At 73.7% G+C, this 57671-nt stretch carries 49 protein-coding genes, 1 pseudogene and 3 riboswitches (1 of these 53 running past the window's edge); of the genes and pseudogenes, 29 read left to right on the plus strand and 21 right to left on the minus strand.

The window, feature by feature from the left end:
* The first annotated feature begins 405 nt into the window (after positions 1-405).
* Positions 406-613: riboswitch (cobalamin riboswitch) on the plus strand.
* A gap of 27 nt (positions 614-640) precedes the next feature.
* The 8 genes from G6553_RS10490 to G6553_RS10525 all read left to right on the plus strand — a co-directional run bounded on the left by G6553_RS10490 (position 641) and on the right by G6553_RS10525 (position 8107).
* A complete protein-coding gene (locus tag G6553_RS10490) occupies positions 641-1657 on the plus strand; it encodes an ABC transporter substrate-binding protein (protein WP_166191982.1) in 1017 nt (338 codons plus the stop codon).
* Entirely contained in the window at positions 1654-2703 is a 1050-nt protein-coding gene (locus tag G6553_RS10495; protein ID WP_166191985.1) for an iron chelate uptake ABC transporter family permease subunit, read from the plus strand. The genes G6553_RS10490 and G6553_RS10495 overlap by 4 nt, the downstream gene beginning before the upstream one ends.
* Positions 2700-3533 carry an ABC transporter ATP-binding protein gene (locus G6553_RS10500; protein ID WP_166191988.1) on the plus strand — a complete coding sequence of 278 codons (834 nt, stop codon included), beginning with the start codon at positions 2700-2702 and terminating at the stop codon, positions 3531-3533. Before G6553_RS10495 ends, G6553_RS10500 begins: the two co-directional genes overlap by 4 nt.
* The gene (locus G6553_RS10505; protein ID WP_166191991.1) at positions 3530-4234 is read left to right on the plus strand and encodes a (2Fe-2S) ferredoxin domain-containing protein; all 705 of its coding nucleotides are present in this window, start codon (positions 3530-3532) and stop codon (positions 4232-4234) included. The genes G6553_RS10500 and G6553_RS10505 overlap by 4 nt, the downstream gene beginning before the upstream one ends.
* A 67-nt stretch (positions 4235-4301) precedes the next feature.
* Entirely contained in the window at positions 4302-4940 is a 639-nt protein-coding gene (locus G6553_RS10510) for a Crp/Fnr family transcriptional regulator (protein ID WP_166192110.1), read from the plus strand.
* Between the two features lie 130 nt (positions 4941-5070).
* Positions 5071-6270: a glycosyltransferase gene (locus tag G6553_RS10515; RefSeq protein WP_207619614.1), complete on the plus strand. Its 1200-nt coding sequence runs from the start codon at positions 5071-5073 to the stop codon at positions 6268-6270.
* Between the two features lie 15 nt (positions 6271-6285).
* Complete coding sequence (locus G6553_RS10520) at positions 6286-7494, plus strand: glycosyltransferase 87 family protein (protein WP_166191994.1); 1209 nt, start codon at positions 6286-6288, stop codon at positions 7492-7494.
* A gap of 100 nt (positions 7495-7594) precedes the next feature.
* Positions 7595-8107, plus strand: a complete 513-nt coding sequence (locus tag G6553_RS10525; RefSeq protein WP_166191997.1) for a hypothetical protein — start codon at positions 7595-7597, stop codon at positions 8105-8107.
* On the opposite strand, the gene G6553_RS10530 is transcribed toward G6553_RS10525, so the two are convergent.
* Together G6553_RS10530 and G6553_RS10535 are read right to left on the minus strand one after the other, a co-directional pair.
* A complete protein-coding gene (locus G6553_RS10530) occupies positions 8010-9371 on the minus strand; it encodes a M1 family metallopeptidase (protein WP_347565629.1) in 1362 nt (453 codons plus the stop codon). The two genes, G6553_RS10525 and G6553_RS10530, sit on opposite strands and share 98 nt — an antisense overlap.
* The gene (locus G6553_RS10535) at positions 9368-13234 is read right to left on the minus strand and encodes a Pls/PosA family non-ribosomal peptide synthetase (RefSeq protein WP_347565630.1); all 3867 of its coding nucleotides are present in this window, start codon (positions 13232-13234) and stop codon (positions 9368-9370) included. Before G6553_RS10535 ends, G6553_RS10530 begins: the two co-directional genes overlap by 4 nt.
* Before the next feature lie 193 nt (positions 13235-13427).
* Between G6553_RS10535 and G6553_RS10540 the strand changes: the two genes are divergently transcribed.
* A complete protein-coding gene (locus tag G6553_RS10540; RefSeq protein ID WP_166192003.1) occupies positions 13428-15176 on the plus strand; it encodes a PHP domain-containing protein in 1749 nt (582 codons plus the stop codon).
* Positions 15173-15793: a hypothetical protein gene (locus G6553_RS10545; protein WP_166192006.1), complete on the plus strand. Its 621-nt coding sequence runs from the start codon at positions 15173-15175 to the stop codon at positions 15791-15793. The genes G6553_RS10540 and G6553_RS10545 overlap by 4 nt, the downstream gene beginning before the upstream one ends.
* Before the next feature lie 22 nt (positions 15794-15815).
* Here G6553_RS10545 and G6553_RS10550 read toward each other — a convergent pair whose 3' ends face one another.
* Genes G6553_RS10550 through G6553_RS10565 form a run of 5 tightly spaced genes read right to left on the minus strand, consistent with a single transcriptional unit; the run spans position 15816 to position 22711 of the window.
* Positions 15816-16766 carry a cobalamin biosynthesis protein gene (locus G6553_RS10550; protein WP_166192009.1) on the minus strand — a complete coding sequence of 317 codons (951 nt, stop codon included), beginning with the start codon at positions 16764-16766 and terminating at the stop codon, positions 15816-15818.
* Complete coding sequence (locus tag G6553_RS10555) at positions 16763-19213, minus strand: cobyrinate a,c-diamide synthase (protein WP_347565631.1); 2451 nt, start codon at positions 19211-19213, stop codon at positions 16763-16765. The genes G6553_RS10550 and G6553_RS10555 overlap by 4 nt, the downstream gene beginning before the upstream one ends.
* Positions 19210-19824: a cob(I)yrinic acid a,c-diamide adenosyltransferase gene (gene cobO / locus G6553_RS20695; protein ID WP_207619615.1), complete on the minus strand. Its 615-nt coding sequence runs from the start codon at positions 19822-19824 to the stop codon at positions 19210-19212. The genes G6553_RS10555 and cobO overlap by 4 nt, the downstream gene beginning before the upstream one ends.
* Complete coding sequence (gene cobA, locus G6553_RS10560; RefSeq protein WP_166192012.1) at positions 19824-20591, minus strand: uroporphyrinogen-III C-methyltransferase; 768 nt, start codon at positions 20589-20591, stop codon at positions 19824-19826. The genes cobO and cobA overlap by 1 nt, the downstream gene beginning before the upstream one ends.
* Entirely contained in the window at positions 20591-22711 is a 2121-nt protein-coding gene (locus G6553_RS10565) for a VWA domain-containing protein (RefSeq protein WP_347565632.1), read from the minus strand. The genes cobA and G6553_RS10565 overlap by 1 nt, the downstream gene beginning before the upstream one ends.
* Before the next feature lie 21 nt (positions 22712-22732).
* Positions 22733-22881, minus strand: a riboswitch (cobalamin riboswitch).
* A 45-nt stretch (positions 22882-22926) separates the two neighbouring features.
* Between G6553_RS10565 and cbiE the strand changes: the two genes are divergently transcribed.
* The gene (gene cbiE, locus G6553_RS10570) at positions 22927-24174 is read left to right on the plus strand and encodes a precorrin-6y C5,15-methyltransferase (decarboxylating) subunit CbiE (protein ID WP_347565633.1); all 1248 of its coding nucleotides are present in this window, start codon (positions 22927-22929) and stop codon (positions 24172-24174) included.
* 63 nt (positions 24175-24237) lie between these two features.
* Here cbiE and G6553_RS10575 read toward each other — a convergent pair whose 3' ends face one another.
* Positions 24238-24591, minus strand: a complete 354-nt coding sequence (locus G6553_RS10575) for a nuclear transport factor 2 family protein (RefSeq protein ID WP_166192015.1) — start codon at positions 24589-24591, stop codon at positions 24238-24240.
* A 63-nt stretch (positions 24592-24654) separates the two neighbouring features.
* Here G6553_RS10575 and G6553_RS10580 point away from each other — a divergent pair, with 63 nt between their 5' ends.
* The 4 genes from G6553_RS10580 (at position 24655) to G6553_RS10595 (ending at position 29208) form a co-directional block, all read left to right on the plus strand.
* Positions 24655-25467, plus strand: coding sequence for a MerR family transcriptional regulator (locus tag G6553_RS10580; protein WP_347565634.1), 813 nt, complete (start codon positions 24655-24657; stop codon positions 25465-25467).
* Positions 25468-25772: 305 nt separating this feature from the next.
* Complete coding sequence (locus G6553_RS10585) at positions 25773-26867, plus strand: ABC-three component system protein (protein ID WP_166192018.1); 1095 nt, start codon at positions 25773-25775, stop codon at positions 26865-26867.
* Positions 26864-27334 (plus strand): ABC-three component system middle component 2, encoded by a 471-nt coding sequence (locus G6553_RS10590; RefSeq protein ID WP_166192021.1) that lies wholly within the window; start codon positions 26864-26866, stop codon positions 27332-27334. The genes G6553_RS10585 and G6553_RS10590 overlap by 4 nt, the downstream gene beginning before the upstream one ends.
* A 2-nt stretch (positions 27335-27336) precedes the next feature.
* Positions 27337-29208, plus strand: a complete 1872-nt coding sequence (locus tag G6553_RS10595; RefSeq protein WP_166192024.1) for a hypothetical protein — start codon at positions 27337-27339, stop codon at positions 29206-29208.
* A gap of 107 nt (positions 29209-29315) precedes the next feature.
* Here G6553_RS10595 and G6553_RS10600 read toward each other — a convergent pair whose 3' ends face one another.
* The 3 genes from G6553_RS10600 to G6553_RS10610 form a co-directional block, all read right to left on the minus strand.
* Complete coding sequence (locus G6553_RS10600) at positions 29316-29717, minus strand: hypothetical protein (protein WP_166192027.1); 402 nt, start codon at positions 29715-29717, stop codon at positions 29316-29318.
* Positions 29714-30295 (minus strand): hypothetical protein, encoded by a 582-nt coding sequence (locus tag G6553_RS10605; RefSeq protein ID WP_166192030.1) that lies wholly within the window; start codon positions 30293-30295, stop codon positions 29714-29716. The genes G6553_RS10600 and G6553_RS10605 overlap by 4 nt, the downstream gene beginning before the upstream one ends.
* Before the next feature lie 323 nt (positions 30296-30618).
* Positions 30619-31203 carry an alpha/beta hydrolase gene (locus G6553_RS10610; protein WP_347565635.1) on the minus strand — a complete coding sequence of 195 codons (585 nt, stop codon included), beginning with the start codon at positions 31201-31203 and terminating at the stop codon, positions 30619-30621.
* 425 nt (positions 31204-31628) lie between these two features.
* Between G6553_RS10610 and G6553_RS10615 the strand changes: the two genes are divergently transcribed.
* The 4 genes and pseudogenes from G6553_RS10615 (at position 31629) to G6553_RS10630 (ending at position 35991) form a co-directional block, all read left to right on the plus strand.
* The gene (locus G6553_RS10615) at positions 31629-34376 is read left to right on the plus strand and encodes a glycoside hydrolase family 3 C-terminal domain-containing protein (protein ID WP_166192033.1); all 2748 of its coding nucleotides are present in this window, start codon (positions 31629-31631) and stop codon (positions 34374-34376) included.
* A gap of 19 nt (positions 34377-34395) precedes the next feature.
* Positions 34396-34581: pseudogene (gvpJ, locus tag G6553_RS22155) on the plus strand (gas vesicle protein GvpJ); the annotation flags it as partial.
* 384 nt (positions 34582-34965) lie between these two features.
* Complete coding sequence (locus G6553_RS10625; RefSeq protein ID WP_166192039.1) at positions 34966-35211, plus strand: hypothetical protein; 246 nt, start codon at positions 34966-34968, stop codon at positions 35209-35211.
* 174 nt (positions 35212-35385) lie between these two features.
* Complete coding sequence (locus G6553_RS10630; protein ID WP_166192042.1) at positions 35386-35991, plus strand: DUF6518 family protein; 606 nt, start codon at positions 35386-35388, stop codon at positions 35989-35991.
* A gap of 148 nt (positions 35992-36139) precedes the next feature.
* Here G6553_RS10630 and bluB read toward each other — a convergent pair whose 3' ends face one another.
* The 5 genes from bluB to G6553_RS10655 are packed head-to-tail and all read right to left on the minus strand — an operon-like array spanning position 36140 to position 40574.
* A complete protein-coding gene (bluB, locus tag G6553_RS10635) occupies positions 36140-36793 on the minus strand; it encodes a 5,6-dimethylbenzimidazole synthase (RefSeq protein WP_166192045.1) in 654 nt (217 codons plus the stop codon).
* A gap of 1 nt (position 36794) precedes the next feature.
* Positions 36795-37556: a cobalt-precorrin-4/precorrin-4 C(11)-methyltransferase gene (locus tag G6553_RS10640; RefSeq protein ID WP_347565636.1), complete on the minus strand. Its 762-nt coding sequence runs from the start codon at positions 37554-37556 to the stop codon at positions 36795-36797.
* Complete coding sequence (locus tag G6553_RS10645; RefSeq protein WP_166192048.1) at positions 37553-39067, minus strand: precorrin-2 C(20)-methyltransferase; 1515 nt, start codon at positions 39065-39067, stop codon at positions 37553-37555. The genes G6553_RS10640 and G6553_RS10645 overlap by 4 nt, the downstream gene beginning before the upstream one ends.
* Positions 39064-39735 (minus strand): precorrin-8X methylmutase, encoded by a 672-nt coding sequence (locus tag G6553_RS10650; protein ID WP_166192051.1) that lies wholly within the window; start codon positions 39733-39735, stop codon positions 39064-39066. The genes G6553_RS10645 and G6553_RS10650 overlap by 4 nt, the downstream gene beginning before the upstream one ends.
* The gene (locus G6553_RS10655) at positions 39732-40574 is read right to left on the minus strand and encodes a nitrite reductase (protein ID WP_166192054.1); all 843 of its coding nucleotides are present in this window, start codon (positions 40572-40574) and stop codon (positions 39732-39734) included. The genes G6553_RS10650 and G6553_RS10655 overlap by 4 nt, the downstream gene beginning before the upstream one ends.
* Before the next feature lie 59 nt (positions 40575-40633).
* Positions 40634-40827: riboswitch (cobalamin riboswitch) on the minus strand.
* A gap of 220 nt (positions 40828-41047) precedes the next feature.
* On the opposite strand from G6553_RS10655, the gene G6553_RS10660 reads away from it, so the two are divergent.
* Genes G6553_RS10660 through mnhG form a run of 6 tightly spaced genes read left to right on the plus strand, consistent with a single transcriptional unit; the run spans position 41048 to position 47432 of the window.
* Positions 41048-43936, plus strand: coding sequence for a Na+/H+ antiporter subunit A (locus G6553_RS10660; RefSeq protein ID WP_166192057.1), 2889 nt, complete (start codon positions 41048-41050; stop codon positions 43934-43936).
* Positions 43933-44508 carry a Na(+)/H(+) antiporter subunit C gene (locus G6553_RS10665; RefSeq protein ID WP_166192060.1) on the plus strand — a complete coding sequence of 192 codons (576 nt, stop codon included), beginning with the start codon at positions 43933-43935 and terminating at the stop codon, positions 44506-44508. Before G6553_RS10660 ends, G6553_RS10665 begins: the two co-directional genes overlap by 4 nt.
* Positions 44505-46208: a Na+/H+ antiporter subunit D gene (locus G6553_RS10670; protein WP_166192063.1), complete on the plus strand. Its 1704-nt coding sequence runs from the start codon at positions 44505-44507 to the stop codon at positions 46206-46208. Before G6553_RS10665 ends, G6553_RS10670 begins: the two co-directional genes overlap by 4 nt.
* Positions 46205-46765: a Na+/H+ antiporter subunit E gene (locus tag G6553_RS10675; RefSeq protein ID WP_166192066.1), complete on the plus strand. Its 561-nt coding sequence runs from the start codon at positions 46205-46207 to the stop codon at positions 46763-46765. Before G6553_RS10670 ends, G6553_RS10675 begins: the two co-directional genes overlap by 4 nt.
* Positions 46762-47067, plus strand: a complete 306-nt coding sequence (locus tag G6553_RS10680; RefSeq protein WP_166192069.1) for a monovalent cation/H+ antiporter complex subunit F — start codon at positions 46762-46764, stop codon at positions 47065-47067. The genes G6553_RS10675 and G6553_RS10680 overlap by 4 nt, the downstream gene beginning before the upstream one ends.
* Positions 47067-47432, plus strand: coding sequence for a monovalent cation/H(+) antiporter subunit G (gene mnhG / locus G6553_RS10685; protein WP_166192072.1), 366 nt, complete (start codon positions 47067-47069; stop codon positions 47430-47432). Before G6553_RS10680 ends, mnhG begins: the two co-directional genes overlap by 1 nt.
* 31 nt (positions 47433-47463) lie before the next feature.
* Here mnhG and ppsA read toward each other — a convergent pair whose 3' ends face one another.
* The 4 genes from ppsA to G6553_RS10705 form a co-directional block, all read right to left on the minus strand.
* Positions 47464-49881, minus strand: coding sequence for a phosphoenolpyruvate synthase (ppsA, locus tag G6553_RS10690; RefSeq protein WP_166192075.1), 2418 nt, complete (start codon positions 49879-49881; stop codon positions 47464-47466).
* Entirely contained in the window at positions 49878-50756 is an 879-nt protein-coding gene (locus G6553_RS10695) for a pyruvate, water dikinase regulatory protein (RefSeq protein ID WP_166192078.1), read from the minus strand. Before G6553_RS10695 ends, ppsA begins: the two co-directional genes overlap by 4 nt.
* Positions 50757-51022: 266 nt before the next feature.
* On the minus strand, positions 51023-51430 hold the full coding sequence (locus G6553_RS10700) for an ATP-binding protein (RefSeq protein ID WP_166192081.1): 408 nt from the start codon (positions 51428-51430) through the stop codon (positions 51023-51025).
* A gap of 288 nt (positions 51431-51718) precedes the next feature.
* Positions 51719-52204 carry a hypothetical protein gene (locus G6553_RS10705; RefSeq protein WP_166192083.1) on the minus strand — a complete coding sequence of 162 codons (486 nt, stop codon included), beginning with the start codon at positions 52202-52204 and terminating at the stop codon, positions 51719-51721.
* A gap of 313 nt (positions 52205-52517) precedes the next feature.
* Here G6553_RS10705 and G6553_RS10710 point away from each other — a divergent pair, with 313 nt between their 5' ends.
* The 3 genes from G6553_RS10710 to G6553_RS10720 all read left to right on the plus strand — a co-directional run bounded on the left by G6553_RS10710 (position 52518) and on the right by G6553_RS10720 (position 55668).
* Positions 52518-53069, plus strand: coding sequence for a type 1 glutamine amidotransferase domain-containing protein (locus G6553_RS10710; protein ID WP_166192086.1), 552 nt, complete (start codon positions 52518-52520; stop codon positions 53067-53069).
* A gap of 62 nt (positions 53070-53131) precedes the next feature.
* Complete coding sequence (locus tag G6553_RS10715; protein WP_347565637.1) at positions 53132-53719, plus strand: LysR substrate-binding domain-containing protein; 588 nt, start codon at positions 53132-53134, stop codon at positions 53717-53719.
* 197 nt (positions 53720-53916) lie between these two features.
* Positions 53917-55668, plus strand: coding sequence for a BCCT family transporter (locus G6553_RS10720; RefSeq protein WP_347565638.1), 1752 nt, complete (start codon positions 53917-53919; stop codon positions 55666-55668).
* Positions 55669-55675: 7 nt separating this feature from the next.
* Here G6553_RS10720 and G6553_RS10725 read toward each other — a convergent pair whose 3' ends face one another.
* The gene (locus G6553_RS10725; protein WP_166192095.1) at positions 55676-57112 is read right to left on the minus strand and encodes a GuaB1 family IMP dehydrogenase-related protein; all 1437 of its coding nucleotides are present in this window, start codon (positions 57110-57112) and stop codon (positions 55676-55678) included.
* A 68-nt stretch (positions 57113-57180) separates the two neighbouring features.
* Here G6553_RS10725 and galK point away from each other — a divergent pair, with 68 nt between their 5' ends.
* A protein-coding gene (gene galK / locus G6553_RS10730) for a galactokinase (protein ID WP_166192098.1) crosses the window boundary here: on the plus strand, positions 57181-57671 show its 5' portion. 676 nt of this gene lie beyond the right edge of the window; the window shows 491 of its 1167 coding nt (coding positions 1-491); it begins with the start codon at positions 57181-57183; its stop codon lies off the right edge, out of view.

The following is a 57671-nucleotide window of genomic DNA, read 5'->3' on the forward strand; positions in this document are numbered from 1 at the left end:
ACCCCGCCCTGGCGTGGGTGCTCCGGCGCCCACCCCGGACCGGCCCGGTGGCCGGGTGACGGCGACCCCCCGCACCGCCGAGGTGGCACCCCCGCAGGTCCGACGTGGCAACCCCGCAGGGTCGAGGTGGCAACCCCGCAGGGTCGAGGTGGCAACCCCGCAGGGGCGAGGTGGCAACCCCGCAGGGTCGAGGTGGCAACCCCGCAGGGGCGAGGTGGCAACCCCGCAGGGTCGAGGTGGCAACCCCACAGGGTCGAGGTGGCAACCCCGCAGGGTCGAGGTGGCAGCGCCACCTCGACCCTGCGCGCGCCACCTCGACCCTCCGCACGCGCCACCTCGACCCTGCGCACGCGCCACCTCGACCCTGCGCACGCGCCACCTCGACCCAGTCGCGGACGGTGCAGCTGGTGGGGCCGGTGCGGTGGTACGTTCCGCGTGCCGTGGTGAACGGGAAGCCGGTGCGAGACCGGCGCGGCCCTCGCCACTGTGAGCGCGGAGTCCCGCGACCTCACTGACACGCAGGTGTCAGGACCACTGGGCGCAAGCCTGGGAAGGTCGGTCGTCGGACGTCGATGCGCGAGCCAGGAGACCGGCCACGGCGCTTCACCTCCACGAGGGTTCCTGGAAGAGAGCACCACCGATGATCCGTCGTACCGTCCTGCGTCCGACCCTGCCCACTGTCCTGGTCGGGGGGCTCGTCCTCACCACCGGGCTGCTGTCCGGCTGCACCGGGGCACCGGCGGCCGAGTCCGCCGCACCCCGCCCCACTGACCGCTTCCCCGTCACCGTCACCAGCTGTGGTCACGAGGTCACCGTCGAGGAGCCGCCGACCGAGGTGGTGACCCTCAACCAGGGCGCCACCGAGGTCGTCCTCGCACTCGGGCTGGCCGACCAGCTCGCCGGCACTGCCTACCTCGACGACGCCGTCCCCGACGAGTGGCAGGCGGCGTACGACGCCGTCCCGGTCCTCTCGGCGGAGTACCCCACCAACGAGCAGCTGCTGGCCGCACGCCCCGACTTCGTCTACGCCTCCTACGCGAGCGCCTTCGAACCGGCCGTGGCCGGCACGCAGGACGACCTCGCCGCCGCCGGCGTCGGCTCCTACCTCTCCCCGTTCGGCTGCCCGGAGGCCGGAGACCGTCCTGGCGCGTCGTTCGAGGCCGTCTGGGACGAGGTCGCGGACGTCGCGGCCGCTCTGGGCCACCCCGAGGCCGCCGAGCGGCTCCGGGACGAGCAGGAGGACGAGCTCGCCGCCCTGCGGACCGAGGCGACCGGTGACGGCCTCAAGGTCCTGTGGTGGGACGGCGGCACCAAAACGCCCAACGTCGGCGCCGGCGACGGGGGTCCGCAGCTGGTCCTCGACGCCGTGGGCGCGACCAACGTCTTCGGTGACCTCCCCGGCTCCTGGGCCGAGGGCAGCTGGGAGGACGTGCTGGCCGCCGACCCGGACGCGATCGTGCTGGTCGACGCCGCCTGGGACCCGGCCGAGGACAAGCGGGCCCACCTGGAGTCCGACCCGGTGCTCAGCGGGCTCACCGCGGTCCGCGAGCAGCGCTACGCGGTGGTGCCGTTCTCCGCCTCGACCGCGGGGGTGCGGCTGGTCGACGGGGCCGCCTCGCTCGCCGAGCAGCTCGACGAGCTCGGGCTGGATGGGTGAGCCCGCAGGGCGCTCGCAGCCGGACCGGTCGCGGGCTCCTGGTCCTCGGTGCGCTCGCGGTCCTGCTCGGCAGCTGTGCGGTCGCCCTGGGGGTGGGATCGGTCGACGTGCCGGTGACCCGCGTCCTGGCGGTCCTGGCGCGCCGCGCCGGTGCGGGTGACTTCGACGTGACCCTGCTGGAGGACCAGCTGGTCTGGCAGCTGCGACTGCCCCGGATCCTCGGCGCCGTAGCGGTGGGTGCCGTGCTCGCGTCGTGCGGCGCGGTGCTGCAGTCGCTGACCCGCAACGACCTGGCCGACCCGTTCCTGCTCGGCGTCTCCAGCGGCGCCGGGGTCGGCGCGGTCAGCGTGATCGTGCTCGGGATGGGCGTCGGCGGTCTCGCCGCAGGCGCCGTGCTCCCGGCCGCCGCCTTCGCCGGCGCCCTCGCCGCGCTCGCCGCCGTGCTGCTGGTCGCGTCGGCCGGGGGCGGCGCGCTCCGCCCGCACCGCACGGTCCTGGCCGGCGTGGCGGTCGCGCACCTGTGCGGCGCGTACACGTCGGTGGTCGTGATCATGCACGGGCAGGGGGACGCTGCGCGCCGGGTGCTCGCCTGGACGCTCGGCTCGCTCGCCGGCCTCCGCTGGGGCAGCGCGCTCGTGCTCGTCGGTGCCGCCGTGGTCGCGCTGGTGTGGTTCCTGGCGTACGCCGAGCGGCTCGACGCGTTCGCGTTCGGGGAGACCTCTGCCCGCTCGCTCGGCGTCCCCGTGTCTGCCACCCGGTGGGTGTTGATGGTGGGCACGGCGCTGGTCACCGCGACGACCGTGGCGTACGCCGGGGCGATCGGCTTCGTGGGGCTCGTCGTGCCGCACCTGGTCCGACCACTGGTCGGGTCGCGGCACCGCGCCCTGCTGCCCGCCTCGGCGGTCGCCGGCGCGGTGCTCCTCGTCTGGGCCGACACCGCCGCGCGGTCGCTGGTCGACGGGCAGGAGGTGCCGATCGGTGCCCTGACCGCGCTCATCGGCGTCCCCGTACTCGTCTGGCTGATGGCCAGGAGGACCGTCGCATGAGCCACCGCGGAAACTGCGTCCACCGGGGCGCCCACGGCGACCTGCCCGAGCTCAGTGCCGAGGGGGTGACCGTCCGGCTCGGTGACCGGACCGTGCTCGACTCCGTCGGGCTGCGGGCCGCCGGAGGGCGGATGACCGGGCTGCTCGGTCCCAACGGCTCGGGCAAGACCACGCTGCTGCACGTGCTGGCCGGCCTGCGTCGTCCCGACGCCGGCGAGGTCCGGGTCGGCGGCACCGACCTGCGCTCGTTGCCGGACCGCCGCCGGGCCCGCACCGTCGCGCTCGTCGAGCAGCACGCCGCGACGACGGTGGACCTGACCGTCCGCGAGGTCGTCACGCTCGGCCGGCTCCCCCACCGCGGCCGGCTCGGGGGTGCGGCCCGCGACCCGCGTGGGACGGCGGTCGTCGAGGAGGTGCTCGGGATGGTCGGGCTCGCCACGCTCGCGGAGCGGCCCTGGGGCACGCTCTCGGGCGGCGAGCGGCAGCGGGCCCACCTCGGGAGGACACTGGCGCAGGAGCCGGAGGTGCTGCTGCTCGACGAGCCGACCAACCACCTCGACCTGGGCCAGCAGCTGCGCTTCCTCTCGCTGGTCCGCGAACTCGGCCTGACCGCGGTCGCGGCGCTGCACGACCTGGAGCTGGCCGCGGCGTTCTGCGACGACGTGGTGGTGCTCGACGGGGGCCGGGTCCGGGGCCACGGCCCGGTCGGCGCCGCGCTGACCACCTCGCTGCTGGGCGAGGTGTACGGCGTCGAGGCGTCGCTCGCGCCGCACCCCCGCCTGCCGCGGCAGCACCTGGTCTGGGACGGCCCGTCCGAGGGATCCCGGTGACGGCGTACGTCCTCGTCGGCACGACGGCGGCCGACCCCGCCCGTCGGGCGGAGCTGCTGGCGGTCGCGCGTCGCGTCGGCGCCGAGCTCGCCTTCCTGCAGCTCGGCTCCCCCGGGCTGGGCACGGTGCTCACGCGGCTCACCGGCGACGGGGCTGCCCGCGTCGTGCTCGTCGGGGTCGGCGGGGCGACCGGGCCCGGGGTGTCGTGGCTGCGCCGGATCACCGCGCACTGGTGGGCGGCGTACGGCGCCGGCGCTCCCGAGCTGCTCACCGCCCCGGCGTACCTCACCGACGAGACCGCGTGGGACGACCTCGTCGCGCGCGCCCAGCCGGTCACCGGGGCCGGACCCGGCCTGCGGTCCGGGGCCTGGGAGGACGTGCCGCGCCACCGCCACCAGGTCCTCGTCTGCCGCGGGCCCCGGTGCACAGCCGCGGGCGCGGAGGAGACCGCCGCCGCGCTCGTCGTCGAGCTCGCCCGGCACGACCTCGGCGACGACGTGCTCCTCACCCAGACCGGCTGCCAGTTCCCCTGCAACCGGGCCCCCGTCGTCACCGTCCACCCCGACGACGTCTGGTACGGCGGCGTCGACCGGGCCGCGGCCGGCGCGGTCGTCGCCGAGCACCTCGTGGCCGGGAACCCGGTCGAACGGCTCCGACTTCGGCGAGTGGCACCCGGGACGACCACGGGCAAGGCACGATGATCCCGTGATTGAAAGGTTTCATGACGTCCATCCCGCCGTCTCCGCTGCCCTCAGCCCGGTGCTCGGCATGGACGAGGAGGCCCTGGCCGACGTGCTCGCCGCCTTCGAGGTGCGCCACCTGCACCGGCGGGAGCGGCTCTTCGACCAGGGCGAGCCCGGCCGCAGCCTCTGCCTGGTGCGGGAGGGGAGCCTGAAGCTGACCCGCACGACGGCGAGCGGCCGCCCGAGCATCCTGGCGGTGCTGGGTCCCGGCGACACGGTCGGCGAGATGTCCCTGCTCGACGGCAGCGACCGGACCGCCACCGCCACCGCCCTCACGCCGTCGGTGGTGTTGGAGCTGTCCCAGGCCCGCTTCGACCGCTGGCTCGCCGACCAGCCGGCCGCGGCGCCCCTGCTGCTGCGCCACCTCGGGCGGCGGCTGCGCGCCTCGAACGACGTCATCTCCGACCTGGTCTTCGCCGACGTCCCCACACGCGTCGCGCGGCTCGTCCTCAAGCTCGCCGAGCAGTTCGGGCTCGAGGACGGTCGCGGCGTCGTGGTCGTCGAGCACCAGCTCACCCAGGAGGAGCTGGCGCAGCTCGTCGGCTCCGCCCGGGAGACGGTCAACAAGGCCCTCTCGAGCTTCGCCGGGCGCGGCTGGATCGAGCTGGGACGCCGGTCGATCGCGATCCTCGACGGCGAGCGGCTCCGACGCTTCGCCCGCTGACGGCCGCTGACAGCCGGTCACGGGCGGCGTCACCTGCCCGACGGCGGCCCTTCATCCCCCGCTCACCGCAGGACGCCCTGTCCACCCCCGGGGACGCCTACGTTCGCGCCACCGACGAGAGGGGTGGTGCATGGCGAGGATGGTCGGTCCCCGGAGCGGGACCCGGGTGCTGTCGGTCTACGAGGGCTTCTTCGCCGGGGGTGCGCGGATCCAGCACACCTCGGTGGTGACCGGGCTGCACGCCGCGACGGACCAACGGCACAGCGTGCTGGGCCTGGCGAGCAGCACGGCCCGCGAGGGCACCGTCCAGCGGGCCGACCGCGACGGCAGCTGGCGGCGGCTGGTCGACGCCGGCGTCGCCGTCGACGCGCTCGACCGGTCCTCGGCCGGCGCCGTCGGCCCCGGGCACCTCGCGCGGCTCGAGCGGGCGGTCCGGGGCGCCGACGTGGTGCTGTCGCTGAAGGAGCAGCCGCTCGCCGCGCTGCGCCGGGTCGACACCGGCGGCACCCCGGTGCTCGTCTCCCTGCACCGGTCCGACCCCGAGCACCACGGGTCCGCCGTGGCCGACCTCGTCGAGCTCGTCGACCGCGGGGTCGTCACCTCGGCGGTCTGCTGCGCGCGGTCGACCCAGCGGTCCTACCACGCGGCGACCGGCATCCCGCTGAGCCGGCTGCCGATCGTCCACAACGGCGTCGACCTCCGGCGGTACCGGCCCTCGGCCTCCGAGCGCCGCGACGCACGCCGGGAGCTCGGCATCCCGAGCGGTGCACCCGTCGTCCTCCTCGCCGCCCGCTTCGACCCGATGAAGGACGTCCCGCTGTTCCTGCGGGCGGTCGCCACCCTCGCGCGCCGGCGACCCGACGTGCACGTCGTCCTCTGCGGCGCCGGGATGGCGCCGACCAACGACAGGCTCGTCGACCTGGCCGCGACGACGCTGCGCGGCTGGTCGGACGCGCAGGACCGGGTGCACCTGCTCGGGATCCGCGCGGACATGCCGCGCCTCTACAACGCCGCCGACCTCGTGGCGCTCACCAGCGCCTATGGCGAGGCGGCGCCCCTGTCGCTGCTGGAGGCGATGGCCAGCGGCACCGTGCCGGTCACCACCGACGTCGGCGACGCCGCGGAGATGGTCGGCGACCCCCGCCTGGTCACCAGCCGCGAGCCGGACGCCGTCGCGCTGGCGTGGGAGACCGCGCTCGAGGCCCGCGAGGGGCACCGGGCACGGATCCTGGGCCACCGGCACCGGCTCTCCGAGCGACACTGCGTCGACGCGTACGCCGCCCTCGTCGAGCAGCACGCGACGTACGACGCCCTCCGCCCCGCGGTCTGACCGGGGTCCGCGGACGTGGTGCGACCTGACGGCCGGCGGGCCGTGTTGCTGGCGCTCGCCGCGGCCGCAGCGGTGTGTGCAGCGGTCGTGGAGGCGGCCTGGACGCCGGCGTTCATCGACCTCTCGGTCTACCGGTTCGGCGCCGGGCAGGTGGCGCGCGGCGAGGACGTGTACGCCGGCACCGACCCGGCGAGCGGGCTGCCGTTCACCTACCCGCCGTTCGCGGCGCTGCTGTTCCTCCCGCTCGCGGCGCTCCCCTCGCCCCTCGCGGCCGGCCTGCTCGCCGGCGCCTCGGTCGCGGCGCTGGGCTGGACCGTCCGGCTGCTCGCGCCGCGGCTGGGACCCGCCGCCCTCGGGCTGCTCGTCGTGGGGCTGGGCGTGCTGGAGCCGCTCGAGCAGACGCTGTCCTTCGGGCAGGTCAACCTGTTGCTGATGGCGCTGGTCACCGCGGCCGTGCTGGAGCCGGACCGGCCGCGCAGCCCGTGGCTGCTGGGGATCGCCGCCGGCGTGAAGCTGACGCCGCTGGTCTTCGTCGTCCTGCTCGCCCTCGTCCGCCGGCCGGGCCGGGCCGTGCGGGCGCTGGCGGTGTTCGGCGGCACGGTGCTGCTCGGGGCGGCCCTGCTCCCCCGGGACGCCGAGGCCTACTGGACCGCTGCGGTCCGGGACCCCGACCGGGTCGGGGGCGTCGCCTTCGTCAGCAACCAGTCGGTCAACGGGCTCCTGGCCCGCCTCGGCGACGGGCACCCGTCGACCGTCGTGTGGCTCGCCGTAGCGGGCGCGGCGTCCCTCGCGACCCTGGCGTGCGGCGTGGCGTGGTACCGGCGCGGGCACCGGGCGCTCGGCCTGGCGCTCGCCGGCGGGGCGATGCTCCTGGCGTCACCGGTCTCGTGGAGCCACCACTGGGTGTGGGTGGTCGTGGCCGTGGTGGCCCTGCCCCGGACCGCGCCGGTCGTCGTGGCCGTCTTCGCCACCCGGCTGCTCTGGTGGCCCCCGCACGGCGAGGACCGCGAGCTCGACTGGGGTCCCGTCGAGCACCTGGCCGGCGGTTCCTACGTGCTGCTGGCGCTGCTCCTCGTGCTGGGCTCGGCCGTGGCGCTGCTGCGGACCCGCCCGACCCCGGCGTCAGCGCCACAGCCGGAGCAGGGCCCAGACCCAGAACACGACGACGGCCGTGCCCAGGACCGTCACCGTGACGAGGCTGCCGCTCACGGCACCACACCCTGACCACGGTCGGCCACCGCCGCTCCACCGGCGGGAGGACCGCAGGCGCACAGCCGGCGAACACCCGCCGGTCGGGTGGGCCGACCGGCCTATCGTCGGGGCCGTGCGGAGAGAGGGGTCGGAACGGGAGGCGCTGCGCGCGCTGGCCACACGGCTCCTGCTCGAGCACACCGGCGCGGCCGGAGTCGTCCGGCTCTGCCCGCGCTGCGGCGGCGACGACCACGGCCAGCCCCTGCTGACCGGGGCCGGACCGCTCCCCCGGGTGTCCCTGGCGTACGCCGACGGGCTGGTCGCCCTGGCCTGGGGCCACGGCGGGCCGGTCGGCGTCGACGTGGAGCGCGAGGGCTCGCCGGTCGAGGCGTACGGCGACCGGCGGGCGTGGACCCGGGCCGAGGCGCTCCTCAAGCACGCGGGGACGGGCCTGGCCCACGACCCGCGCGACGACCTGCCGGACGACGTGCCGACGCACGACCTCGGGGCGCCGGACGGCTACGTCGGCACCGTCGCGGGCCGCGACGTCAGCTGGTGCCTGGCCGGTCCGGCGGTGCCGGGAGGTCGGGCAGGGCGGGTTCGTCGAGCCACGCCCGGAACAGTCCGCCCAGGTCCTGCCCGGTGACCTCGCCGGCCAGCGCGACGAGCTCGGTGGTGGTGACCGACCCGCCGCGGTGCCGCTCGCACCACGTGCGCAGCAGCTCGAAGAACGCCTCGTCACCCACGGTCAGCCGCAGCGCGTGCAGGGTGAGCGCGCCGCGCTTGTAGACCCGGTCGTCGAACATCGTCTCCGGACCGGGGTCGGAGAGCACGAGGTCCTGGTCGGAGTCGCCGAGGCGCTCGTGGTGGGAGCGGGCGTGCACGTCGGCGGGGTCGCCGCCGGATCGCTCGGACCAGAGCCACTCGGCGTAGCAGGCGAAGCCCTCGTGCAGCCAGATGTCGCGCCAGCGGGCGAGCGTCACCGCGTTGCCGAACCACTGGTGCGCGAGCTCGTGCGCGACCAGCCGCACCGAGCGCCAGTCGGGATCGAGGAAGTTGGCGCCGAAGGTGGAGAGCCCCTGCGCCTCGAGCGGGATCTCCAGGTCGTCGGCGGTGACGACGGAGGTGTACGCCGCGAACGGGTAGGGCCCGAAGAGCTCCTCGAAGAAGGCGACCATCTCGGCCTGCCGGCCGAACCCGGCGGTGAACGCCTCGTCGCCGGTGTCGGTGCCCTCCGGCACCGCGGCGCGGACAGGGACCCGGGCGCCGACCAGGTCGTGGACGTCGTACCGCCCCACCTGGACCGTGGCGAGGTACGTCGCCATCGGCTCGCGCTGCTCGTGCACCCACCGCAGGCCGGAGCCCTGACGCACGCGCTCGGTGCGCTCGCCGTTGGCGACCACGACGTACCCCGGCTCGGTCGTCACCGTGATGCGGTACGTCGCCTTGTCGTCCGGCCGGTCGTTGCAGGGGAACCACGTGGGGGCGCCGTGCGGCTGGCCCGCGACGATCACGCCGTCCTCCAGCTCCTCCCAGCCGGCGTCGCCGTGGACGTCGTCGACCAGCGGCCGCGGGGTGCCGGCGTACTTCACGACGATCCGGAGCTCGGTGCCGGCTGCGAGCGGCTCGGCGAGCGAGACCACCAACCGGTCGCCGCGAGCGGTCCACCGCTTCGGGCTCCGGCCGCCCACGGTGACCTTGTCGGCCTCCAGCCCGGCGAGGTCGAGGACCACCCGGTCGAGGCCGTCGGCCACCGCGACGGCGTCGATGGTGGCCCGGCCGCGGAGCCGGTTGGGGGCGAGGTCGTAGTCGAGCTCGAGGTCGTAGTGGCGGGCGCTCCAGGCGTGGTCGCCGTGGCCGGGGAGGTAGTCGTCCGCGGTGGGGAGGCCGTGCTGACCGGGCAGCTTCACCGCTCCGCCGTCCAGGGGCCGATGGGGTTGCCGATCCAGGTCGTCTTGTCCGGCACGGACTCGCCCCTCATCACCAACGACACGGGGCCGACCGTAGCGTGGCGGCCCAGCGTCGCCGCGGGGAGGATGACGCTGTTCGGGCCCAGCGTCGAGCCGCGCAGGAGGGTCACGGTGTCGGTGGTGAGCATGCGGTCGTGGAACAGGTGCGTCTGCACGACGCTGCCGGCGTTGACGGTGGCGCCGTCGCGCAGGTCGACCAGGTCGGCCTCGGGCAGCCAGTAGGTCTCGCACCACACGCCCCGCCCGATCCGGGCGCCCATCGTGCGGAACCACGCGGTCAGCAGCGGCGTGCCGACCGCGGCGCGGGCGAACCACGGCGCGGCCAGCACCTCGACGAAGGTGTCGGCCAGCTCGTTGCGCCACACGAAGGAGCTCCACAGCGGGTGCGCGCCGGGCCGGGTCCGGCCGACGAGCAGCCACTTGGCAGTGGTCGTGACCGCAGCCGCGACCAGGCCGCCGAGCGCGAGCAGCGGGCCGGCGAGCAGGACCACCGCGAGGACGCCCCACCGGTCGAGGAGCGCCACGAGCGCCACCGCGACCACGAGGGTCAGCGCGACGGCGAGCACGACCGGGACCAGACGGCACAGCTCGACCAGCGATCGCGCCACGACCAGCCGGGTGGGCGGCTCGTAGGTGCGGCCCCCGTCGGTGTCCTGGGCGACCCGGCGCAGCGGCGCCGGCGGGCTGCCGAGCCAGGACTCACCGGACCGGGCCCGGGCGCGCCGCGGCGCGGCGGACAGGACGGCGACGAGCGACGCCTTGGGCACCTTGCGGCCCGGCGCCGCCATGCCGGAGTTGCCCACGAAGGCGCGCTTGCCGATCTTCACCCGCTCGACCCGCAGCCAGCCCCCGCCCAGCTCGTAGCAGCCGATGAGCGTGTCGTCGGCGAGGAACGCCTGGTCGTTGACCTGGGTCAGGGACGGCACGAGCAGCACCGTCGAGGCCTCGACCCGGCGGCCGACCCGCGCGCCGAGCGCCCGCAGCCAGACCGGCGTGAGCAGCGAGGAGTAGAGCGGGAACAGCCAGGTCCGCGCCTCGTCGAGCACCCGCATCGTCGTCCACACGGCCAGCGCCGGACCGCTGCGCACGGGGTGGACGCCAGGCCGGACGCGCAGGGCAGCCACCCGGACGACCAGCCACACCAGGGCGGCCAGGACGACGAGACCGACCAGCGTGGCGAGCGGCACCCAGGGCAGCAGCCCGACGAGCGCGTCCCGGGGGCCGTCGTACGACGCCGGGCCGAGCGCCAGCAGCACGGCCCCGCCCGCGGCGACCGCCACGACCGGCAGCAGCGCCAGCAGCGCGGCCACGGCGGCGTACGCCGCGACCCAGGCGCGCGACGTGTCAGGACGGCCCGACCAGGGTCCCCGCGCCGCCTCGCTGACCCGCGTGGCGGGGGCGCCGGACCAGAACTCCTCGTCCGGCACCCGGCCGAGGACCGCCGAGCCCGGCGCGACCTCGGCGTCCCGACCGACCTCGGCACCGGGGCACAGCGTCGAGCGCGCGCCGACCTTGGCCCGGGCGCCCACGGAGATCGCGCCGAGGTGCACGACGTCGCCGTCGACCCACCAGCCGCGCAGGTCGACCTCCGGCTCGACCGAGCAGCTCTTGCCGAGCCGGAGCAGCCCGGTGACCGGCGGGAGGGAGTGGAGGTCGACGTCGCGGCCGACGTCGGCGCCCAGCAGCCGGGCGTACCAGGTCATCGCCGGCGCGCCCGCCAGCCCGGTCGCGCCCAGCTCGTCCGCGGCCCGCTCGGCCAGCCACAGCCGCAGGTGGACCTTGCCGCCGCGCGGGTGGTCGCCGGGGCCGACGCCCGCGAGCACCAGCCGGGCGGTGCCGGCCGCGAGCAGCATCCGGCCGGGCGGGCTGAGGAAGAGGAGCCAGCCGAGGAGCACCAGCGGCCACGCCGGCCGGGGCAGGCCGTCGACGCCCAGCAGGGCGGCCGCGTGAGAGCCGATCGCCGCCCACGTCAGCCAGCGGGGGCCGGCGAGCATCCGCAGCGCGACCGTGGCGACCACCTGGCCGGCCTGGGTCTTCAGCGGCACGGCGGGCACGGTCCGGTCGCTCGTGGCGCCCGGCGCGGCGAGCCCGTCGAGGTAGGCGGCGAGCTGCCCGAGGGTCGGCCGCTCGTAGATGTCGCCGACCGCGACCTCGGGGTGGCGCGCCCGGAGCCGCGAGACCATCTGCGCGGCGGTCAGGCTGCCCCCGCCGAGGTCGAAGAAGTCGTCGCCGCGACCGGTCGCGCCCGCCCCCAGCACCTCCCGCCACAGCTCGGACACCCACGACTCGGTCGCGGTCAGCCCGGCGGTCGGCGCCTCGGCCGCCGCGGGCAGCGGCCAGGGCAGCGCGTCGCGGTCGACCTTGCCCGACGTGCGGGTGGGCAGCGCGTCGACCACCGCGAGGCGCGGGACGAGGGCGGCCGGGAGCGCGCGGCGAAGCTGGTCGAGGGCAGCCGCCTGGTCGAAGGTCGCGTCGACCGCGACGTACCCGACGAGCAGCTGGTTGCCGGCGGAGGTACGTCGCACCGCGGCCGCCGCGCCGGAGACGCCGGGCAGCCTCAGCAGCGCGCTGTCGACCTCGCCGAGCTCGATCCGCCGGCCGCCCAGCTTGACCTGGTCGTCGGCGCGGCCCCCGAAGAGCAGCCCCTCGGGGTCGAAGACCACCAGGTCGCCGGACCGGTAGGCGCGGTCCCACCCGAGGGTCGGCATCGCCGCGTACTTCTCCGCGTCCTTGGCGGGGTCGAGGTACCGCGCGAGGCCGACGCCGCCGATGATCAGCTCGCCGGTCTCCCCCGGTGCGACGTGGTGCCCGTCGGCGTCTACCACGGCGAGGTCCCAGCCGGCCAGCGGCAGCCCGATCCGCACCGGGCCCTCCCCCGTCAGCTCCGCACCGCAGGCCACGACGGTCGCCTCGGTCGGGCCGTAGGTGTTCCACACCTCCCGGCCGGTCGCGACCAGCCGCGCCGCCAGCTCCGGCGGGCAGGCCTCGCCGCCCATGATCAGCAGGCGCACCTGCGCCAGCGCGTCCGCCGGCCAGAGGGCGACCAGCGTGGGCACGGTCGAGACGACGGTGATCCCGTTGGCGACGAGCCACGGCCCGACGTCGACGCCGCTGCGCACCAGCGCACGCGGGGCCGGCACCAGGCACGCGCCGTACCTCCAGGCCAACCACATCTCCTCGCAGCTAGCGTCGAAGGCGACCGAGAGGCCCGCCATGACCCGGTCGCCGACCCCGAGCGGCGCGTCCTGCAGGAAGAGCGTCGCCTCGGCGTCGACGAACGCTGCGGCGCTGCGGTGGGACACCGCGACGCCCTTCGGGGTGCCGGTCGAGCCCGAGGTGAAGATCACCCACGCGTCGTCGCCCAGCCCCGGCTCCCCGACCGGGCGGGGCACCTGCGCGTCCACCGGGCGCCGCGCGACCACGGCGAGCCCGTTCCCGACCACCGCGGCGACGTCGGCCTCGCCGAAGACCAGGCGGGCCCGCTCGTCGGGGTCGTCGGCGTCGACGGGGACGTACGCCGCGCCGGCCAGCAGGATGCCGAGGATCCCGACGTACAGGTCGGTGGTGCCTGAGCTGATCCGCACGCCCACCTTGTCGCCGGGGCCGACCCCCAGCTCCGCCAGCCGCGCGGCGAGGGCGTCCGCGGACTCCTCGAGCTCGGCGTAGGTCAGCACCTCGTTGCCGGTGTCGACCGCCGGGTCGTCGGCCGCCTGGGCGACCGTCGCGCGGAAGACGTCGACCAGGGTGCGGGGCGTGGGCGCCTCTGCCCCTCGGCGCAGCGGCAGCGTGGGATCGGTGAGCACGGGCGAACGCTGTCCGGGACAGGTGAACGGGAGGTGTCGGTGTCCACGGGGCGGGTCGCCCGACGCATCTGCCCGCGGCTCACGGTTCACCCGGGTGGCACCGACGCTCCGCTTCCCGGCCATCCGCCAGCGGCAGCGTGGAGCCGCCGCGGCGGCCTCGGTGCCGCGGCGGCCCCTACTCGGAAGGATCGCCATGCACGAGCACCCGCACGACCACTCCCACGGGCACGCGCACGCGCACGCGCACGAGGTCGACGACCTCACCGCCGTCGCCGCGGACGCCTCGGTCCCCGACAGCGACCTCTCCCCCGCCGAGCTGTCCCGCCGCGGGCTGCTCCGCGCGGCCGGCATCACCGGCGCCGCCGTCGCCGGGATCGCCGGCATGCGCGGCGTCACCCCGGCGATGGCCGAGCCCGGGGCATCGCCGGCCCGCGGCGGCAAGCCGGGCTCCGGCGCACCGCGGCACTGGCTGGCGGGCGACCACCACATCCACACGCAGTACTCCTCCGACGGGCAGTACCGCGTCATCGACCAGGCCCAGCACGCCGCGGCGTACGGCCTGGACTGGCTGGTCATCACCGACCACGGCGGGGCCACCCACGCCCGCATCGGCGTCGACCTGGTCAACCCCGACATCCGCACGGCGCGTGAGGAGCTGCCCGGCACGCTGATCTTCCAGGGCCTGGAGTGGAACATCCCGGCCGCCGAGCACGGCACCGTCTTCGTGGCCCCCGGCCCGAACGAGGTCGAGGTGCTCAAGCAGTTCGAGAACGCCTACGACGGCTCGGTCAAGGGGGCGTCGGGCAGCTCGCCGGCCAACGAGGCGCTCGCCGTCGCCGGCGTCCAGTGGCTCGGCCAGCAGGTCGACCGCAAGCGGGTCGCCGACGCGCTGTTCCTCGCCAACCACCCGGCGCGCAACGGCATCGACAGCCCCCACGAGATCCGGGCCTGGCGCGACGCCGACCCCCGGATCGCGATCGGCTTCGAGGGTGCACCCGGCCACCAGGCAGCCGGCCTGCCGAAGGGGTACGGCCCCGGCTCGGCCCGCGGCTACTACGGCAACGCCCCCGGCCCGGCGTCGTTCGCCGGCTACCCGCCGGAGAGCTACCGCACCTGGGGCGGCTTCGACTGGATGACCTCCACCGTCGGCGGCCTCTGGGACTCGCTGCTCGCCGAGGGCAAGCCGTGGTCGATCACCGCGAACTCCGACTCGCACGTCAACTGGACGGACACCTCGCGCCGCCCCGACGGCTCGAGCTCGGAGCAGTTCAACCGCGACGGGCGGTACCGCGACCCCGTCTACGCCGGCCGGATCAACCTCGACGCCGGCGACTTCTGGCCCGGGTTCTACAGCCGCACCCACGTCGGCGCGGCCTCCCGGGACTACCGCGCCGTCATGCGCGGCATGCGCGACGGCCGGATCTGGGTGGACCACGGCGGCCTGGTGAAGTCGATCGACGTCACGGTCCGGAGCACCGGCGGGCGCGGGCGCGACCGCAACGCCTCGGAGACCCTCGGTGGCACGCTCATGGCCAGCCGCGGGAGCCGGCTCGAGCTGGTCGTGCGGATCACCGCCCAGGACGTGCCGAACTGGTCGCAGTTCGTCCCGTCGCTCAACCGCGTGGACGTCGTCCGCGGCAAGGTCGAGCTGCCGTCCCGGTCCGCCGACCGCGACCGGTTCACCGCCCCGGACACGAAGGTGGTCGCGCAGACCGACACCTCGGGCCGGACCGGCACGTACACGCTGACCTACGACCTCGGCCGGGCGGAGGAGCCCTTCTACGTCCGGCTCCGCGGCACCGACGGCAACCGGTCGCAGCCGGGCTATCTCGGAGCGGCGGTCGACCCGGCCGGCCCGCAGATCGACGTCGTCGGCGACGCTGACCCGTGGGTGGACCTGTGGTTCTACACCAACCCGATCTGGGTCGTCCCGACCCGGTGACGACGCCCCCGGACGTGCCGGCGTCCACGGTGCTGCTGGCCGTGGACGTCGGCACCCGCGACCACGCCGGGGCCGAGCACGTCGTCCATCTGCTCGACGGAGTGCTGCCCGCCGACGCCCCGACGTACGTCGCCAGCACGCACGCCGTCGCCACCGACAACGGTCCGCACACCGCGGTCGCGGCATCGTGGACGGGGGCCGCGCCCGAGGCCGCCACACTGCTGGCGCAGCTCGCCGGCCCCCTCGGGCAGGACGTCGGCGTGCTCGTCGCCGCCGCAGGTGACGAGGACGCGGCGGGGCCGGCGGCGTTGGTTGCGGGTGCCCGCGCGGCGGCCGAGCAGCACGCCGGCCGCACCGCCGGACGGCTCGCCCGGTTCGCGGGCCGCGCGGGTGTGGAGCGGGTGTGCGCCGTCGCGGAGGTCGAGGCACTCGACGCGGTCGATGCCGTCGAGGCGCTGGCCGGCACGGAGGTCGGCCCCGACACGCTGGTCGACCTCAGCGAGTGGGCTCGGCCGACGTGGCGGGACGGGCGCGCGGTGCTCACCGTGCAACCGGGGCGGGAGCACCTGGTGCCGTTCGAGTCGCGCCACCAGATCCCCTGCTGCTCCGACCACTAGCCACCGACCGGGGTCGTGTGCCTCAGGACGCGCTCGGCCGCGTCCTCGGGCACACGACCCTGCTCGCATGGGTGGCCGCGCCCAGCGCCGCCAGCCACCCCACGCGGCGGGCGAGAGCGGTCGCCCGCGGCACGTCGCCGGGCCGGACCGGCCGTCCGCTGCCCATAGTCGGCCGCTGCTCGACCCGGTCGCCGTACCGGTTCGTGCCGCCCAGGGTGACCCCGAGCGACCCGGCGAAGGCCGCCTCCACGACGCCCGCGTTCGGGCTCGGGTGGGCCGGCGCGTCGCGCCGCCAGGCCCGCCACGCCCCGCGTGCCCGCGCCGGGTCCGCAGCCAGCACGTACAGCCCGCCCGGGCGCGACCCCGGCAGGCCGAGCACGTCGTCGAGGCGGGCCGACGCCCACCCGAAGCGGACGTAGCGGGAGCTGCGGTGGCCGACCATCGCGTCGAGGGTGTTGGCGGCGCGGTGCGCGAGCAGGCCGGGTACGCCGGCGGCGGCGCCCCACGCGAGCGGGGCCGTGACGGCGTCGGAGGTGTTCTCCGCGACCGACTCGACGACGGCACGGGCGACCTCGCCGGGCGGCAGGCCGGTGGGGTCGCGGCCGACGAGGTGGGTCAGCCGCTGCCGGGCCCCCGGCAGGTCGTCCACCGCGAGCAGCGCGTGGACGGCCAGCGCCTCGCGCTCGAGGCTGCGCCCACCCAGCACCGCCCAGGTGGCCAGCGCGGTCGCGGCCGCGTGCAGCGCGGGACGGTCCCGGGTGGCCCGCTCGACGGCGATGCCGAGCCCCGCGGCGCCGCCGACCAGCAGCGTGGTGTGCACGACGCCGGGCGCCCGCGCGTCGGCGTACAGGGCCCGCTCGGAGAGGGCCGCCAGGCGGCCGAGGCCGGCGACCGGGTGCCACCGCTGCGGGTCGCCGAGCGCCCGGTCCAGCGCGAAGCCGAGGAGGAGCCCGGCGGCGCGGGAGCGGCTCATGCCGGCGCGTGCTCCCGGTCCAGCACCCCGCCGAGCACCCCGTCGAGCACCCCGTCGAGCTCAGCGAGCAGCAGGCCGGTGGTCTCCGGCGGGCGCACCGCGATCCGGGCCCAGGTGCCGTCGAGGCCGGGGAAGGTGTCTGCGCGGCGCACCGCGATCCCCCGCTCGCGCAGCGCCTCCCGCGTGCCGGAGCCGAGCCGGGCCAGGACGAACGACGCCTGCGAGTCCACGACCTCGACGCCGCGCTCGACGAGGCCGGTGAGCAGCACCGACCGCCACCCGGCGATCCGGGCCGCGCGCCGGGCGGCCTCGGCGACGGCCGCCGGGCCGGTGCAGGCGATCGCCGCGTGGATCGCCGGCGTCGAGACCGACCACGGCACCTGCCGCGCGGCGAGGCCGGCGATGCTGCGCTCGTTGCCGACGACGTACCCGACCCGGATCCCCGGCAGCGACCAGTGCTTGGTCAGGCTGCGCACGACGAGCAGACCGCGCCGGCGGTCCTTGGCCAACGACTCGCGCTCCCCCTCGACGGTGTCGATGAACGCCTCGTCGATCAGCACGACCCGCTTCGGCCGCCGCAGCCGCAGGATCTCCGCGGCGGGGTGCAGCACGCCGGTGGGGTTCGTCGGGTTGCCGAGCACGACGAGGTCGGCGTCCTCGGGCACGGCGGCGGGGTCGAGCCGGTAGCCGTCCTCGGCCCGGCAGTGCACGACGGTCACCCGGTGCCCCGCGCGCTCGAGCGCGGCGTGCGGCTCGGTGAACTGCGGGTGCACGACGACCACGTGGCGCCACTGCTTCCACCGGGCGACCAGCTCGAAGGCCTCGGCGGCGCCGGCCGTCACCAGCACCTCGTCGGGCCGCCGGCGGTGCAGCTCGGCGATCGCGGTGCGGGCGGCCGTGGGGTCCGGGTAGCTCGTCGACGCCCGCACCCCCTCGGCCAGCGCCCGCTCCAGCCAGGCCGGCCGCGGCTCGGGATGCACGTTGACCGCGAGGTCGAGCAGGCCGGGCCCGACCTCCCGGTCGCCGTGGTGGAGGAGCGGGTCGGCCGGCTCGTGCGGCTCGACGACAGTCGGCTCGGGCGCGGCCAGGGGCGGAGCGGCCACCGGCACCGCGGCGGCGGCCGCCTCGGCGAACCGCTGCGCGAGGTGCGGGTGCCCGGCCCAGTGGACGTGGAGGTACGACGCGTGCAGGGTCGGCGACGCGACGCCGATGAGCTCGCGGTCGACCTCCCAGGCCGGCGTCCACCCGCGGGCGGCCCGGGTCAGCGCGGTGCGGTGGAACTCGTGCCCGCGCACCTCCTCCCCGGCCCGGGCCAGCAGGCTGTCGCCGACCGCCCGGGCGACCGGGTAGCGCAGCACCAGCCGCTCCGACATCGCGGCCGACGTCCCGATCACCCCGGCCATCGGGGTGTCGTCGAGGGAGTCGAGGAGGTAGAGCATCCCGGCGCACTCCGCCACCGTCGGCAGCCCGCTGCGCACCGCGTCCCGGACCTGCGCGAGCAGGGCGGTGTTGCGGGCCAGCTCGCGTGCGTGCTCCTCGGGGAAGCCGCCGCCGAGCAGCAGCGCCTGCGTCCCGTCGGGCAGCGACCGGTCGGTCAGCGGGTCGAACCGCACCACCCGGCAGCCGGCGGCCGCGAGCAGCTCCTCGGTCTCGGCGTAGGCGAACGTGAACGCCCGGCCGCCCGCCACCGCGACCACCGGACCGCCCGCCGCCGGCGTGACCTCCCGGGTCGGGTCCCACGGCACCGCCTCGAGGGCGGGCGCGGACCGCGCGACGTCGAGCACGGCGTCGAGGTCCACGTGCTTCGCGACGTGCTCGCCGAGCCGGGCGACCAGGTCCGCGGCCTCGTCGCGCTCGCCGGCGGGCACCAGGCCGAGGTGCCGCGACGGGGTCGCCAGCGACTCCTCCCGCGGCACGACCCCGAGCACGGGTAGGCGCAGCGAGCGGCGTACCTCCTCGACGTTGCGCGCCGACCCGGCCCGGTTGAGGACGACGCCGACCACCTCCACCGCCGGGTCGTACGCCGCCATGCCGGCCACCAGCGCACCGACCGACCGCGACATCCGCGAGACGTCGACGACGAGCACGACCGGCGTGCGGGTGAGCGCGGCCACGTGCGCCGTGGACGCGAACCCGTCGGTGCCGAGCCGGCCGTCGTGGAGGCCCATGACGCCCTCGACGACCGCGACGTCGGCGCCGCGGGCGCCGTGCAGCAGCAGTGGGGCGATCCGCTCCTCGCCGACCTGGTGGGGGTCGAGGTTGCGGCCGGGACGACCGGTGGCGACGGCGTGGTAGCCGGGATCGATGTAGTCCGGGCCGACCTTGTGGCCCGACACCTCGAGCCCCCGGGCGCGCAGGGCGGCCATGAGGCCGGTGGCGACCGTGGTCTTGCCCTGGCCGGTCGACGGCGCGGCTACGACGAGGCGGGGCAGGTGCGACTGCGTCACCACTCGATCCCCCGCTGGCCCTTCTGGCCGGCGTCCATCGGGTGCTTGACCTTGGCCATCTCGGTGACCAGGTCGGCGACCTCGAGCAGCGCGGACGCGGCCCGGCGGCCGGTGACGACGACGTGCTGGCGGCCGGGCCGGTCGCGCAGGGTGGTGACGACGTCGTCGAGGTCGACCCAGCCCCAGGCGATCGGGTAGGTGAACTCGTCGAGCACGTAGAGGTCGTGCGCCTCCGCGGCCAGCCGCCGCTTGATCTCGGCCCAGCCCTCGGCCGCGGCGCGGGCGTGGTCCTCGGCGTCGCCCCGCTTCTTGGTCCACGACCAGCCGGCTCCCATCTTGTGCCACTCGACGGGCCCGCCCTCGCCGGTCTGCTCGTGCAGCTCGCCGAGCCGCTCGAGCACGGTCTGCTCGCCGATGCGCCACTTGGCGGACTTCACGAACTGGAAGACCCCGACCCGCCAGCCCTGGTTCCAGCCGCGGATCGCGAGGCCGAAGGCGGCAGTGGACTTCCCCTTGCCGTCGCCGGTGTGGACCATGAGCAGCGGTCGGTTGCGGCGCTGGCGGGTGGTGAGCCCGTCGTCGGGCACGGTCAGCGGCTGTCCCTGGGGCATCAGCGGGTCTCCTCGAGCTGGCGGGTCGGGGTGGCGAAGGCGGCGACCTCGCCGATGACGGTGACGGCGGGCGGCGCGATGCCGGCCGCGGCGTCGGCGACGGTGGCGAGGGTCGCGGCGCGCACCTCCTGGTCGGGGTGGCCGCCGCGGGCGACGACGGCCGCCGGCGTACCTCCTGGCAGGCCGTGGGCCAGCAGCTCGCCCGCGATGGCGGCCAGGTTGGCGACGCCCATCAGCACGACCAGCGTGGTGCCGGAGCGGGCCAGCGCGGCGTAGTCGAGCGTGCAGGTGGGGTGCCCCGGCGGGACGTGCCCGGAGATCACGCTGAAGCCGTGCACGACGCCGCGGTGGGTGACCGGGATGCCGCCGAGAGCGGGCACCGCGACGGCGGAGGTGACGCCGGGCAGCACGCGGGTGTCGACGCCGGCCTCGGCACAGGCGAGCACCTCCTCCATGCCGCGGCCGAAGACGAACCCGTCGCCGCCCTTGAGCCGTACGACGCGGCGCCCGGCCCGCGCGTGGGCGACGAGCAGCGCGTTGATCCGTTCCTGCGGGGTGGTGCGCCCGCGCGGGAGCTTGGCGACGTCGAGCACCTCGGTGTCGGGGCGCGCCCAGCCGAGCGCCTCCTGCGGGGCGAGGTGGTCGACGAGCAGCACGTCGGCCTGCTCGACCGCCGCGCGGCCGGCGACGGTCATCAGCCCGGGGTCGCCGGGCCCGCCTGCGACCAGGGTGACGGTTCCCGGCAGCAGGGGTGCGAGCGTGCCCATCAGGCGACGCGCCCCGGGGTGGGACCGGCGTCGGCGCGGCCGGCGACGACCTCGACGAGGCCGTCGGCGCTCACCTGCTCCATCGGCACGTGCTCCGCGCGCAGGTGGCCGGCGAGCGTGCGCGCCAGCCCCATCCGCAGCGGGCCCTGCTCGCAGTCGACCACCACGCTCGGCACGCCCTGCGCGGCCAGGTGCGCGGCCGCGAGGCGGGAGCGGTCGACGGCGTCCGGGCCGGCGGTGGCGCGGCCGTCGGTGACGAGCACCAGCAGCGGGCGCAGGTGCGGGTCGCGCAGCCGCTCGCGGCGCAGCACCCGCTCGGCCTCGAGCAGCCCCTCGGCGAGCGGGGTCCGGCCGCCGGCCGGGAGGTCGTCGAGGAGGGCCGCGGCGACCTCGACCGACCCGGTCGGCGGCAGCAGCAGGTCGGCCCCGCGTCCGCGGAACCCGACCATCGCCACCTTGTCGCGCCGCCGGTAGGCGTCGGTCAGCAGCGAGAGCACCGCGGTCTTGACCTGCTCCATCCGACGACGCGCGGCCATCGAGCCGGAGGCGTCGACGCAGAAGAGCAGGAGGTTCGCCTCGCGGCCCTCACGGACCGCCGTGCGCAGGTCGGCGGGCTGCAGGCGGACCCGGCCGCCCGCCGCGCCGGCACCCGCGCGGGCGGACCGCTCGGCCGCCGCGCGCAGCGTCTCGACCAGGTGCAGCGAGCCCCGCCCGGTGCTCGCGCCGACCCGGCGGCCACTCGTGGCCCGCGCCCGGCTGCGCCGGCCCGGGGTGCCCTCGCCGACGCCGTCGACGGTCAGCAGCCGCGGGCGGTACGCCGTGCCGGAGCGCGCGGCGGGCTGGTCGCCGCCCGTGCCGCTCGGGGTGGGTGCTGCGGCCGGCTGGTCCTCGGTCTCGGCGTCCGGCTCGGTCTGCGCGGACGGTTCGGACTGCTCAGCCTGCTCGGTCGGCTGCTCGGTCGGCTGCTCGGTCTCGGGGCCTCCGTCCTGGCCGCCCTCGGCGTCGTCGCCCGGTCCGGGGGGCTCCGGCGACGGGTCCGGCTGGGGTGGCTCTGGCTCGGGGAGCTCCTCGTCGCCGAGCACCCGGTCGAGCAGGTCCTCGTCGAGACCGGGCGCGTCGAACGGGTTGCGCCGCCGCCGGTGCGGCAGCGCCAGCAGCGCGGCGGCGCGGATGTCGGCCAGCGTGACGCGGTCGCGGCCGGCCCAGGCGGCGTGGGCCGCCGCGGTCCGCGTGGTGACGATGTCGGCGCGCAGGCCGTCGACCTCGAACGCCGCGCACACCTCGGCGACCTTGAGCAGCGCCGCGTCGGTGACCACGACCGAGCCGACCCGCGAGCGGGCGTCGGCGATGCGCCGGGTCAGGTCGGCCTGCCGGGCGGCGTACCGCTCCGCGAAGGCGTCCGGGTCCGCGTCGAAAGCGAGCCGGCGGCGCACCACCTCCGCGCGCAGCGCCGGCTCCCGCGGCGACGCCACCTCGACGGTGAGGCCGAACCGGTCGAGCAGCTGCGGGCGCAGCTCGCCCTCCTCGGGGTTCATGGTGCCGATCAGCACGAACCGCGCCGCGTGGTGCAGCGAGATGCCGTCGCGCTCGACGCTGACCGTGCCGGTGGCGGCGGCGTCGAGAAGCAGGTCGACGAGGTGGTCGTGGAGCAGGTTGACCTCGTCGACGTAGAGCACGCCGCGGTGCGCGCGGGCCAGCAGTCCGGGCTCGAGCTCGACCGCGCCGGAGGTCAGCGCCTTCTCGAGCTGGATCGAGCCGAGCAGCCGGTCCTCGGTGGCGCCGACCGGCAGCTCGACGAGCCGCACCGGCCGGGTCCGCCTCGGGTGACCGGGCTCGAACGGGCCGTCGGGCGAGACCGCCGACGCGTCCGCCGGGTCGACGGAGAACCGGTCACCGTCGTGCACCTCGACCGCCGGCATCACGTCCGCGAACCCGCGCACGGTCGTCGACTTCGCGGTGCCCTTCTCGCCCCGGACCAGCACGCCGCCGATTCCCGGGCTGACGGCCGTCAGCACCAGCGCCAGGCCCATCGGCTCGAGGGCGGCGCCGGCGTCTCCGGCGGTGTTCCCGTGGCCGTGGTCGCAACCGACGACGGCAGAAAAGGGGTACTTCGTAGGCACGTGAGGCTCCCGCTCGCTTGGCCATGGATGGCGACGCGAGGCCGGTCTTCGGACTTGCCGGGTCACTCCTGACGGAGTGCTCGGTTCACCGCAGCGGGCCTGTGCCGGAATCTCACCGGCTTCCCAGATTCTCCCCGTTGTCCGTCCCCACCGCGTGGCGATGGTTGGGCCGCAGGGGCACCTCACGTTGTGCGAGGACGATAGCGTCCGGCCCCGTGCCCGACCCGACACCCCTGCCCGGCGTGGACACCGACCCGGTGATCACGGTCGTCGGCGTCGGCGCGGACGGGCGCCTGGACGAGTACGCCGCGGGCCTGGTCGAAGACGCCGACGTCCTGCTCGGCGGTCGCCGCCACCTCGCCGACCGACCCGACGTACCGGGCCAGCAGCGCCTCCCCTGGCCCTCCCCGCTCGCTGACGGGCTGCCCGCGCTCCTGGACGAGGTCCGCGGCCGGCGCGTCGTCGTGCTGGCCTCCGGCGACCCGATGGTGTCCGGCATCGGCACGACGCTCGTCCGCCTGCTCGGTCCCGCTGCCGTCCGCGTGATCCCTGCCGTCTCGTCGATCGCGCTGGCCCGTGCCCGGATGGGCTGGTCGGCCGAGGAGTCGGTCACCGTCACCCTCGTCGGCCGCCACGAGGCGCGCCTGCTCCGCGAGCTCGCCCCCGGTCGCCGGATCCTGCTGCTCACCTCCGGCCCTGAGACCCCCGCCGTCGTCGGCGAGCTCCTGACCGAGGCGGGACACCCCGACGCCACCGTCACCCTCCTCGCCGACCTCGGCGCTGCCTCGGAGTCCCGCACCGCCCTGACCGCGTCCGAGTGGGCCTCCGCCCGCGCCACCGACGTCCCGGCGCTCCACGTCCTGGCCGTCGAGCTGCCCGCCACCCATGGCTCGTGGCGCACCTCGTCCTGGGCCGCCGGGCTGCCCGACGACGCCTTCGAGCACGACGGTCAGCTGACCAAGCGCGACCTCCGCGCCTCCGCCCTCGCCCGCCTCCAGCCCGCCCCGGGCCAGCACCTCTGGGACGTCGGCGCCGGGGCCGGCTCGGTCGGCATCGAGTGGATGCGCGCCCACCCCGCCTGCCGTACGACGGCAGTCGAGTCACACCAGGAGCGCGCCGCCCGCATCGCCCGCAACGCCGCCCGTCTCGGCGTCCCCGAACTCACCGTCGTCGAGGGCCGCGCCCCCGACGCGCTGGCGGACCTGCCCTTCCCCGACGCGATCTTCGTCGGCGGCGGCGCCACGTGCCCCGGCGTCCTGGACGCCTGCCTCGCCGCCCTCTCCCCCGGGGGCCGGCTGGTCGTCCACGGCGTCACGCTGGAGACCGAGTCGCTCCTCGCCGACGCCTACCGCACCCACGGGGGCGAGCTGACCCGCCACTCCGTCGAGTCCACCGCCCCCGTCGGCACCTTCACCGGCTGGACCCCGGCGCGCACGGTCACGCAGTGGGCCTGGTCCCGCTGACGCCCCACCCTGGACGTGACGAGGAAGCCCGTCCCGAGCGCACGTCGGGGGTGGCGTGCCTGCTCACGGGGCGATGACGAGCTCGCTGACGAGGTCGTCGGCGAGGGTGAACCGGTAGCGGAGGTCGACGACACCGCCCGGGAAGTCGCCCTCGAGGCGCTGGAGGGCCACCCAGTGCGCAGCGTCGATGCGCTCGGCGCCGACCAGCTCGGTCGTGTAGTCGAACTCGGCGCCGGCGCCGCGCAGGAAGGCGAGGACCTCGGCGGTCCCTCGGTAGGAGCGGCCGTCGTCGACGACGAGGGCGTCGGGGGCGAAGGCGCGGATCGCGGCGTCCGCCTCGCCGGCGGCGTGGGCCGCGAGGTAGGCGCGGATCGTGGCGGGCAGCTGGTCCGGGCGGATGGTCTTCGGTGTGCACATGCCGCCACGCTCCGGCGTCCGCAGGCGGGAGGGTCAAGCACTGGACCCTCCCTCAGGGGGAGGGTGGAGACTGCCAGGGTGCTGGCGATCGGCGAGTTCTCGCGTCTGACGCACCTGAGCGTGCGCACGCTCCGCCGCTACCACGAGGCCGACCTCCTCGTCCCGGCGACGGTGGACGAGGCGACCGGCTACCGCTACTACGCCGCGGAGCAGATCCCCACCGCGCAGGTCATCCACCGGCTGCGCGAGCTCGACGTGCCGCTGCCCGACGTCCGGCGCATCCTTCGCTCCCCCGACCCCGCGGCCCGTGCCGCCCTCGTCGCCGACCACCTGCGGCGCCTCGAGGCCGAGCTCGATCGCACCCGCGTCGCGGTCGCGTCGCTGCGCAGGTTGCTGGCCCCGGAGCCGGCGCCCGTGCACGTGGAGCTGCGCTCGGTCCCGGTGACCACGGTCGCCGCCGTCGAGGGCGACGTCGAGCTCGACGAGGTGCTCGCCTGGTACGCCGGTGCGAGGGCCGAGCTGGACGCGGCGGTCGCGGACCCGGACGGCCCGCCGGGAGGGCTGTACGACAACGCTCTCTTCGAGGTCGGCCGGGGGCACGTCCTCGTGCACCGCCCCACGCCCCGCCCCGCAAGCCTCGGCCGCGTGCGTCCGGTCACCCTCCCCGCCGTCGAGCTGGCCGTCGCCACCCACGTCGGCCCGCACGACGACATCGACGTCACCTACGGCGAGGTCGGCGCCTGGGTGGTCACCAACGCGCTCGCGGTGGCCGGACCGGTCCGGGAGGCCTACCTCGTCGGCCCGCGTGACACCCCCGACCCGTCTGCCTGGCGCACCGAGATCGGCTGGCCCGTCTTCCAGGTCTCGCCGCGCTGACCGGCGACCGATCGCACCCACCCGCGGTGTCGGAGATCGGCACTCGCGCTGGCCTGCCTGCTCGACCCTCGCAACTGGGCTCTCCGCCCGTCTCGGCCCCACAGGCCCGGCTGGACTGTTGCCAGGTCGGTCGCCATGCCCATCCCGCCCACTGGGGGCGCCCCTTCCGCCCAGATAGACGCGACCACAGAGGATCGTGGCTTGCGGTCGGGCGCGGCGATCGGCGCGAACATCCCGCGCGGCAGGGCGCGTCCCTCTAGAATGCTGAACCAGCAACGGTTGATGACGCGAAAGGGTGCTGGGGGGTGACTGCTTCGACGGCAGCAGTGGTCCTCTCAGATCTACCCGAGCCATCAGCCTGCCCACCGCTCATTCTCGCTGGACCTCCGGTTCCGCCTGCTCATCGCGTCTTCTTCTACTCCAGCGGTGAGTGGGAGGAGTTCATCAAGGAATGGTCCCTCGGGCTAGACGAGACCTACGTCCAGGTCAAGCGGCTCGGCGGTAGCGGCGACGAAGGTATCGATGTCGCCGGCTTCAAGTCCGACCAGCAGTTGGAAGGTCCGTGGGACTGCTTCCAAGGCAAGCACTACGCCGGTCCGATTGGGCCCTCAGACGCGTGGCCGGAAGTGCTCAAGGTCTTCTTGCATGTGGTCGCCGGTGACTACGTCATGCCCGACACGTACAGGTTCCTCGCGCCGAAGGGCTGCAGCACCACGCTGAACCGGTTGCTGAGCAAGCCGTCGAAACTTCGGAAGAGGTTCCTCGAGGCGGTGGCGGACGGCCAGTCTTTGGTGAAGGGCATCGACGCGAAGACGTTGGCCCGAGTGCGTGACCTGGCGCAGGGGACCGACTTCTCCATGTTTAGGTCGGTGGAACTGCACGAGGCCCTTGACACGCACAAGAAAACTCCGCACTACGTGGCACGCTTTGGCGGTGCCTACCTGCCGTCGCCGTCGCCGTTCTCTGAGCCGCCGGATGAGTTCGGAGAGCACGAGGTCACCTACATCTCGGAGTTGCGCAAGGTCTATGCCGAGGGCTGCGCGAATGACCTCTCCGACGCGAGCACCTTCGGGGCGCACCCGACCTTCGGCGAGCATTTCAAACGGCAGAGGTATTCGTTCTACGCCGCCGAGTCCGTTCGGATGGACGCGCGGGACGCGGTGCCCGACGGCACTTTCGAGAGACTTCAGGATGACGTTTATGACGGTGTGATTGAGACTGCTGCGGCGCAGCACGACTCGGGCATGAAGCGTCTGACGGCGGTGCTTGAGCACTCGACGGTCGTCGACTTGAGTTCGCATCCCTTGGTGTCGTGGGCCGCTCCGCAGGCCCGGAGAGGCATCTGCCACCAGTTGGCCAACGACGAACGTATGACCTGGATCCCACAGGAGCAGTCGTGAAGCCGCTCAACAGCCCTCTCGAAGTCGGCCTGCGGGTGTTGATGCTGCTGCAGGAGGCTTTCCCGCAGCACTTGGACCTGAATCAGCTTGTTCTACTCGACCACTCCTTGCTGCACAGTGCCGATCTCGGGGGGCCGGAAAGCCTTCATCCGGCCGTCCCAATTCGTGCCGGTGAACTCGGCATCAAGCGTGAGGCGATCGAGGCGGGCTTGGAGGTTATGGTTCGGGCCGAGCTCGCGCAGGCTGGCGTGGGTGATGGCGGTATCGAGTTCTGGGCCAGCGAGTCGGCCGACGGATTCACCAATCTGCTGGAAACGGAGTACGCGAGCCAGCTCCACTCCCGCGCCGCTTGGGTCGTCGCCCATTTCGGCACGCTTGACGAGCAGTCGCTCCGATCAGCACTGTCGTCGGTCGCGAAGCACTGGTCGGAAGAGTTCACGCCGGTCGCCGAGGAAGAGTTGTACTGACCATGCTCCAGCTGAGACTCCTTCACCTGACCTTCATCGGTAAGAACGTCGAGCCCGCGAGCGTCGCATTCGGCCCGGCAGTGACGCTCGTGCGCGGTCCTTCGGATACCGGCAAGTCGTTCATCGTCGACGCCGTCGACTTCATGCTGGGCGCGAACGCGCTGAAGGAGATTCCCGAACGCGAGGGCTACTCGACGGTGCTACTTGGGCTCGAGTTACCGGACACAACCGTAGTCACCCTGAGTCGGTCGGTAGACGGCGGCAACTTCGGCGTTTACTACGCAGATGTGCGAGAGGGTCCGCTCGGTGTTCCAGACGACACGTTGGCGGCGAAGCACAACCCGGTTGCGCTAGGAAACGTCTCTCGGTACCTGCTGAACGCCATCGGGCTCGACGGGCGCAAGGTTCGGAAGAATGCGCGGAACGAGACGGACAGCCTGAGTTTTCGCAACGTCGCCCACCTGTGCGTAGTTGATGAGACGCAGATGCAAGCCGATGTGCCGCCAGCGCTGACCGGAAGTTACGTTACGAAGACGAAGGAGATGTCCGTCCTAAAGGTATTCCTTCAGGACGAGGATGACTCAAGTCTGATTCCCGTCGAGTCGAGGTCTGAGTTGGCGAAGCTCAGCAACGCCAAAGTCGACGTCGTTGACCGGCTGCTCCGTGAGCTTGAGGCGCAACTATCCGGTACGCTTGAGGCCTCTGACCTGCGCGACCAGCTGGCCAGGCTCAACGCCTCGATTGACCAGCGGAGCGGCTCCGTTAGCCAGCTGGTTGAGCGCCGTGCCTCCGTGACGAAACAACTTGGTGACCAACAGAAGCAGTTTGCCGCATACGAGGCGGAGTGGGGCGACACGAACGCGCTCAAGAACCGATTCGACCTCCTTAGTAAGCGGTACGCCTCTGACCTCGCCCGTCTCGCCACGGTGCGAGAGACCGGCATGCTGCTCGGCTACTTCACGGCCGGCACCTGCGTCTTCTGTGGTGCCGAGCCCGCGAACCAACACAAGAACACGGCTTGTGAGGGAGACACAACCAGCTTCGGTGCCGCCGTCGATGAGCAGGCCCGACGCACTCGTGTGCTTGCTAACGACCTTCAAGCCACAATTGCCGATGTTAACGACCGGCGTGAGGAACTCCGACGACTCGCCACCCGGTCGGACGCGTCGCGCAAGGAACTCGAGGCGGGCCTGGCCGAACTCGAGGAGTTGCTGGCCTCGGACAACAGCGAGCTCAAGCAACTCCTCGGCAAGCGGGCATCCATCGAGCGGTCCTTGAGTCTGTATGACCAGGTGGAGACGCTTGAGAAGATGAAGCGCATCGTCGTGGACGAGTCCACCGCTGAGACAGCTGCTGTTGCGGCGAGCGTGAGCCTGCGGGCTCAGCGCGAGTTCTCGGGCGAGTTGGCAGAGCGCCTCGCAGCGTGGGGGTTCCCCACGCCAAACGAGGTGCGCTACGACGCGCTGTCGCAGGATGTCGTGGCAGGAGACCAGCTGAGGTCGTCACACGGTAAGGGCGTTCGTGCCATCCTGCACGCTGCGTTCACGCTGAGCCTGGCGAAGTACTGCACTGACCGGGAGATTCCGCACCCGGGTTTCGTGGTGCTTGACACGCCGGTGCTGACCTACCGGCCACCGGACCAAGACCCACTGGCCGACGGCGAGCCGCCCCGACACGTGGTCGATGGCTTCTATCGCGATATCCAGCGGCAGGCGACGGGTCAGGTCATCGTCATGGAGAACACCGACCCGACCGAGGCGCTGGACGACCAGACGGTGGAGATCGTCTTCACGGCGCGGGAGCACGGCAGGTACGGGTTCTTCCCGGTAGACGGACTCCGAGGTGCGACGCGGCAGAGCGACCCGCACGCCTGAATCACAAGCCGCGTCATTCCGCCGCCTGACACCCGCGTACCCGCATCCAGTCGTCGAAGATGCGGATAGGCGGGCGACGCCTCGACAGCCCGCGCAAGACAGGTGCGTCATCGCAGCTTGCTAGCGCGCTTGCCGAGCCTGCTCGCGATTACTCCGGCGGTGACTACGGCGCCAACAAGCAGGATGAAGAACACCAGGACACTTGCGCGGAGAGTGCTGAAGGCTTCAGAGGTGTCGATTGCGTTCACGACGTCGGCGACGAGGGGCAGCATGATGGCCGCTACAGCTCCCCCGGCGAGCGTAAGTCCCCACGCGATCCAGCGGTATGCGCTGCATCGTTGAGCGAGCTGGCGCCTGTCTGCTGCCACGTCCGGCCTCGGACGGTTGAGTAGTTCGGTGACGACGGGCCAGATAGCGGCAAGGTACGCCGCGACGATGGCGATGAGAAGGCTGACCACCGAGAATGCGTCGGTGATGTGGTCGTCGAGGCCGTCGACCGGCTTCTTCATTCGGGCTCAGTGACTTCGTTAAGCCCGAGCTGGGAACGCAGACCGTTAAGAGTTTCGGTGGGGAACGCCCATACCGCGCCGCGTTTGGATTCGGGGTTGGGTTTGTCGCCGGCACGCCACATCCGCTGGGCCCGTTCACGTACGAAACCTGCGGGGAGCATGATCTCCCAGCGCTCGGCCTCCGGATCCCATGACGGGTGCTCGAGACGGTCACGTAGTGCTGACGTGGCGAGCGAATCGAGTTCGTAGCGGTATCGAGCAAGGGTTGATGCGACGACCCGCCTGGCGCCGGCGTCCGTGAGCTTGAACAGCGTGGCGACTAGCGTTTCTGATTCGTCCATGGTCATGCCGGCCACGAGGAGACGGTAGACCCGGTACATGCGCAGGTCCGTCATGGTGGAAAACACGGCTGCCCCTGTGGCGTAGGCGATTGCTTCGGCCGCGCCAGCAGTCAAGATCAGTTGGATGGTTCGGTCGACGTTTGTCTCACCCAGCAGTTCCGCCAGCCGGGCGCGGTCCGATTCGGTGACGTCTACCTTTAGTTGGGTTTGGGGCATCTGTGCCGCCTCTCGGGTCATGAGCGGTTCCAGGGTGGTCTCGCACTGAGCCAAAGAACACTCGACGCCTAGCCTGCCTTACGGCGATGGGTCGGAAGGGAGAAGCGGACGCGTTGCCCGTGAGCACATTCAAGCATCTGCATGAACGGCTCACCGCTCACGAGTTCCGACTTGTAGCGAACGCGCTAGTTGGAAGTCAGGAGTCCGCATGCCGGACGATCGCGATGGGTGCGTCTTTCCGCCGCCTGTCGGCGTTCGTAGGCGCGCACACACGTGACCGTGAGGGAGGAGCCGGGAGCGAGCAGCCGGACGCCCTCGGCCCGGGTGTGTCCAGGGGGCCGCGGTCAGTCGATCAGCCTGTCGAGGAGTTCGAACGAGGCGTACTCCTGGTCCATGTCACCGAAGTGGCCGTCATCCCGAACGATCTGGGTGCCGCCGAGCCGCTCGAACATGGCGCGCCCTTGGTTGTCGTCGCAGCCGTAGGGGTCCTGGCGCGAGTTGATGAAGTAGAGGTCGCGGACATGGGCTCGGATCGCTGCCCAGTCGTAGTCGTCCTGCAGCACGGGCTCCTCCTCGGCGTTGGGCTGAGTGCAGTAGCCGGCGACGAGGATGGCCTGGTCGACCTTCGTGTCGATCTTCTCCAGGACGGCGAGCAACAGCGCTGCGCCGCCTGAGTGGCCGACCAGCACGGTGTCTGCATCGAACGTGTGGTTGGCGAGCACCTTGGGCAAGAACGTCGCGATGGGCTCCGAGTTGAGGTCACGGTAGTGCCGCGCCTCGACGGAGTAGCCGCGCTCGGTCAACCGCTTGCGGAGCCATGGCAGCCACAGGACGTCGGGGTGCGCGCCGGTTCCGTGGAAGAGGATCGCTTTGCGGGTCACGGGGCGACGATCGCAGACGGCTTCGGATCGGCTGCGTCGCAAGCTCACGCGACCGCGTCGTGGCTGGGATCGGTGGAGGTGATCGACGTCCCGTCCTCATGGGTCAGTGCATCGGCTCTGCGGACGCCAGCCGCCCTTCCCAAGGGGCTCGGAACCGTCGATCGGAATGTTCGCGAGATCGACAGGGCCACGCGTTCAGCAGTGACCGGCGGCGTTACGTCTGTTCGCCGCCTGCGCCCATGACCGGAGTGGGCACGAACAGCCATGACTGGGCGATGGCGTCACCTCCTGCGAACCGAGTCAGCCGGATCGACCGGGCCGGGTCCACCGCGGTGTCGATGACCGGGACGCTCGCCTACCCAATTACGAGTACTGGAGCACCCATCGCCACCACCGGGCGCCCGTACGTCCTAACGTCGCCGCGCTCGGCGTGATCTGGATCACGCCAACATCCCCGCTCGGGAGGGAGTCGCATGATGCGACCGGCCGCGAAGACCACAGCGCTTCTCACGGCAGGGCTGGTCGTGCCGGCCCTGCTGGCGGCGATGCTCTCGGCGCCACCGGCTGCCGGCGAGCCCGCCGCCTCGCCCGGCGCCCTGTCCTCCTCGAGCCCGGACCGGGCGGGCCGGGCCGACCGGGCCTGGCTGGCCGCCGACCTGTCGCCCGACCAGAGGGCCGATCGCCTCGCCGCGGTGATGACCCGCGAGGAGAAGCTCCAGCTCTTCGAGGCCAACCCCTCCACCCCGATCCCCGAGCTGGGGGTGCCCGCGCGCAAGGAGAAGGACGGCTGCTGCGGCGTCAGCCTGGCCGACTCCGCCCAGACGCCCACCACGGGACTGCCGAAGAGCATCTCGCTGGCAGCGACCTTCAGCCAGCAGCTCGCACGCCGGTACGGCCTGCAGATCGGACGCGAGGCCTGGCGCACCGGATTCGCCGGAGTGACCGCCCCGACCTCGGACCTGATCCGCACCCCGCACTTCGGTCGCCGCGGCGAGTCGTTCAGCGAGGACCCCCTGCTGGCCGGGCGTCTTCCCGCAGCGGTGGTCGAAGGGGTGCAGCAGCAGCCCGGCGTCTACTCGCTGGCCAAGCACTACGTGGGCAACCACCAGGAGACGTCTCGCCAAGGCGTCAACCAGGTCATCCCCGAGCGGGCGCTGCACGAGATCTACGCCCGACCGTGGGAGCACATCGTCAAGAGCGCGGACCCGGGCGCCGTGATGTGCGCCTTCCAGCAGGTCAACGGCGAGTACGCCTGCGCGAACGACCACCTCCTCGAGGACATCCTGAAGCGGGCGTGGAAGTTCCCCGGCTGGGTGTCCTCCGACTTCAACGCCTGCCCCGACTACACCGCCTACACCCACGGCGTCGACATCTGCGCTCCCGACCTCGGCAGCGACTCGGTGGAGCAGGCACTGGCCGACGGGACCCTCAGCGAGCGCCGCTTCGAGGACATGGTGCACCGCATCCTGCGCACGTTCTTCGCGCAGGGCGTCATCGACAACCCTCCGCCCGGCACGCTGACCGTTCCCTCCCAGGACGTACCCGGAGGCGTCGTCCCGGCCTTCATGCTCGACGAGGGCGCGCGGCTCGCCCGCCGGGTCGCCGGCCAAGGTGCGGTGCTGCTCAAGAACAGCGCCGGCCTGCTCCCGCTGTCGCCGAACGACTCGGTCGCGCTGATCGGGCCCGACGCCGACCGGTACATCGACATGTTCGGCAGTCCGTCGGTGCCGAACCCCGGACGGCTCAGCACCATCGTCGACGGTGTGACCGCGCGCTCCGCCGCGCAGGTCACCTACCGTCCGGGTGGCGACACCACCCGGTACGGCGACACCCTCGGCGGTGCCGCGCCCGTGCCCTCGGGCGTCCTCAGCCCGCCCGGGGCCGACGGCGGCCAGCGGGGACTCCGCGCCTCCTACTTCCTCGGGTTCCGAGGGGACGACCCGCGCGGAGCCGACCTGGTCCGTGTCGAGGACCAGGTCAACCACCGCACCGGCACGGGCGGGCTGATCGGGTTCTTCGGCCTCAACCCGAGCCCGGCCCCGCTGATCCCCCTCCCGTTCGCGGTGCAGCCCATGACCGCGCTGTACGAGGGCACGCTGACCCCGGCCGTGACCGGGACCTACCGGCTCGGGGTCCGCGGCATGGGGACGTTCCGACTCAGCGTCGACGGGGAGACCCTGGTGGCCCGGGACCAGGTCGGTCTCCAGGACCACCTCGAGCCCGTCCGCCTCGAAGCAGGACAGGAGTACGACCTCCGGTTGACCTACCAGCCCGACGCCCCCGGTCAGTGCTGCGGCGCCGACGTGCCCGGACCGACCGTGCGGCTCGCATGGGAGCCGCCGTCGGCCGAGGCGTCCCCGCAGATCCTCGACGCCGTCCAGGCGGCCGCGCAGGCGGATGTCGCCGTGGTGGTGGTTTCGACCCTGGAGGGCGAGGCCGCGGACCTGCACTCCCTCCAGCTGCCCCAGGACCAGGACCGCCTCGTCCGCGCCGTCGCCCGAGCCAACCCGAGGACGGTGGTGGTGCTGACCACCGGGGGCCCGGTGCTCACACCGTGGTTGGGCAGGGTCAGGTCGCTGGTCGAGGCGTGGATCCCCGGCGAGCAGCAGGGACGGGCGGTGGCCGACGTGCTGTACGGCGACGTGAACCCGGGTGGGAAGCTGCCGGTGACGTTCCCGGCCTCGGAGTCCCAGCCCGAGGAGATCGGCATCGAGAACCCGTCCCTGCAATTCAACGTCCCCAACCCCACGACGATCTTCCGCGAGGGCGTCAACGTGGGCTACCGGGGCTACGACGCCCGGCGCCTGCGTCCCCGTTTCCCGTTCGGGCACGGCCTGTCGTACACCTCGTTCGGCTACTCCCGACTCACGGTCCGCAACCCCCGGGGCTCCGTCGACGGACGAGTGTCGGTGCGGCTCCGCAACACGGGCAGGAGGACCGGGACCGAGGTCGTGCAGGTCTACCACGGCCGCCTTCCGAACGCGGCGTCCACGCCCCCACGCCAGCTCGTGGGCTGGGCGCGGGTGACGCTCAGGCCCGGACGCAGCACCACCGTGCGGATCCCGGTTCGAACGGGGAGAAGCGACCGGCTCATGGCGTACTGGAAGGTCGCCGACAACCGCCAGGGCGGCCGATGGGTCACGCCGAAGGGCCGCGTGCCCATCTACGTCGGCTCGTCCTCTCGGGACATCAGGCTCACCGGCACGCTGCGACTGAAGTGACCCGGCGCAGGCTCGTCCGATGAGCGGCGGCTACCTCGAACGACCCGCACCGAGCGGCCTCGCCGACGTCGTCGAGATGGTGCTGGACAAGGGCGTCGTGGTCGACGCCTACGCCCGCGTCTCCCTGCTCGGGATCGAGCTGCTCACCCTCGACGCGCGGGTCGTCATCGCGAGCGTCGACACCTACCTGCGGTTCGCGGAGGCGACCCACCGGCTCGACCTCCTCGAGAGCGCCCCGACCCAGCTCCCCGACCTCGTCGAGGAGGGCACGGGCGCGCTGATCGAGAACGTCGCCGGGTCGGTGGTCGAGCACAAGGTCGGAGGCGTCAAGGAGACCGTCGGGGACGTGAAGGACACCGTCGTCGGCACCGTGAAGGAGGGCGTGGAGGACGCCGTCGGCGGGATCGCTCGGCGCGTGCGCGACTCGACCGGCCGCGACGACGAGTGACTCGCCGCGGGCCGGTCCCCGCAGCAGAGCCGGACGGGGACCGCTCCTGCCGACGGCTGGAGGCGTAGGTTCGTCGTCGTCTCCTCCGCGACCGCTGGTGCGCGGCAGAGGAGCCAGCGGACGGGTGAGGCGGGAGTCACCATGAAGATCTACGCGGTGGCGCTGGGAGCTCTCTGGTTCGTCCCGACCGCCGCACTGGTCACGCTCGTCGGCGTCGGCGGTCTCCTCCTCCACGTCCCAGCGGGCGAGAAGGTCTTCGCCGCCGCGTACTTCGCGCTGTTCCTCGGCGCGCCGATCGCCGCGGTGCTGACGGTGGTCGTCGTGCCGGTCATCGCGCTCAGCCGGTGGGCCGACCGGCCGGAGCCTGAGGACGGACCGCGCTCGTGAAGCGCGGGCGGGCCGACCGCGCCCCGGTGCGACGGACCTGAGCCGCCGCACCGCGCAGCCGGTCGCTCGGAAGCCGGAGGTCCTCTCCTCCGCAGGTACCGACTTCCTGGACCCAGGTACCGCAGGTGGCCCGATGACGCCGACCGCAGGCGATCGGGGTCGAGGATGAGGTCCGTGAGCCCCCTCCTGCGCGTCCTCTGGTCCGCCCTGGCCGTGGTCGGCGCCAGCCTGTTGCTCGGCGGCCTGACCTCGTGGGCCCAGGACGTGCTGCCCTCTGCGCTTGCGTCGTTCGCCAACTCGCCCTCCGGCTGGACGGCGCTGACCGCCCTGCTCGTCGCTGCGACGCGGCCGTCACCCGTGACGGGCGCGGTGCTGGGGGTGGTCTCGTTCGTCGCCCTGGTCCTCGGCTACACCGTCGCCTGCGAGCTGCGCGGGCTCGCCTACGACCCCGTGTTGTGGAGCGTGGTCGGGCTCATCGCCGGCCCGTTCGTCGGTGTCGCGGCTGCCGCGGTCGTCGGGCCTCGCGCCATCCAGGCCGCGCTCGGCGCGGGCGCCCTCGCGGGCGTCCTGGTCGCGGACGGGATCTACGGCCTGACCGTCGTGAGCTCCAGCACCAGCCCGGTCTACTGGACCCTGTGCCTCGTGGCCGGTGCCGCCCTGGTCGCGGGCACGGTCACGCGCTTCCGCACGCCTGCCGCGGCGGTGGGTGTCGTCGCGAGCGCCGCGGCGGCCACCGCGGTGCTGAGCCTGGGGTACGGCGTGCTCAACGGCGTGTCCTGAACCCGCGCCGGTCCGTCGGTCCGCAGGCCCCGGAGCCCGTGCCGAAGCGCGACCGTGGCACACACGGTGGCGAGATGAGGTGAACCGCCGGGGTCTCGGGTCCCCGGCGGTTCGATGACCACCGTAGCCGCGTTCGGCGTGAGAAGGCTCAAGAACTCCGCAACACCTCCTCAAGCTCAGCCGCGGCCGTCCCGTACGCCTCGTCGTGGACGACGAGCGGGCGGCGCGAGCGCCAGCCGAACCGCTCGAGGTCGGGCACGTCGGGCAGCTCGTCGACCTCGCCGACGCACAGCCACGCCACGGGTCGGACGTGCGCGGGGAAGCCGACGAGGTCGGCGAGCACCTCCTCCCGGTAGAAGCTGACCCAGCCGACGCCGAGCCCCTCCGCGGTCGCGGCGAGCCAGAGGTTCTGGATGGCCAGGCACACCGAGTACAGCCCCGTGTCGGCGATGGCGTGGCGACCGAGGACGTGCCGGCCGGCGGTGGTCGGGTCGTAGCCGACGACCAGGCCCAGACCGGACTCGACGATCCCCTCGACCTTGATGCGCGAGAACCTCGCCGCGCGCTCCGGGTCGTCCGCGAGCGAGGCGGCGAAGACCTCGCGCTCCGAGGCGACGTGGTCGCGGAACGCCGCCAGCCGGGCCGGGTGGCGGACGGTCACGAAGACCCAGGGCTGCGACATGCCGACGCTGGGCGCCAGGTTCGCGGCCTCGAGGATGCGGGCGAGGGCGTCCTCGGACGGCGGGCCGGTGAACTCCGCGCGGGTGTCGCGGCGTCGGGCGATCGCGTCGTACAGGTCCATGTCACCGCCTCCGCTCGCGCCCGGCGCTGTAGAGGAACGACTCCCCGCCGTCGCGGCCGGCGCCGAGGGCGCGGCCGACGAGGATGACCGCCGCCTGGCGCAGGCCGGCGCGCTCGACGTGGTCCGCGATCGAGCCGGCGGTCCCCCGCAGGACGAGCTCCTCCGGCTGGCTGGCGCGGTGCACGACGACCACCGGGCAGTCCTCCCCCACGACCGGCGCTAGCTCGGTCATCAGCTCGCGGGTGCGGGTGATCGCCAGGTGCAGCACCAGCGTGGCGCCGGTGGCGGCGAAGTCGACGAGCGACTCCCCCTCCCCCATCGGCGTCGACCGGGCGCGGGTGCGGGTGAGCACGACCGACTGGGCGACGTGCGGGACGGTCAGCTCGTGGCCGACGAGCGCGGCCGCAGCGGCGTACGCCGGCACGCCCGGCGTGACCTCCCAGCCGACCTCCGCTGCGTCGAGGCGCCGGGTCTGCTCGTGGAGCGCGGAGTAGAGCGACGGGTCGCCGGAGGTGAGCCGCACGACCTGCTCCCTCGCCCGCGCGCCCGCGACGAGGTGGGCGGTGATCGCGTCGAGGTCGAGGTCCTGGGTGTCGACCAGCCGCGCGCGGGGGCCGCAGTGGGCGAGCACGTCGGGGTCGAGGTACGTGCCCGGGTAGAGCACCAGGTCGGCCTCGGCCAGCAGCCGCGCGGCCCGGAGCGTCAGCAGGTCGGCCGCGCCGGGTCCGGCGCCGACGAACCGGACCGGGAAGCAGCCGGTCACCAGACGTACCTCGGCGTCCACACGCCCGCCGGCGACACCCGGGTCGAGGACGCGCCGACGATCAGCAGGCACTTCATGTCGATGGTGGCGGGGTCGAGCTCGCCGAGCGTGGTGACGGTCAGCGACTCCTCGGCCCGCCCGACGTCCCGGCCGACGACGACCACCGTCTCCGGCGACCGGTGCTCCAGCAGCACGCGCCGCGCGGTCGCGACCTGGTTGGTCCGGGTCCGCGAGGCCGGGTTGTAGACCGCCAGCACGAGGTCGGCCTCGGCGATCGCGCGCAGTCGCTTCTCCACGACCTCCCAGGGCTTGAGCCGGTCCGAGAGGCTCACCACCGCGAAGTCCGCCCCGACCGGCGCGCCCGCCCGCGCGGCGACGGCCTGCACCGCGCTGACCCCGGGCAGCACGCGCACCGGCACGGCGGCGTACGCCGGGTCCTCGGCAGCCTCGAAGACGGCCGCGGCCATCCCGAACACCCCGGCGTCGCCGCCCGAGACGACGGCGACCCGCTCCCCGCGGCGAGCCAGGTCCAGGGCCAGCCGAGCCCGGTCGACCTCGACGGTGTTGCCCGACGCGTGTCGGGTCAGGCCGGCCCGCTGCGGGACGCGGGCGACGTACGGCCCGTAGCCGACGACGTGGTCGACCTGCGCCAGCGCGGCGGACACCTCGGGCGTCAGCCACCCCTCCGGCCCCGGTCCGAGGCCGACGACGAGCAGCTCGGCCGCGCCCTCGGACGGCGGCGGAGCGGCCGCGGGAGCAGGAACGGCGAGGTCGCGGGAGCGACGACCGTTGCGGCTGTCGCCGGTCACGACGACCAGCGAGAAGTAGGGCACCGAGGCGGGGTCGACCTCGGCCACCGGCCGCCACTGCTCCTCGGGCATCGAGGCCCGCTCGACGTACAACGCGTGGTCGAGGCGACCGGCCTCGAGCAGGGCACGGCGGACGGCGGGGAAGGTGCGGCCGAGCTTCATGATCACCGCGCCGTCGGTGTCGGCCAGGCGGCGGGCGAGCTCCGGCTCCGGCAACGTGCCCGGCAGCACGGTCAGCACGTCGGTCTGCCGGACCAGCGGGCTCGCGACCGTCGCCGTCGCGGCCAGGAAGGCCGGGACGCCGGGCACGACCTCGGCCTCGTAGCGGGCGGCGAGCCGGTCGTGCATGTACATGTACGACCCGTAGAACAGCGGGTCGCCCTCGGCGAGCAGCACGACGTCGCGACCGGCGTCGAGGTGCGTGGCCAGCCGCGCGGCCGAGGCCTCGTAGAACTCCGCGATCGCGCCGGCGTAGCCGCCCGGGTGGTCGGTCGTCCCGGTCGTCACGGGGTAGGTCAGCTCCTCCTCGACGACGCCCGCGGGGATGAGCTCGGCGGCGATGCGGCGGGCGTTGGAGCGCTTGCCGGCGGCGGCGTGGTACGCCACCACGTCGGCCTGCTCGATGAGCCGGGCGGCCTTGCGCGTGATCAGCTCGGGGTCGCCCGGGCCCACGCCGACGCCGGCGAAGCGACCGGTCCTCATTCCTCCTCCTGGGCGATCGCGTTCAGCGCGGACGAGGTCATCGCCGAGCCCCCGCGCCGGCCGCGCACGGTGACGAACGGGACGTCGATCCCGTGGTCGGTCGCGAGGTCGACGAGCGCCTGCTTGGACTCGGCGGCGCCGATGAACCCGACCGGGCAGCCCACGATCGCCGCGGGCCGGGGCGCGCCGTCGACGAGCATCTCGAGCAGGTGGAAGAGCGCGGTCGGGGCGTTGCCGATCGCGACGACGGCCCCGTCCAGGCGCGGCTCCCACAAGGAGACGGCCGCCGCCGTGCGGGTGGTCCCCCACTCCGCGGCCAGGGCCGGCACCCGCGGGTCCTCGAGCAGGCAGAGCACTTCGTTCTGAGCCGGCAGCCGGGTGCGGGTGACCCCGCGGACCACCATCGTCGCGTCGCAGAGGATCGGAGCCCCGGCCTCGAGCGCCGCGCGGGCCGCCGGCACCAGCCGCGGGTCGACCGCGAGGTCGTCGGCGAGGTCGACCTGGCCGCTGCCGTGGATCATCCGCACCGCGAGCCGCTCCGCGCTCGGCGGCACTGCGGACAGGTCCGCCTCGCGGCGGATCGTGGCGAACGAGTCGCGGTAGATGTCGGCACCGCGGTCGACGTACGCGTAGTGCCGGCGGGGCCGGCTGGGCGAGTGCGTGGTCACGGGGTCTCCTCGGGGATCAGGACGCCACGCCACGGCGTGGCGACGAGGGCAGGGGCGGCGGCGGTGAGGCGCGCGACGGCGGACCGGTCGAGGCCGGCGGCGGGCACCGGCTCGTGGACGCCACCGGGCACGGCGCCGTACGGCAGGGGTGGGGCGGGCGGCGGGAGGCCGGGGTCGGGCGGCCGTGGCTCGACGAGGGGTGCCGGCAGCTCGGCGACGTGCCAGGCGGCGCCCCGCCCGTCGCCGCGACGGTCGAGGAAGAGCCGCGCCAGGTCGAGGAGGGCCGCCGGGGCGTCGGCCAGCGTGACGACCGGGCCCCACCCCTGACCGACGCGGAGCTGGCCCCGGTCGGCGTCGAGCGCGACCAGTCCGAGGTCGCAGGACCGGTCGAGGAAGTCACCACGGTCGTCGAGGGCGTGCAGGAACCGCCCGGGGAGCGCGCCCAGCCGCGGATCGGCGCGGATCCGCTGGTCCAGCTCGCGCAGCACCGGACGCAGGTCGGCGCGGCCACCGGCCAGGCCGGTCTGCGGCGAGACCATCAGGTTGCGGGCGAGGTCGTGGGTGCGGCTTGGCAGCAGGCCGGTCGCCTCCGTCGCGGCGAGCACGTCGGGCCGCAGCCGATCCGTGCCTGGCTCGGCCGGGAACGCCCGCACCTGCAGGTTGGCCCGGCCGGTCACGTGCACCCGCCCGTCGCCGTACCGCTCCGCCACCTCGACGAGCGCCAGCAGCGAGGAGGACGACACCCGCCCACCGGGCAGCCGGAGACGCACCAGCAGCCCGTCGTCGGCGGGCCACGGGCGCAGGACGCCGGGGCAGCGGTCAGGTCGTTGCCGGTCCACGGGGTGCTCACCTTGCTCGGAGTCGGGGTCCGGAACGCGAGACCCACCTCGACCCGACGACGGGCGTCGTCGAGGCCAGCAGGTCTTCGGACTCGGATCGACCGGGCGCGGACGCCTTCCCAGGGCCCGAGGGCTCCAGTGGCTGCCGTTGCCGGCGTGTCCGTCCCGTCCCCTCACCGCTGCGCGTCAGCTCCGGATTCGCACCGGATTCCCTGACTCCACGTGGAGTACGACTGGCTGTGCGGGACCCTAGCGGGTCCTCCCGGGCACCCGCGCGACCGGCTCGACCCTCGGGCGCGCCGCACCTGATCGTCGACGTCCGCGGACGACGTCGGGGTGCGATGGGGTCCAGCACCCATCTTCGGTCCGGACGGGCCACATCGGTCAGGAGCACCGCGCGTGCGGCCGTAGCCTTGAGGGCACTGGGCCCAAGCCCACGTCGCCGTCGGACCCATGCGGGAGGACCCTCACTCGTGCTGCTGCTGATCGTCGCTCTGCTCGCGGCGGCAGCGCTGTCCCCGTGGGTGCTGCTGCGTGGTGGACCCCGCTCCTTCCTCGCGCTCGCCCTGGTCCCCCTCGTCGGCACCGGGTACGTCGCGTTGCAGGCCCCCGACGTGCTCGACGGCGGGATGCTCGTCGAGGTCCATCCCTGGGTCGGCTCCATCGGCATGGACATCGCGTTCGCGATGGGCACCCTGCAATGGGTCATGGCGCTGGTCGTGCTCGGCATCGGCGCACTGGTCCTCGCCTACTGCGCGTGGTACTTCGAAGCCGGCGCCACCGGCGTCCCGCGCTTCGGTGGCGTGCTCGTCGCGTTCATCGGCGCGATGCTCGGGCTGGTCCTCGCCGACGACCTCCTGGTGCTCTACGTCTTCTGGGAGCTCACCACCGTCTTCTCGTTCCTGCTGATCGGGCACGACTCCGACCGCCGCAGCAGCCGCCGTGCGGCGATCCAGGCGCTCGTGGTCACGACCTTCGGCGGGCTGGTGCTGCTCGTCGGCGCGATCGTGCTCGGCCACCAGGCAGGCACCTTCCGGATCAGCGAGATCCTCGCCGACCCGCCCAGCGGCACCGCGGTCACCGTCGCGGTCCACCTCCTGCTGGTCGGCGCGGTGAGCAAGTCCGCGCTCCTGCCCTTCCACTTCTGGCTCCCCGCCGCGATGGCCGCCCCCACGCCGGTGAGCGCCTACCTCCACGCCGCGTCGATGGTGAAGGCCGGCGTCTACCTCGTCGCGCTCCTCGCCCCCGCCTTCGCCGACGTCGCCGGCTGGCGCGCGGTCCTGCTGACCCTCGGCGTCGCCACGATGGTGCTCGGGGGCGTCCGCGCCCTGCGGCAGCACGACCTCAAGCTGCTGCTCGCCTACGGCACGGTCAGCCAGCTCGGCTTCCTGGTCCTGGTGCTCGGCACCGGCACGCGCAGCGCGGTGATGGCGGGCCTCGCGCTGCTGCTGGCGCACGCGCTGTTCAAGGCCACGCTGTTCCTCACCGTCGGCGTCATCGACCACAGCACCGGGACCCGCGACCTGCGCCGGCTCAGCGGGCTCGGCCGGCGGATGCCGGCCCTGGCGGTCGCCGCGACGCTCGCCGCCGCGTCGATGGCCGGTCTCCCCCCGCTGCTGGGGTACGTCGCCAAGGAGAGCGTCCTCGTCGCGCTCGTCGACGTGGCGAAGAAGGGCGACGGCACCGGCATGGGCCAGCTGAGCGGCTGGCTCCTCGTGGCCGGCGCGGTCCTCGGCTCGGTGCTCACGGCGGCGTACTCCGCCCGCTTCGTCTGGGGCGCGTTCGGCAACCGCCTCGACGCCGCCGGCGGTGACCCCGTCGAGGTGCACCGTCCGGCGGCCGCGTTCGTCGCGGCCCCCGTCGCCCTGGGGGCGCTGTCGCTGGTCCTCGGCGGCCTGGGCGGGCCGCTCACCCACGCGCTCGAGGGCCACACCGACCTGCTGCCGGCCGGGGTGCACGAGCCGGAGCTGACCCTGTGGCACGGCGTGGGGCTGCCCCTGCTGCTGACCGCGATCTCCCTCGGCGTCGGGGCCCTGCTGTTCGTCGCCCGCGAGCCGGTCGCGCGCCTGCAGGCCCGGTTCGTGCACGACTGGAGCCTCGAGCACACGTACCGCAGCGGGATGCGCCTGCTCGACCGGAGCGCCGTCGAGCTGACCGGTGTCGTGCAGCGCGGCTCGGCCGCGGCGTACCTCGGGATCATCCTGCTGGTCGTCGTCATCGTCCCGGGCTCGGCGATGGTCCGCGGCCTCGGCGACCTGCGCGTCCGCGCCTGGGACACCCCGGTCCAGGCCGTCATCGGCGTGGTGGTCGTGATCGCGGCGATCATGACGGCCCGGTCGCGCCGGCGGATCCGCGCGGTGCTGCTGGTCGGGGTGACCGGCTACGGCACGGCACTGCTCTTCGTCGTGCACGGCGCGCCCGACCTCGCGCTGACCCAGGCTCTCGTCGAGACGCTGACGGTGGTGGTCTTCGTGCTCGCGCTGCGCCGGCTGCCGGAGTACTTCACCGACCGCCCGCTCAGCCGGCAGCGCTACGCCCGGGCCGCGATCGGCCTCGCCGTCGGCGTCGCCTGCGCGGGCTTCCTGCTCGTGGCTGCGACGGCGCGCACCGCCGACCCGGTCTCGGCGGCGTTGCCGCAGGAGGCGGTCGACTTCGGCGGCGGCAAGAACATCGTCAACGTGATCCTGGTCGACACCCGTGCCTGGGACACCCTCGGCGAGATCACCGTGCTGATCGCCGCCGCGACGGGCGTCGCGAGCCTCATCTTCATCAACACGCGCGGCACCGAGATCCGCCGCGTGCACGAGATCCCCTACCCGACCTCGGTGAAGAAGGTGCCGACCGCCCCCGGCCGGCGCGCCTGGCTGCCCGGATCGCGGACGCTGCCGCCGGAGAAGCGCTCGATCATCTTCGAGGTGATGACCCGGCTGGTCTTCCACACCCTCGTCGTCATCTCGATCTACCTGCTGCTCGCCGGGCACAACGCGCCGGGCGGCGGCTTCGCCGCCGGCATGACCACCGGGCTCGCGCTGGTGGTGCGCTACCTCGCGGGCGGACGCTACGAGCTCAACGAGGCCGCGCCGGTCGACGCCGGCCGCCTGATCGGGTCGGGCCTGGCGATCGCCGCCCTGGCCGCGGTGGTCCCGATGGCGTTCGGCGGCGAGGTGCTGCAGTCGGCCGTCTTCGACGTGCCGCTCGGCCCGCTCGGCAAGCTGCACCTGGTGACCTCGGTCGGCTTCGACATCGGCGTCTACCTGGTGGTGGTCGGACTGGTCCTCGACCTGCTGCGCGCGCTCGGCTCCCACATCGACCGCGACATCCAGCGCGCGCTGCGCGAGGCCGAGGAGGCGAGCACCGCGTGACCGACGTCAACCTGACCCTGGTGGTCGTCTCCGCCTCGCTGCTGGGCAGCGGGGTCTACCTGGTGCTCGAGCGCAGCCTCTCCCGCGTGCTGGTCGGCCTGGTGATGATCGGCAACGGCGTCAGCCTCGGGTTCCTCGTCGCCGGCGGCCGGGCCGGCAGCGCGCCGATCGTCGGCGAGGACGCCGACAGCGCCGGGATCTCCGACCCGCTGCCCCAGGCGATGGTCCTGACCGCGATCGTCATCACCCTGGCCACGACGGCGTTCGTGCTCGCGATGGCCTACCGCAGCTGGCAGCTCTACGGCCACGACGACGTGCAGGACGACGTCGAGGACGCCACCGTGCGCCGGCTCGCCACCATCGACGTCACCTCCGAGGCGTACGCCGCCACGACCTCCGACTTCCCCGGCGACGACTCCAGCGGCGACCCCGGCCAGGGCCCCGACGACGACCCGCACGGCAAGGACCCTCACGGCAAGGACCCGCTCGGCAGGGACCCGCGCACGGGTGATCCTGCCGAGAGCGACCCGCTCCGCGCCGACGCCGCCGAGACCCGGGGAGCCGACTCGTGAACGCACTCGTCCCCCTCCCGGTCCTGCTGCCGATCCTCGGCGCCGGCGCCACGCTCGCGCTGGGTCGCCACCCGCACGTCCAGCGCTGGCTCAGCCTCGCCGTGCTCGGCGGCGTCGTGGTGATCGCTGCCGTGCTGCTCGTCCAGGCCGACCAGCACGGCCCGCAGACGGTCTGGATCGGCGCCTGGCCCGAGCGGCTCGGCATCGTGCTGGTCGCCGACCGGCTCGCGGCGCTGATGCTGCTGGTCAGCGCACTCGTGACGCTGGCGGTCCTGGCGTACTCCGTCGGGCAGGGCATGACCGAGGACGAGGAGGGCGCGCCGCTCTCGGTCTACCACCCGACGTTCCTCGTCCTCGTCGCGGGCGTGGCCAACGCGTTCCTCGCCGGCGACCTGTTCAACCTCTTCGTCAGCTTCGAGATGCTGCTGTTCGCCAGCTACGTGCTGCTGACCCTGGGCGGCACGGCCACCCGGATCCGCGCGGGCACGATCTACGTGCTGGTCAACCTGCTGTCCTCGACGCTGTTCCTCATCAGCCTGGCGGTCACCTACGCCGCGACCGGGACGTTGACCCTGGCCGACCTCGCCGTGCGCCTCGATGAGCTGCCCGACCACGTCTCGTTGATGATCCAGCTGCTGCTGCTGACGACGTTCGCGATCAAGGCGGCGATCTTCCCGCTGTCGTTCTGGCTGCCGGACAGCTACCCCACCGCGCCCGCGCCGGTGACCGCGGTCTTCGCCGGCCTGCTCACCAAGGTCGGTGTCTACGCGATCCTGCGCATGCAGACGCTGCTCTTCCCCGACAGCCCGCTGACCGACATGCTGCTGTGGGCCGCGCTGCTGACGATGATCATCGGGATCCTGGGCGCCGTCGCGCAGTCGGACATCAAGCGCATGCTGTCGTTCACGTTGGTCAGCCACATCGGCTACCTCGTGCTCGGCATCGCGCTCGGCAGCCAGTCCGGCACCGCGGGCACCACGTTCTACGTCGTCCACCACATCACGATCCAGACCGCGCTGTTCCTCGTCCTGGGCCTGGTCGAGCGACGCGCCGGCAGCACCGCGCTGATGCGGATCGGCGGCCTGGCACGGCTGGCGCCGCTGCTCGCGGTGCTGTTCTTCATCCCGGCGATGAACCTCGCGGGCATCCCACCGTTCTCCGGATTCATCGGCAAGGTCGGGCTGTTCCAGGCGGCGCAGGCCGACGGCCGTGCGCTGGCCTGGGCCCTGGTCGCGGGCGGGGCGCTCACCAGCCTGCTGACGCTGTACGCCGTGGCGAAGACCTGGGCGGTCGCCTTCTGGCGGACGCCGCTGGAGGCGCACGAGGCGCTCGAGGCGATCGGGTCCACCGACGACCCGGACGGTGAGCCGGTGCCGGGCCACGACACCCGTGCGGTGCACGAGCACCGCGGCCACGTCCACACCGCCGGCGGCGTCGTCTCCCGCGCCGACATCGAGGAGGCGCGGCGCCTGGGCGACGACGACATGCCCGAGCGGGACTTCTACACCCTCATCGAGGCCGGCGAGGACAGTCGGCACTCCCCCCGAGGGATGCTCGCGCCCGCCGCCGGGCTGGTCACGATGAGCGTGCTGCTCAGCGTCGTCGCCGGCCCGCTCTACGCGCTCTGCGACCGCGCCGCGGCGGACCTGCACGACCGCGGCCCCTACCTCTCCTCGGTCCTGACGGGTGAGGACCGGTGAGCCCGGTGCTGCGGACCCGCCGCGACGGGAGCACCCGGCCGGCGCGCTACCGGGCCGTCCAGCCGCTGGCGGTGCTGTGGCTGACGCTGGTGTGGCTGGCGATGTGGGGCGAGGTGTCGCCGCTGCTGGTGGTCGGCGGCGTGCTGGTCGCGGTGGCCGTCTGCGTGGCGTTCCCGCTGCCGCCGGTCGACATCGCCTCCGGCCTGCGACCCGTCGCGCTGGCCCGGCTGGTCGCACGGTTCCTGGTCGACGTGGTGCGGGCCAGCATCCAGGTCACCGGCGTGGTGCTGCGTCGTCGGCCGGTGCGTAACGCGGTGGTAGCCGTCGACCTCGAGAGCTCCTCGGACTTCGTGATGACCCTGGTCGCGGCGATGCTCTCGCTCATCCCCGGCTCCGTCGTGGTCGAGGCGCGGCGCTCGACCCACACGCTCTACCTGCACGTGCTCGACGTGCCCGACGAGGAGAGCGCGGAGGAGTTCCGACGCGACGCCCTCCAGCTCGAGCAGCGCGTCCTGCGCGCGCTGCCGCCGCACGCCCCCGAGGAGGCCGGAGCATGAACGTCGTCCTGGTCGTGGCCGCCGGCATCCTGCTGGTCGCCGCGCTCCTGCTGGTCGTCCGGATGACCCTCGGGCCGACCATCCTCGACCGCAGCGTCGCCCTCGACGTGCTCGTCGCGGTGACCGTCTGCGCGATCGCCCTCCACAGCGCCCACACCGGCTCGACCTACGCCCTGCCGGTCGTGGTGGTGCTCGCCGGCTGCGGGTTCGTCAGCGCGGTCAGCGTGGCGCGGTACGCCAGCCGCAGCGACGACCTGCAGTCCGGCACCGGCGACGACGACCGCTTCACGGGGAGGTCGTGATGAGCTGGACGACCCCGCTCGACGTCGCGGCCGCGGTCTGCATCCTGCTCGGCGCGGTGCTCACGCTCGTCGCGGCCATCGGCCAGGTGCGCATGCCGGACCTGCTCAGCCGCATGCACGCCGCGACCAAGCCGCAGGTCCTCGGCACCGTCCTCATCGTCCTCGGCCTGTCCCTGCGGCTGCGCGAGCCCGGCGTCGTCGGCTTGCTGCTGCTCGTCGTGCTCCTGCAGATGGCCACCAGTGTCGTGTCGAGCCACATGGTCGGGCGGGCGTCGTTCCGCGCCGGCCAGGTCCGCGACGACCTGCTGGTCGTCGACGAGCTCAGCGACGAGCAGCTGCACGAGGAGCCGCGCGGCGCCCCCTGACGCCGGCCCGGCCGGCGTCGGGGTCCGCCGGTCAGGCCTGGGACTTGGCCAGGTGCAGCCAGGTGTCGACGACGGTGTCCGGGTTGAGCGACATCGACTCGATGCCCTGGTCGAGCAGCCACTGCGCCAGGTCGGGGTGGTCCGAGGGCCCCTGGCCGCAGATGCCGACGTACTTGCCCTGCGCCTTGCACGCCTTGATCGCCAGCTCGAGCATGTGCAGCACCGCGGGGTCGCGCTCGTCGAAGGAGCCGGCGACGAGGGCGGAGTCCCGGTCGAGGCCGAGCGTCAGCTGGGTCATGTCGTTCGAGCCGATCGAGAACCCGTCGAAGTGCTCGAGGAACTGGTCGGCGATGACGGCGTTGGAGGGCACCTCGCACATCATCACGACCTGCAGGTCGTTCTTGCCGCGCTCCAGCCCGTGCGCGGCGAGCAGCTCGATGACGCCGGCGGCCTCCTTGGTCGTCCGGACGAACGGGATCATCACCTTGACGTTGGTCAGGCCCATCTCGTCGCGGACGTGCCGCAGCGCCTCGCACTCCATCGCGAAGCAGTCGGCGAAGTCCTCCGACAGGTACCGCGACGCCCCGCGGTAGCCGATCATCGGGTTCTCCTCGTCCGGCTCGTACCGCTCGCCGCCGACGAGGTTGGCGTACTCGTTGGACTTGAAGTCGCTCATCCGCACGATCACCGGCTCGGGCGCGAACGCCGCCGCGATCGTCGCCACGCCCTCGGCGACCCGCTGGACGAAGAACTCGCGCGGGCCGGGGTAGGCCGCCGTCAGCTCCTCGACCTCCTCGCGCAGGTCCGCCGGGAGCGAGTCGGGGTCGTTCGCCAGGTCCAGCAGCGCCTTCGGGTGGATGCCGATCTGCCGATTGATGACGAACTCCAGCCGCGCCAGCCCCACGCCCGCGTGCGGCAGCCGGGAGAACGCGAACGCCTGCTCCGGCGTGCCGACGTTCATCATGATCTTCACCGGGATGTCCGGCATCGAGTCGAGCTCGGTGCGCTCGACGTCGAAGTCCAGCACCCCGTCGTACACCAGTCCGGTGTCGCCCTCGGCGCAGGAGACCGTGACCTCGCGGCCGTCGGCGAGGTCAGCGGTCGCGTTGCCGGTGCCGACGACGGCCGGGATGCCGAGCTCGCGGGCGATGATCGCGGCGTGGCACGTGCGCCCGCCGCGGTTGGTGACGATCGCCGAGGCGCGCTTCATGATCGGCTCCCAGTCGGGGTCGGTCATGTCGGCGACGAGCACCTCGCCGGCGTTGAACTCGTGCATGTCCTCGACCGAGGTCAGGACGCGCACGGCGCCGGCGCCGATCTTCTGCCCGATCGCCCGGCCCTCGATCAGGACGTCCGCGTCCCTGGTGACGCCGCGGTCGATCTTGAACCGCTCGAGCGCGCCGCTGCGTCGCGACTGCACGGTCTCGGGCCGGGCCTGGAGCACGTAGAGCCGGCCGTCGAGGCCGTCCTTGCCCCACTCGATGTCCATCGGGCGGCCGTAGTGCTCCTCGATCGTGAGCGCGTGCCGCGCGAGCTCCTCGACCTCGTCGTCGGTCAGGGACAGCAGGCGGCTGTCCGCCGGCGCGACGTCGACGAACTCCGTCGTGCGGCCGACGGTCGCGTCGTCGGTGTAGACCATCTTGGTCGCCTTGCTGCCGACGCCGCGCTTGAGAACCGCGGGGCGGCCGGCCCGCAGCGCGGGCTTGTAGACGTAGAACTCGTCGGGGTTCACCGCGCCCTGCACGACGCCCTCGCCCAGGCCGTAGGCGGAGGTCACGAAGACCGCGTCGGTGAAGCCGGACTCGGTGTCCATCGTGAACATCACCCCGGACGCCGCGAGGTCCGAGCGGACCATCCGCTGCACACCGGCCGACAGCGCGACATCGGCGTGCGCGAAGCCGTGGTGCACGCGGTACGCGATCGCCCGGTCGTTGTAGAGCGAGGCGAAGACCTCGCGGATCGCCGTCAGCACCGACTCGATGCCGCGCACGTTGAGGAAGGTCTCCTGCTGGCCCGCGAACGACGCGTCGGGCAGGTCCTCCGCGGTCGCCGACGAGCGCACGGCGAACGACGGCTCCTCGCCGCTGTCCCCCGCCGACTCCGCCGCGAGCCGCTCGAACGCGGAGCGGATGTCGGCCTCGAGGTCCTCGGGGAACGGCTGGGCCACCACCGCCTCGCGGATCTCGCGGCCGACCTCGGCCAGGCGGCGTACGTCGTCGGTGTCCAGGCCGTCGAGCAGCCCGGCGATCCGCTCGGCCAGCCCGGTCTCGCCGATGAAGCGGTGGAACGCCTCCGCGGTGGTCGCGAACCCGTCGGGCACCCGCACCCCGAGGTCGGAGAGCTGGGAGACCATCTCGCCCAGCGAGGCGTTCTTGCCGCCCACCTCCTCGAGGTCACCGAGGCCGAGGTCGGAGAACCACCGGACGTTCGAGGTCGACTGGCTGGTCATGGGCGTGTCCCTTCGGTGCTGGCGGCCTGCTGCCGACCGGCCCGCTTCCGGGCGGTCGTCTTGAGCGTCTGGAGGATCAGGGCGGAGATCTCCTCGACCGACTTGGCCGAGGAGTCGATGACCGGGAGCCGGTGGGCCGCGAGCAACGCGTCGGCGCGGCGCAGCTCCCAGCGGCACTGCTCGGGCGAGGCGTAGCGCGAGCCCGGGCGGCGCTCGTTGCGCACCCGGCTCAGCCGTTCGACCGTCGTCGTGAGGCCGAAGCAGCGGTCGAGGTAGGGCCGCACGACCTCCGGCAGGTCCTCGGCCTCGAGGTCCTCGTCGACGAGTGGGTAGTTGGCGACGAAGAGCCCGTGCTGGAGCGCGAGGTACATGCTCGTCGGGGTCTTGCCGCACCGCGAGGGCGCCAGCAGGATCACGTCGGCCTTCTCCAGCGCCCGCAGGCTCTGTCCGTCGTCGTGCTCGATGGTGAACTCCACCGCCGCCATCCGCGTGTTGTACGCCTTGACGTCGTTGACGCCGTGCAGTCGCGCCGCCTGCCGCTGGCCCCGGCGCCCCAGGATCGTCTCGACGCGGTTCATGTGCAGGTCGAAGAAGTCGATGATCGGCGCGGTCGTGCGCGCCAGCTCCGCGCGCACCTCGTCGCTCGCGGCCGTCGTGAAGACCAGCGGCGGCACCGGACCCGCTGCCGCCTCGTCGAGCAGCGCGACGACGCGCCGGGCGTCCTCGATGGTGTGGATGAACGGGATCAGCGTCCGCTCGAACTGCAGGTCCGGGAACTGCAGGAGCAGCGCGTTGCCCATCGTCTCGGCGCTGATCCCGGTGGAGTCGGACAGGAAGAAGACAGGTACGACGCCGTGCTCGCTGCTCGCGTCCATCTCCGCCTTCGTCCGCCTCGGTCCCGGGTGCCTGCACCGTAGTGCGTCCCGTACCCCGCCCGGCGGCCGTCCCAGGCCGGGCGGCGAGATTTCGCTCGCACGCGCGCATGGCCCACGTCACACCGGGGCACAACACCAGTGACGGTCGGGGCCTCCCCCCAGTGCTCCGAGCGTCCGCGGGCCGCGACCTCCGGGTCGCGGCCCGTCCTGCGTCGCGGGCCAGTCGTGGTTGCGGGCCAGTCGTAATTGCGGACCGCTGCCGCCGCTCAGGCGTAGGCCAGCTCGGCCGTCACCCGCGTCCCCTGCGACCGCTCGAAGTGCCAGCTCTCGCAGACGTGGTCGACGATCGCGAGCCCGCGTCCGCTGAGCGCGTGGTCGTTGAGCTGGACGGCCTGCAGCTCGTCGACGGAGCCGCCGTCCACGACGCTCAGCCGCAGGAGGTCGGGTCGCACGCACCAGGAGACCGCGATCGTCCGGTCGGCGTTCGGCCGGCCGTGGACCAGGCCGTTGGTGAGCAGCTCGCTCACCACCAGGCCGGCGTCGTCGACGACCGTGTCCCGGACGCCCGAGCGTCGGAGGTCCTCGGCGAGGAGGTGCCGGGCACGCCGCACGCTGGATGGTTCGTAGGGCAGGTGCACCGTCACGCAGGTCTCGTCGTCGTGCTGGCGCCCCATGCGTCGCTCCTCGCGCTGCTGTCGGTGTCCACCGGTCCCGTAGCCCCCTCCCCCGGGTCCGAAACGGGGGTCTCACCGATCGGCGGCCGGCTATGCGCCCCGTTACCGATCTGTGTGTAGTGCGGTCTCGTCCTCGCCCGCCGAACTGCTGGTAGAAGTCGCTCCCCCCGGCTCCTGCTCAGGCGGCGGACGGACCCGGTCGGCGGACTTCGCCCAGTACTTCGCCCAGTACTTCGGCGAGTGCCACGGCCCTCTCGAGCACGCGGCGGACCTCCTCGGGGTGGAGCATCACGTCCTCCCAGTGAAGCGGAGGACGATCCAGCCGCCGACCACCATGCGGTTGTAGCGGCGGGCATCCGAGGCGAGCGCCGAGCGGCTGCCGTGCCAGGCGAACGAGTCGGCTTCGCAGACGATCCGCAGACGGGGGTCCACCAGGTCGGCGCGGGCGCGGAAGTCACCGTCGACGATCGTCACCTGGGGCCGGACGGAGAGCCCCGGCACGTCCAGGCAGATGGCCCGCAGCACGGACTCGAACGGGTTGGCGGCGAGACCGGACGCGACGGCCGCGACGCGTCGTACCTGCGGCGACCCCGGCCCGCGGACCGTGTCCGCGACCCGACCCAGCAGCTGGGCACACCCCGTCTCCCGCAGCGCGGAGTCCGCGACGCGGAGCGCCTCGTCGAACGGCAGGGACCGCAGGCAGTCGCGCAGCGTCGTCTCCATCGACGTCGCGACCCCGGTCGGGTCGCGCTTCGGCAGCTCTGCGTCGTGCACGTGGGCCAGGTGTCCCCGAGCACCGACCTTGCGACCGCGGCCGACGGTGACGTGGGGCCGGTCCGGCACGACCTTGACACCCCACCCGTGGTGCAGCGCGGCGCTGGTCAGGGAGAGGACTCCACCGAGCTGTGCCGCGACCGAGGTGGCGTCGTCGACACCCGGCAGGACGTAGAGACCCCGGGCGGCGCGCGACCAGCCTCGTTGCCGACGGTGCAGGACGCGAGCGCCTCTCCACAGGTGCGGTTTCGAGCCCCCGGACGCCGGTCACCGGAGCGGGGCAGGAAGACGTGCACCAGGAGAGGGAGATCCCGTGGCAGAGCAGTCCGTGTCCGGCAAGACCATCGCGTTCCTCGTCTCGACCGAGGGCATCGAGCAGGCGGAGCTGACCGGCCCGTGGGAGGCGGTCAAGGAGGCGGGCGGCACGCCGGTGCTCCTCAGCACCGAGGCCGGCGAGGTGCAGGCGTTCAACCACCTCGACAAGGCGGACACGTTCGGCGTCGACAAGGTGGTCGACGACGTGAGCGTCGACGACTTCGACGGGCTCGTGCTGCCGGGCGGGGCGCCCAACGGCGACCTGTTGCGGACGTTCGAGTCGGCGGTGTCCTTCGTGCGCGGCTTCGTGGAGTCCGGCAAGCCGACCGCGGTCATCTGTCACGCGCCGTGGGTGCTGGTGGAGGCCGACGTGGTCCGCGGCAAGCAGGTCACGTCGTGGCCGAGCCTGCAGACCGACCTCCGCAACGCCGGCGCCGAGTGGGTGGACCAGGAGGTCGTCGTGGACGGCAACCTGGTGACCAGCCGGCAGCCCGACGACATCCCCGCGTTCAACCGCGAGTTCCTCGCGCTGGTGGCCCAGGCGGCATGACCGCGCGGCGGCGGGGTGCCGCGCCGCACGAGCAGCGCGAGGCGAGCCCTAGGGTCGAGCCCGTGAGCACCCCGCCGTTCCGCGTCGGCTTCGTGACCGGGGCGACGCCCGACAAGTGGGCCCGTCACTGGCGACAGCGGCGCACCCGTGAGCCGCTCGAGCTGGTCCCCGTGACCGAGGAGGACCAGGAGCGCGTCCTGCGCGAGCGCGAGGTCGACATGTGCCTCGTGCGGCTGCCCGTCGACCGGGAGGGGCTCCACCTCATCCCGTTGTACGACGAGCTCCCGGTCGCCGTCGTCGGCGACGAGCACCTGCTGACCCTGGCCGACGAGGTCATGACCGCCGACCTGGCCGAGGAGCAGCTGGTGCTCCCCCACCGGTCCGGCTGGCGCCCCGACGTACCGCAGCTCGACTGGCCGCCGATGACCGTCAAGGACGCCGTCGAGGTGGTCGCCAGCGGCACCGGCGTGGCGATCGTGCCGATGTCGATCGCGCGGCTGCACAACCGCAAGGACGTGGAGCACCGGGTCGTCACCGACCTGGAGCCGACGACCGTCGGGCTGGCTTGGCTGGTCGAGCGCGACGACGAGCAGTGCCAGGCGTTCGTGGGGGTCGTCCGGGGACGGTCGGTCCGCAGCTCGCGCGGCTGACCCGCCAGCTCATCCGTCCGCTCACCTGTCCGCTCATCCATCCGGGATGAGGTGGGCCGCGCCACCCCACCCGACGGTGTGCGTTGCGGGTGGGACGGGTACGTGGACAGATCGTGACGACACAGCAGGATCACCCCCACCCACGCGACGACCGCCCGAGGGCCCGCAGGGTCGCCGACGCCATCGTCCAGCCGCCCGTGGACGTCGTCCACCCGGCGCTGGACGCCGTGCCCGAGGAGCAGCGCGTCGAGCGCGGCCTGGACCGCGTCGTCTTCGGCGTCACGGCGGTCATCGCCGTCGCGTTCCTGGTGTGGGGATTCGTCAGCACCGAGTCCCTCGCCTCCGCCTCGGGCAGCGCGCTGGACTGGGTGATGAGGTCGACCGGCTGGCTCTTCGTGCTGACCGCGAGCGGCTTCGTCGTCTTCGTGCTGTGGCTGGCGCTGGGCAAGTTCGGCCGGATCCCTCTCGGACGGGACGACGAGGAGCCCGAGTTCAGCACCGTCTCGTGGGTGGCGATGATGTTCAGCGCCGGCATGGGCATCGGCCTGATGTTCTACGGCGTCAGCGAGCCGGTCACGTTCTTCACCGATCCGCCGCCGGGCACCGGCGAGGCCGGCACGCCGCGGGCCGCCGAGACCGCGATGGCGACGACGCTCTTCCACTGGACGCTGCACCCGTGGGCGATCTACGCGGTCGTCGGCCTCACCATCGCCTACGGCGTCTACCGCAAGGGCCGCGCCCAGCTCGTCTCGGCGGCGTTCGAGCCGCTGCTCGGCCGCCACGCCCACGGCGCGGGCGGCAAGGTCATCGACATGTTCGCGATCTTCGCGACGCTCTTCGGCTCCGCGGCCTCGCTCGGCCTGGGCGCCCTCCAGATCCGCAGCGGTCTCCAGATCGTCGGCGGCATCGGCGAGGTCGGCAACGGCGTGCTCGTCGCGATCATCGCGGTCCTGACCGCGGCCTTCGTGCTCTCGGCGGTGTCGGGCGTCGCGCGCGGCATCCAGTACCTCTCGAACATCAACATGGTGCTCGCGGTGCTCCTCGCGCTGTTCCTCTTCGTCGTCGGTCCGACCGTCTTCATCCTCAACCTGCTGCCCAGCTCGATCGGCACCTACCTCGGCGACCTGCCGACGATGGCGGCCCGGACCGGCGCCGAGGGTCCGGAGACCGCCGCGTGGCTCCAGAGCTGGACGATCTTCTACTGGGCCTGGTGGCTCTCGTGGACGCCGTTCGTCGGCATGTTCATCGCCCGGATCTCGCGCGGTCGCACCATCCGCCAGTTCGTGACCGGCGTCCTGCTCGTGCCGAGCCTGATCAGCCTGGTCTGGTTCGCGATCTTCGGCGGCACCGCGATCGACCTGCAGTCCGACGGCGTCGACATCGCCGGTGCGGAGGGCTTGGAGTCGCAGCTGTTCACCACGCTGGAGCAGTTCCCGTGGGCGACGGTCACCGGCATCCTGGTGATGGTGCTGGTCGGCATCTTCTTCGTCTCCGGCGCCGATGCGGCCTCGATCGTCATGGGCACCCTGTCCGAGCGCGGCACGACCGACCCGCGCAGGCCGACGGTCGTCTTCTGGGGCGTCGCCACCGGCGCGGTCGCGGCGGTGATGCTGCTCGTCGGCGGCGCGGAGGCGCTGTCAGGACTGCAGACGATCACGATCGTCGCGGCACTGCCCTTCGTGCTGGTCATGATCGGCCTGGCCGTCTCGCTGGTGAAGGACCTGCGGCAGGACCCCCTCGTCGTGCGTCGTCAGTACGCCGTGGATGCCGTCGAGCAGGCCGTCGTCGCCGGTGTCACCGAGCACGGCGACGACTTCGCGCTGTCGTTCGAGGCGGCGCCGGCCACCGACGCCCCCGCCGAGGCGGGGACCGACCCGACCACCGAGCCGAGGACCGAGTCGAGGACCGAGCCGAGGACCGAGCCGAGGACCGAGCGCAGCACCGACTGAGCCCGGCTCACCAGGAGGTGGCGAGCGGTCGCCCCTCCTGGTAGCCGGCCGCGGACTGCACGCCCACGACCGCGCGCTCGTGCAGCTCGGCGAGGTCGCGCGCCCCGGCGTACGTGCAGGCCGAGCGGACGCCGGAGCAGATCTGGTCGATCAGGTCCTCGACGCCGGGGCGGGCCGGGTCGAGGGACATCCGCGAGGAGGAGATCCCCTCCTCGTAGAGCCCCTTGCGCGCCCGGTCGTACGCCGACTCCGCCGACGTGCGGTTGGCGACGGCGCGGGCGGACGCCATCCCGAAGGACACCTTGTAGGCGCGGCCGCTCGGGTCCTCGACGAGGTCGCCCGGTGACTCGTGGGTGCCGGCGAACCAGGAGCCGATCATCACGCTCGCGGCACCGGCGGCCAGCGCCAGCGCCACGTCGCGCGGGTGCCGCACTCCCCCGTCGGCCCACACGTGCCCGCCGAGGTCGCGGGCAGCGGCCGCGCACTCGAGCACGGCGGAGAACTGCGGGCGGCCGACGCCGGTCATCATCCGCGTCGTGCACATCGCGCCGGGACCGACGCCGACCTTGACGACGTCCGCGCCGGCCTCGAGCAGCGCGCGGGTGCCATCGGCGTCGACGACGTTGCCGGCGACGACCGGCACCGACGGGTCGAGCGCGCGGACCGCGCGGAGCGCCTCGAGCATCCGGTCCTGGTGGCCGTGCGCGGTGTCGACGACGAGGCAGTCGACGCCGGCCTCCAGCAGCCGGCGTGCCTTGTCCGCGACGTCGCCGTTGACGCCGACGGCCGCCGCGACCCGCAGGCCGCCGCGGGTGTCGACGGCCGGCGTGTAGAGCGTGGCGCGCAGCGCACCGGTGCGGGTGAGCACCCCGACCAGCGCCCCGTCGCCATCCACCGCCACCGCGAGCGGCTCGCGCGCCTTGTCGAGCGCGTCGAAGGCCGCACGGGGGTCCGTGCCGTCCCCGATCGTGACGAAGTCGCGCCGCATCACCTGCTGCACCTGCGCGAACCGGTCCACGTCCGCGCAGTCGCCCTCGGCGACCACGCCGACCGGGCGACCGCCGTCGACGACGACCGCCGCGTGGTGGGCCCGCTTCGGGATGAGCGCCAGCGCCTCGGCCACGGTCTGGTGCGGGGTTAGCTCGATCGGGGTGTCGAAGACCAGGTGACGCGACTTCACCCACGCGACGACGTCGGCGACGACCGGCACCGGGATGTCCTGCGGGACGACCACCAGGCCGCCGCGGCGCGCCACGGTCTCCGCCATCCGCTTGCCGGCGATCGCGGTCATGTTCGCGACCACGAGCGGCAGCGTGGCGCCGGTCCCGTCGGCGGTGGACAGGTCGACGTCGTACCGGCTGGCCACCGCGGAGTGCCGCGGCACCATGAACACGTCGTCGTAGGTCAGGTCGTGCGCGGGCCGCGCGTCGTGGAGGAAGTGCACGTGGCCCCACGGTACGTGGTGGCGCCGCCGACGACACGACTTCTGGCCCGACTTCCTAGGGTGGGCGCGTGAACCTCCTCGAGCCCGGCAGCCCGGACCAGATCGCCGCCGACCTGCGCGTCGCCTTCGAGCAGCGGTACGGCGCCCCCGCCTCCGTCGTGGGCCGGGCGCCGGGCCGGGTCAACCTCATCGGCGAGCACACCGACTACAACCGGGGGCTGGTCCTCCCGCTCGCGCTGCCGCACGCGACGTACGCCGCCGCCGCGCCACGCGCCGACGGCCGCGTGCGGGTCGCGAGCCTCCAGGACGACGCCACCTGGGAGGGCACGCCGGCGGAGGCCGGGCCGGGCGGCCCCCAGGGCTGGACGGCGTACGCCGCGGGCGTGCTGTGGGCGCTCGGCGAGGCCGGCGTCGACGTCCCCGGGGTCGACCTGCTCGTCGACGGCCGGGTGCCGCTGGGCGCTGGGCTGTCGAGCTCAGCCGCCCTGGAGTGCTCGGTGGCCGTCGCAGTGCTGGCGCTGGCCGGGCGCGACCTCGACGCCGCCGCCCGTCAGCTCGT

The organism is Nocardioides sp. IC4_145 (assembly GCF_011250565.1).
GTDB lineage: Bacteria > Actinomycetota > Actinomycetes > Propionibacteriales > Nocardioidaceae > Nocardioides.

Coding starts and splice junctions, on each gene's coding strand:
- G6553_RS10490 (WP_166191982.1), top strand. CDS start 641: ATGATCCGTCGTACCGTCCTGCGTCCGACCCTGCCCACTGTCCTGGTC.
- G6553_RS10500 (WP_166191988.1), top strand. CDS start 2,700: ATGAGCCACCGCGGAAACTGCGTCCACCGGGGCGCCCACGGCGACCTG.
- G6553_RS10510 (WP_166192110.1), top strand. CDS start 4,302: ATGGACGAGGAGGCCCTGGCCGACGTGCTCGCCGCCTTCGAGGTGCGC.
- G6553_RS10515 (WP_207619614.1), top strand. CDS start 5,071: ATGGCGAGGATGGTCGGTCCCCGGAGCGGGACCCGGGTGCTGTCGGTC.
- G6553_RS10540 (WP_166192003.1), top strand. CDS start 13,428: ATGCACGAGCACCCGCACGACCACTCCCACGGGCACGCGCACGCGCAC.
- G6553_RS10550 (WP_166192009.1), bottom strand. CDS start 16,766: ATGAGCCGCTCCCGCGCCGCCGGGCTCCTCCTCGGCTTCGCGCTGGAC.
- cobO (WP_207619615.1), bottom strand. CDS start 19,824: ATGCCCCAGGGACAGCCGCTGACCGTGCCCGACGACGGGCTCACCACC.
- cobA (WP_166192012.1), bottom strand. CDS start 20,591: ATGGGCACGCTCGCACCCCTGCTGCCGGGAACCGTCACCCTGGTCGCA.
- G6553_RS10575 (WP_166192015.1), bottom strand. CDS start 24,591: ATGTGCACACCGAAGACCATCCGCCCGGACCAGCTGCCCGCCACGATC.
- G6553_RS10595 (WP_166192024.1), top strand. CDS start 27,337: ATGCTCCAGCTGAGACTCCTTCACCTGACCTTCATCGGTAAGAACGTC.
- G6553_RS10600 (WP_166192027.1), bottom strand. CDS start 29,717: ATGAAGAAGCCGGTCGACGGCCTCGACGACCACATCACCGACGCATTC.
- G6553_RS10605 (WP_166192030.1), bottom strand. CDS start 30,295: ATGACCCGAGAGGCGGCACAGATGCCCCAAACCCAACTAAAGGTAGAC.
- G6553_RS10615 (WP_166192033.1), top strand. CDS start 31,629: ATGATGCGACCGGCCGCGAAGACCACAGCGCTTCTCACGGCAGGGCTG.
- G6553_RS10625 (WP_166192039.1), top strand. CDS start 34,966: ATGAAGATCTACGCGGTGGCGCTGGGAGCTCTCTGGTTCGTCCCGACC.
- bluB (WP_166192045.1), bottom strand. CDS start 36,793: ATGGACCTGTACGACGCGATCGCCCGACGCCGCGACACCCGCGCGGAG.
- G6553_RS10645 (WP_166192048.1), bottom strand. CDS start 39,067: ATGAGGACCGGTCGCTTCGCCGGCGTCGGCGTGGGCCCGGGCGACCCC.
- G6553_RS10680 (WP_166192069.1), top strand. CDS start 46,762: ATGAACGTCGTCCTGGTCGTGGCCGCCGGCATCCTGCTGGTCGCCGCG.
- mnhG (WP_166192072.1), top strand. CDS start 47,067: ATGAGCTGGACGACCCCGCTCGACGTCGCGGCCGCGGTCTGCATCCTG.
- ppsA (WP_166192075.1), bottom strand. CDS start 49,881: ATGACCAGCCAGTCGACCTCGAACGTCCGGTGGTTCTCCGACCTCGGC.
- G6553_RS10695 (WP_166192078.1), bottom strand. CDS start 50,756: ATGGACGCGAGCAGCGAGCACGGCGTCGTACCTGTCTTCTTCCTGTCC.
- G6553_RS10700 (WP_166192081.1), bottom strand. CDS start 51,430: ATGGGGCGCCAGCACGACGACGAGACCTGCGTGACGGTGCACCTGCCC.